The 57,671-nt window shown below is 39.3% G+C and carries 58 protein-coding genes (2 of these 58 only partly in view); 10 read left to right on the top strand and 48 right to left on the bottom strand.

From position 1 onward, the window contains the following. The 11 genes from phoU to CBM15_RS05300 all read right to left on the bottom strand — a co-directional run. Positions 1–158, bottom strand: partial view of a phosphate signaling complex protein PhoU gene (gene phoU, locus CBM15_RS05350; RefSeq protein ID WP_008408561.1) — the 5' end (the start) only. It extends 496 nt beyond the left edge of the window; the window shows 158 of its 654 coding nt (coding positions 1–158); it begins with the start codon at positions 156–158; its stop codon lies beyond the left edge, outside the window. A gap of 22 nt (positions 159–180) precedes the next feature. After that, on the bottom strand, positions 181–954 hold the full coding sequence (pstB, locus tag CBM15_RS05345; protein ID WP_087616584.1) for a phosphate ABC transporter ATP-binding protein PstB: 774 nt from the start codon (positions 952–954) through the stop codon (positions 181–183). A gap of 54 nt (positions 955–1,008) precedes the next feature. Continuing rightward, positions 1,009–1,887 (bottom strand): phosphate ABC transporter permease PstA, encoded by an 879-nt coding sequence (gene pstA / locus CBM15_RS05340; protein ID WP_087616054.1) that lies wholly within the window; start codon positions 1,885–1,887, stop codon positions 1,009–1,011. Position 1,888: 1 nt separating this feature from the next. Next, entirely contained in the window at positions 1,889–2,833 is a 945-nt protein-coding gene (gene pstC, locus CBM15_RS05335; protein WP_008408566.1) for a phosphate ABC transporter permease subunit PstC, read from the bottom strand. A 104-nt stretch (positions 2,834–2,937) separates the two neighbouring features. Further along, positions 2,938–3,909 carry a PstS family phosphate ABC transporter substrate-binding protein gene (locus CBM15_RS05330; RefSeq protein ID WP_087616052.1) on the bottom strand — a complete coding sequence of 324 codons (972 nt, stop codon included), beginning with the start codon at positions 3,907–3,909 and terminating at the stop codon, positions 2,938–2,940. 159 nt (positions 3,910–4,068) lie between these two features. After that, on the bottom strand, positions 4,069–4,482 hold the full coding sequence (locus tag CBM15_RS05325) for a response regulator (protein WP_065215652.1): 414 nt from the start codon (positions 4,480–4,482) through the stop codon (positions 4,069–4,071). A 53-nt stretch (positions 4,483–4,535) separates the two neighbouring features. Continuing rightward, positions 4,536–6,746 carry a peptidoglycan D,D-transpeptidase FtsI family protein gene (locus tag CBM15_RS05320; RefSeq protein ID WP_087616050.1) on the bottom strand — a complete coding sequence of 737 codons (2,211 nt, stop codon included), beginning with the start codon at positions 6,744–6,746 and terminating at the stop codon, positions 4,536–4,538. A gap of 189 nt (positions 6,747–6,935) precedes the next feature. Continuing rightward, positions 6,936–7,379 (bottom strand): universal stress protein, encoded by a 444-nt coding sequence (locus CBM15_RS05315; RefSeq protein ID WP_087616048.1) that lies wholly within the window; start codon positions 7,377–7,379, stop codon positions 6,936–6,938. Between the two features lie 238 nt (positions 7,380–7,617). After that, on the bottom strand, positions 7,618–8,055 hold the full coding sequence (locus tag CBM15_RS05310) for a DUF1801 domain-containing protein (protein WP_087616046.1): 438 nt from the start codon (positions 8,053–8,055) through the stop codon (positions 7,618–7,620). 285 nt (positions 8,056–8,340) lie between these two features. Beyond that, complete coding sequence (locus tag CBM15_RS05305) at positions 8,341–8,946, bottom strand: superoxide dismutase (RefSeq protein ID WP_087616044.1); 606 nt, start codon at positions 8,944–8,946, stop codon at positions 8,341–8,343. A gap of 242 nt (positions 8,947–9,188) precedes the next feature. After that, positions 9,189–9,668 carry a DUF456 domain-containing protein gene (locus tag CBM15_RS05300; protein ID WP_087616042.1) on the bottom strand — a complete coding sequence of 160 codons (480 nt, stop codon included), beginning with the start codon at positions 9,666–9,668 and terminating at the stop codon, positions 9,189–9,191. Between the two features lie 142 nt (positions 9,669–9,810). On the opposite strand from CBM15_RS05300, the gene CBM15_RS05295 reads away from it, so the two are divergent. The 4 genes from CBM15_RS05295 to CBM15_RS05280 all read left to right on the top strand — a co-directional run bounded on the left by CBM15_RS05295 (position 9,811) and on the right by CBM15_RS05280 (position 12,562). Further along, entirely contained in the window at positions 9,811–10,317 is a 507-nt protein-coding gene (locus CBM15_RS05295) for a DUF1189 family protein (protein ID WP_014823405.1), read from the top strand. 75 nt (positions 10,318–10,392) lie between these two features. Then, complete coding sequence (locus CBM15_RS05290) at positions 10,393–10,728, top strand: hypothetical protein (RefSeq protein WP_008408576.1); 336 nt, start codon at positions 10,393–10,395, stop codon at positions 10,726–10,728. 130 nt (positions 10,729–10,858) lie between these two features. Next, positions 10,859–11,968: a flavodoxin-dependent (E)-4-hydroxy-3-methylbut-2-enyl-diphosphate synthase gene (ispG, locus tag CBM15_RS05285; RefSeq protein WP_008408577.1), complete on the top strand. Its 1,110-nt coding sequence runs from the start codon at positions 10,859–10,861 to the stop codon at positions 11,966–11,968. Between the two features lie 18 nt (positions 11,969–11,986). Beyond that, on the top strand, positions 11,987–12,562 hold the full coding sequence (locus CBM15_RS05280; protein WP_008408578.1) for a 5' nucleotidase, NT5C type: 576 nt from the start codon (positions 11,987–11,989) through the stop codon (positions 12,560–12,562). A 78-nt stretch (positions 12,563–12,640) separates the two neighbouring features. Here CBM15_RS05280 and CBM15_RS05275 read toward each other — a convergent pair whose 3' ends face one another. The 11 genes from CBM15_RS05275 to CBM15_RS05225 form a co-directional block, all read right to left on the bottom strand. Beyond that, on the bottom strand, positions 12,641–13,453 hold the full coding sequence (locus tag CBM15_RS05275) for a C40 family peptidase (RefSeq protein ID WP_087616041.1): 813 nt from the start codon (positions 13,451–13,453) through the stop codon (positions 12,641–12,643). Continuing rightward, positions 13,450–14,235, bottom strand: a complete 786-nt coding sequence (locus CBM15_RS05270) for a serine hydrolase (RefSeq protein WP_087616040.1) — start codon at positions 14,233–14,235, stop codon at positions 13,450–13,452. The genes CBM15_RS05275 and CBM15_RS05270 overlap by 4 nt, the downstream gene beginning before the upstream one ends. 4 nt (positions 14,236–14,239) lie before the next feature. After that, positions 14,240–15,178, bottom strand: a complete 939-nt coding sequence (locus CBM15_RS05265; RefSeq protein ID WP_087616039.1) for a S66 peptidase family protein — start codon at positions 15,176–15,178, stop codon at positions 14,240–14,242. Between the two features lie 3 nt (positions 15,179–15,181). After that, positions 15,182–16,132 (bottom strand): oligopeptide/dipeptide ABC transporter ATP-binding protein, encoded by a 951-nt coding sequence (locus tag CBM15_RS05260; protein ID WP_087616038.1) that lies wholly within the window; start codon positions 16,130–16,132, stop codon positions 15,182–15,184. Continuing rightward, positions 16,125–17,171, bottom strand: a complete 1,047-nt coding sequence (locus tag CBM15_RS05255; RefSeq protein ID WP_008407551.1) for an ABC transporter ATP-binding protein — start codon at positions 17,169–17,171, stop codon at positions 16,125–16,127. The genes CBM15_RS05260 and CBM15_RS05255 overlap by 8 nt, the downstream gene beginning before the upstream one ends. Positions 17,172–17,186: 15 nt before the next feature. Further along, positions 17,187–18,173: an ABC transporter permease gene (locus tag CBM15_RS05250; RefSeq protein WP_008407552.1), complete on the bottom strand. Its 987-nt coding sequence runs from the start codon at positions 18,171–18,173 to the stop codon at positions 17,187–17,189. Then, positions 18,173–19,117 carry an ABC transporter permease gene (locus tag CBM15_RS05245; RefSeq protein WP_087616037.1) on the bottom strand — a complete coding sequence of 315 codons (945 nt, stop codon included), beginning with the start codon at positions 19,115–19,117 and terminating at the stop codon, positions 18,173–18,175. Before CBM15_RS05245 ends, CBM15_RS05250 begins: the two co-directional genes overlap by 1 nt. A gap of 180 nt (positions 19,118–19,297) precedes the next feature. After that, a complete protein-coding gene (locus CBM15_RS05240) occupies positions 19,298–21,076 on the bottom strand; it encodes a peptide ABC transporter substrate-binding protein (protein WP_420820141.1) in 1,779 nt (592 codons plus the stop codon). 53 nt (positions 21,077–21,129) lie between these two features. Further along, the gene (locus CBM15_RS05235) at positions 21,130–22,215 is read right to left on the bottom strand and encodes a mandelate racemase/muconate lactonizing enzyme family protein (RefSeq protein ID WP_087616035.1); all 1,086 of its coding nucleotides are present in this window, start codon (positions 22,213–22,215) and stop codon (positions 21,130–21,132) included. Between the two features lie 13 nt (positions 22,216–22,228). Next, entirely contained in the window at positions 22,229–23,023 is a 795-nt protein-coding gene (locus CBM15_RS05230) for a M55 family metallopeptidase (RefSeq protein ID WP_087616034.1), read from the bottom strand. Positions 23,024–23,342: 319 nt separating this feature from the next. Continuing rightward, a complete protein-coding gene (locus tag CBM15_RS05225; protein ID WP_087616033.1) occupies positions 23,343–24,389 on the bottom strand; it encodes a DmpA family aminopeptidase in 1,047 nt (348 codons plus the stop codon). Positions 24,390–24,902: 513 nt separating this feature from the next. Between CBM15_RS05225 and CBM15_RS05220 the strand changes: the two genes are divergently transcribed. The 3 genes from CBM15_RS05220 to CBM15_RS05210 all read left to right on the top strand — a co-directional run bounded on the left by CBM15_RS05220 (position 24,903) and on the right by CBM15_RS05210 (position 28,088). After that, entirely contained in the window at positions 24,903–25,394 is a 492-nt protein-coding gene (locus CBM15_RS05220) for a 23S rRNA methyltransferase (RefSeq protein WP_087616032.1), read from the top strand. A gap of 103 nt (positions 25,395–25,497) precedes the next feature. Then, a complete protein-coding gene (locus tag CBM15_RS05215) occupies positions 25,498–25,698 on the top strand; it encodes a CsbD family protein (protein WP_008407565.1) in 201 nt (66 codons plus the stop codon). 206 nt (positions 25,699–25,904) lie between these two features. Further along, on the top strand, positions 25,905–28,088 hold the full coding sequence (locus CBM15_RS05210) for an EAL domain-containing protein (protein WP_087616031.1): 2,184 nt from the start codon (positions 25,905–25,907) through the stop codon (positions 28,086–28,088). Positions 28,089–28,111: 23 nt separating this feature from the next. Here CBM15_RS05210 and CBM15_RS05205 read toward each other — a convergent pair whose 3' ends face one another. From CBM15_RS05205 to yneA, 6 genes are all read right to left on the bottom strand, one after another. Continuing rightward, positions 28,112–28,759, bottom strand: a complete 648-nt coding sequence (locus tag CBM15_RS05205; RefSeq protein ID WP_087616030.1) for an alpha/beta hydrolase — start codon at positions 28,757–28,759, stop codon at positions 28,112–28,114. Positions 28,760–28,772: 13 nt separating this feature from the next. Then, complete coding sequence (locus CBM15_RS05200; protein ID WP_087616029.1) at positions 28,773–29,339, bottom strand: DNA helicase; 567 nt, start codon at positions 29,337–29,339, stop codon at positions 28,773–28,775. Positions 29,340–29,567: 228 nt separating this feature from the next. Then, on the bottom strand, positions 29,568–31,562 hold the full coding sequence (gene tkt / locus CBM15_RS05195) for a transketolase (RefSeq protein WP_087616028.1): 1,995 nt from the start codon (positions 31,560–31,562) through the stop codon (positions 29,568–29,570). Positions 31,563–31,701: 139 nt separating this feature from the next. Further along, entirely contained in the window at positions 31,702–31,938 is a 237-nt protein-coding gene (locus CBM15_RS05190) for a DUF896 domain-containing protein (protein WP_008407575.1), read from the bottom strand. A gap of 64 nt (positions 31,939–32,002) precedes the next feature. Continuing rightward, positions 32,003–32,659 carry a YneB family resolvase-like protein gene (locus CBM15_RS05185; RefSeq protein WP_087616026.1) on the bottom strand — a complete coding sequence of 219 codons (657 nt, stop codon included), beginning with the start codon at positions 32,657–32,659 and terminating at the stop codon, positions 32,003–32,005. Further along, on the bottom strand, positions 32,646–32,993 hold the full coding sequence (yneA, locus tag CBM15_RS05180) for a cell division suppressor protein YneA (protein ID WP_087616024.1): 348 nt from the start codon (positions 32,991–32,993) through the stop codon (positions 32,646–32,648). The genes CBM15_RS05185 and yneA overlap by 14 nt, the downstream gene beginning before the upstream one ends. 160 nt (positions 32,994–33,153) lie before the next feature. On the opposite strand from yneA, the gene lexA reads away from it, so the two are divergent. After that, a complete protein-coding gene (gene lexA / locus CBM15_RS05175) occupies positions 33,154–33,777 on the top strand; it encodes a transcriptional repressor LexA (RefSeq protein WP_087616022.1) in 624 nt (207 codons plus the stop codon). 82 nt (positions 33,778–33,859) lie between these two features. Here lexA and CBM15_RS05170 read toward each other — a convergent pair whose 3' ends face one another. The 3 genes from CBM15_RS05170 to CBM15_RS05160 all read right to left on the bottom strand — a co-directional run bounded on the left by CBM15_RS05170 (position 33,860) and on the right by CBM15_RS05160 (position 36,001). Next, entirely contained in the window at positions 33,860–34,555 is a 696-nt protein-coding gene (locus CBM15_RS05170) for a gamma-glutamyl-gamma-aminobutyrate hydrolase family protein (protein WP_087616020.1), read from the bottom strand. A gap of 115 nt (positions 34,556–34,670) precedes the next feature. Beyond that, positions 34,671–35,216 carry a 5' nucleotidase, NT5C type gene (locus tag CBM15_RS05165; protein WP_087616018.1) on the bottom strand — a complete coding sequence of 182 codons (546 nt, stop codon included), beginning with the start codon at positions 35,214–35,216 and terminating at the stop codon, positions 34,671–34,673. 77 nt (positions 35,217–35,293) lie between these two features. Then, positions 35,294–36,001 (bottom strand): DNA alkylation repair protein, encoded by a 708-nt coding sequence (locus tag CBM15_RS05160; RefSeq protein WP_087616016.1) that lies wholly within the window; start codon positions 35,999–36,001, stop codon positions 35,294–35,296. A gap of 185 nt (positions 36,002–36,186) precedes the next feature. On the opposite strand from CBM15_RS05160, the gene CBM15_RS05155 reads away from it, so the two are divergent. Then, positions 36,187–36,732 carry a gamma-type small acid-soluble spore protein gene (locus CBM15_RS05155; RefSeq protein ID WP_087616014.1) on the top strand — a complete coding sequence of 182 codons (546 nt, stop codon included), beginning with the start codon at positions 36,187–36,189 and terminating at the stop codon, positions 36,730–36,732. A gap of 146 nt (positions 36,733–36,878) precedes the next feature. Here CBM15_RS05155 and glnA read toward each other — a convergent pair whose 3' ends face one another. The 3 genes from glnA to CBM15_RS05140 form a co-directional block, all read right to left on the bottom strand. Then, a complete protein-coding gene (gene glnA / locus CBM15_RS05150) occupies positions 36,879–38,213 on the bottom strand; it encodes a type I glutamate--ammonia ligase (protein ID WP_008407588.1) in 1,335 nt (444 codons plus the stop codon). Between the two features lie 62 nt (positions 38,214–38,275). Next, complete coding sequence (locus CBM15_RS05145) at positions 38,276–38,656, bottom strand: MerR family transcriptional regulator (protein ID WP_008407589.1); 381 nt, start codon at positions 38,654–38,656, stop codon at positions 38,276–38,278. Between the two features lie 164 nt (positions 38,657–38,820). Next, positions 38,821–40,068 carry a methionine gamma-lyase family protein gene (locus CBM15_RS05140; protein ID WP_087616012.1) on the bottom strand — a complete coding sequence of 416 codons (1,248 nt, stop codon included), beginning with the start codon at positions 40,066–40,068 and terminating at the stop codon, positions 38,821–38,823. A 117-nt stretch (positions 40,069–40,185) separates the two neighbouring features. On the opposite strand from CBM15_RS05140, the gene CBM15_RS05135 reads away from it, so the two are divergent. Further along, positions 40,186–40,794: a trimeric intracellular cation channel family protein gene (locus CBM15_RS05135; RefSeq protein ID WP_087616010.1), complete on the top strand. Its 609-nt coding sequence runs from the start codon at positions 40,186–40,188 to the stop codon at positions 40,792–40,794. Between the two features lie 50 nt (positions 40,795–40,844). Here CBM15_RS05135 and CBM15_RS05130 read toward each other — a convergent pair whose 3' ends face one another. The 14 genes from CBM15_RS05130 to gpr form a co-directional block, all read right to left on the bottom strand. Beyond that, positions 40,845–41,147 carry a rhodanese-like domain-containing protein gene (locus CBM15_RS05130; RefSeq protein WP_014823385.1) on the bottom strand — a complete coding sequence of 101 codons (303 nt, stop codon included), beginning with the start codon at positions 41,145–41,147 and terminating at the stop codon, positions 40,845–40,847. 79 nt (positions 41,148–41,226) lie between these two features. Further along, positions 41,227–41,451 (bottom strand): RNA chaperone Hfq, encoded by a 225-nt coding sequence (gene hfq / locus CBM15_RS05125; RefSeq protein ID WP_008407593.1) that lies wholly within the window; start codon positions 41,449–41,451, stop codon positions 41,227–41,229. Between the two features lie 77 nt (positions 41,452–41,528). After that, on the bottom strand, positions 41,529–42,437 hold the full coding sequence (gene miaA / locus CBM15_RS05120) for a tRNA (adenosine(37)-N6)-dimethylallyltransferase MiaA (protein WP_087616009.1): 909 nt from the start codon (positions 42,435–42,437) through the stop codon (positions 41,529–41,531). Continuing rightward, positions 42,430–43,347 (bottom strand): alpha/beta fold hydrolase, encoded by a 918-nt coding sequence (locus CBM15_RS05115; RefSeq protein WP_087616007.1) that lies wholly within the window; start codon positions 43,345–43,347, stop codon positions 42,430–42,432. Before CBM15_RS05115 ends, miaA begins: the two co-directional genes overlap by 8 nt. Positions 43,348–43,567: 220 nt before the next feature. Next, a complete protein-coding gene (gene mutL, locus CBM15_RS05110) occupies positions 43,568–45,457 on the bottom strand; it encodes a DNA mismatch repair endonuclease MutL (RefSeq protein WP_087616005.1) in 1,890 nt (629 codons plus the stop codon). A 14-nt stretch (positions 45,458–45,471) separates the two neighbouring features. Next, the gene (mutS, locus tag CBM15_RS05105) at positions 45,472–48,087 is read right to left on the bottom strand and encodes a DNA mismatch repair protein MutS (protein ID WP_087616003.1); all 2,616 of its coding nucleotides are present in this window, start codon (positions 48,085–48,087) and stop codon (positions 45,472–45,474) included. A gap of 180 nt (positions 48,088–48,267) precedes the next feature. Next, on the bottom strand, positions 48,268–48,870 hold the full coding sequence (cotE, locus tag CBM15_RS05100) for an outer spore coat protein CotE (protein ID WP_087616001.1): 603 nt from the start codon (positions 48,868–48,870) through the stop codon (positions 48,268–48,270). A gap of 223 nt (positions 48,871–49,093) precedes the next feature. Next, complete coding sequence (locus tag CBM15_RS05095; protein WP_087615999.1) at positions 49,094–51,283, bottom strand: EAL domain-containing protein; 2,190 nt, start codon at positions 51,281–51,283, stop codon at positions 49,094–49,096. Between the two features lie 155 nt (positions 51,284–51,438). Further along, complete coding sequence (locus CBM15_RS05090) at positions 51,439–51,876, bottom strand: YlbF/YmcA family competence regulator (protein ID WP_087615997.1); 438 nt, start codon at positions 51,874–51,876, stop codon at positions 51,439–51,441. Then, entirely contained in the window at positions 51,873–53,408 is a 1,536-nt protein-coding gene (miaB, locus tag CBM15_RS05085) for a tRNA (N6-isopentenyl adenosine(37)-C2)-methylthiotransferase MiaB (RefSeq protein ID WP_087615995.1), read from the bottom strand. The genes CBM15_RS05090 and miaB overlap by 4 nt, the downstream gene beginning before the upstream one ends. A gap of 76 nt (positions 53,409–53,484) precedes the next feature. Next, positions 53,485–53,829, bottom strand: coding sequence for a hypothetical protein (locus tag CBM15_RS05080; protein WP_239534687.1), 345 nt, complete (start codon positions 53,827–53,829; stop codon positions 53,485–53,487). 91 nt (positions 53,830–53,920) lie between these two features. Next, entirely contained in the window at positions 53,921–55,750 is a 1,830-nt protein-coding gene (gene lepA / locus CBM15_RS05075) for a translation elongation factor 4 (protein WP_087615991.1), read from the bottom strand. A 334-nt stretch (positions 55,751–56,084) separates the two neighbouring features. Next, a complete protein-coding gene (gene spoIIP / locus CBM15_RS05070; protein WP_087615989.1) occupies positions 56,085–56,906 on the bottom strand; it encodes a stage II sporulation protein P in 822 nt (273 codons plus the stop codon). A gap of 84 nt (positions 56,907–56,990) precedes the next feature. Continuing rightward, on the bottom strand, positions 56,991–57,671 hold the 3' portion of the coding sequence (gpr, locus tag CBM15_RS05065; RefSeq protein ID WP_087615987.1) for a GPR endopeptidase. The gene runs 354 nt beyond the window's last position; only the last 681 of its 1,035 coding nucleotides appear in the window; the start codon falls outside the window, past its right edge; it ends in the stop codon at positions 56,991–56,993.

Raw genomic sequence — 57,671 nt, 5'->3', positions numbered from 1 at the left:
ATCTTCGGATCGGTATCTATAACTTGAAGCGCCAAATCAATATCCTTTTTTAAAAAAGCTTTAAAAGACTCCTGCAATGAATGAATACTTAAATCACACAGTTCCATTAAATCTTGCTGTACCGCTATTAGATCATGTTCAAAACGCTCGCGAATCATCGTTATCATTCTCCTTTTCTAATTATCCAAATCGACCGGAAATATAGTCTTCGGTGCGCTGATCTGACGGTGTCGAGAAAATGATATCTGTCTTATCAAACTCTACTACTTCCCCGTTCAGGAAGAAGGCCGTTTTGTCGGAAATACGTGCAGCCTGCTGCATATTATGTGTCACGATGACGATTGAATATTGTTCTTTCATCTGCTGTACAAGCTCTTCAACTTTTAATGTTGAAATTGGGTCAAGCGCTGAAGTCGGCTCATCCATTAAAATGACATCCGGTTCGATTGCCAAACAGCGTGCGATACAAATACGCTGCTGCTGACCGCCTGATAACCCATAGGCATTTTGATTTAAACGATCTTTCACCTCATCCCAGATGGCTGCACCACGCAGGGATTTTTCCACAATTTCGTCCAGGATTTTCTTATTTTTAATCCCATGTATTCGTGGTCCGTATGCGATATTATCATAAATCGATTTTGGAAACGGATTCGGTTTTTGAAACACCATGCCGACCTTCGTGCGCAGTTCTTCCACTTCATAGCCGTTTGAAAAAATATTACGGCCGCGATAATTGATTTCTCCTGATGTCCGTACGATCGGCACAAGTTCTACCATTCGGTTTAATGCTTTTATATATGTCGATTTCCCGCAGCCGGAAGGACCGATAATTGCCGTTACTTCGTTTTCCTTCATGTCTAAGTTGATATCTTTTAAAGCATGGTGATCCCCATACCATAAATTAAAGTTATGGGACTGCATGACATTCGCTTGATTTTGTTCGATTCCCATTGCAGATTGACGCACATTATTTTTCGTTAATACTTGAACCATTCCATTTCACTCCTAATATCGTTTTTGGAATTTATTTCGAATATAGATTGCAATGGAATTCATCGTTAATAAGAAAATCATTAATACGATAATTCCTGCTGAAGCCACATACTGGAACGCTTCTTGCGGACGTTTTGCCCAATCGAAAATCTGCATCGGCAATGCGGTAAATGTATCGAGATATCCAGTTGGTAAAAACTGTAGAATGACTGGAATACCGATTACTACTAATGGTGCTGTTTCACCAATTGCTCGAGATAACGCTAAAATACTACCTGTTAAAATTCCCGGAATAGCTGCCGGCAGCACGACCCTAACAATCGTTTGCCATTTCGTTGCACCCATTCCGTATGAAGCTTCGCGCTGTTCATTTGGTACCGAGCGGATCGCTTCTTGAGCCGCAACAATAATAACAGGCAATATGAGTAGACTCATCGTCAGTCCGGCTGCCAAAATACTTTTTTCAAAGCCAAACAGTCGAACGAAAATTGTTAATCCGAGTAAACCGAAAACTATTGAAGGAACCCCTGCCAAGTTAGAAATATTTATGCGGATAAAATCATTTAATTTGTTTTGCTTTGCATATTCCTCCAAATACAGCGCTGTACTTACCCCTAAAATAATCGAGACTGGGGCAACAACGCTCATCAGCCATAATGATCCGACTAGTGCTGCTTTAATCCCTGCATTTTCGGGAATACGTGACGCGAAGTTTGTAATGAAATTCATATCTAAAAAACCAATTCCTTGCGACAAAATTCGGTATAGTAACATACCTAAAGAAACAAGGGCAAAACTTGTAGCAATAATGAAAATAATTTTCCACATTTTATTCGAATTGAGGCGTTTATTCATCCGCTTCATCACTAAATCTTCTTGTATATAGCGCATATTAATACTCCTCTCGGAAGCGTTTTGAAATGTAGGTTGCAAGCAAATTCATTGCTAATGTGAAAATAAACAATGTAAACCCTACTGCGTAAATTGAGTAGTAAATTGTAGTACCGTAACCGGCATCACCTGTCGTTACTTGTACGATATAAGCAGTCATTGTTTGAATCGAATCAGTAAAGCCAAAGTCGAATTTTGGTGTAGATCCGCCTGCCAGCGAAACAATCATCGTCTCCCCTATTGCCCGGGAAATACCTAATACGACAGAAGCGACAATACCTGATAATGCGGCTGGCAGAACAACTTTAACTGCTACTTCGAATTTTGTCGCCCCTAACCCTAACGCTCCTTCACGAATCGAACTTGGAACAGAGCTCATCGCATCTTCGGACATGGATGTGATCATTGGTAGTATCATGATTCCGACAACAATCCCGGGGCTTATTGCATTAAATATTTTCAAATCGGGAATAATGGCCTGTAAAATGGGTGTAATAAATGTTAAGGCAAAGAACCCGTATACAATTGTTGGTACACCTGCCAGTACTTCTAAAATCGGTTTAATGATTTTTCGTACACGTTCTGATGCATATTCACTTAAATAAATGGCAGCGCCCAAACCGAATGGTACTGCTACAATAATAGCAATCAGTGTTATTTTAAATGTCCCGAATATTAATGGTAATACTCCATACAATGGCTCCTTACCTGAGAATGGCAGCCATTCTGTACCAAATAAATAATCTGTAATCGACACTCGCGTGAAGAATTCAAATGTCTCGAATATTAGTGTAAATACAATCCCAAACGTCGTAAGAACCGAAATCGTTGCTGCTAAAAATAACCCGATTGGTACTAACTTTTCGATTACTTTCTTTCCTTTGCGATTGCGCGAACGCTCGATTAATTGTTGGACACTTACTTGCTCCTGTTGTTTAAGAGCCATGTGCGAAAACTCCTTCCAGTCATCTATATAAATAAACGGTCAATTTTCATCATAAAAAAACGTGTGGGGGCATGAGAGCCACCCCACACTATTAAACATCGTAATTATTTTAATCCTTCTAACTCTTTTAGAGCTTCTTCATACTTTTCATCTGGTAAGCTCACATACCCTACTACTTCTGCCATTTCACCAGCATTTTCAAGTGTGAATTTCATGAAGTCATATGTAGCTTCATTGTCTTTAACTGCACTGTTTTTCACATAAACGAAAAGTGGTCGTGATAATGGTGAGTATTCACCTGATTCGATTGTTTCGTTTGTCGGTTCCACACCGTCAACAGTTACAACTTGTAATCTATCTTTATTTTCCAGGTAGTATGCGTATCCGAAATAGCCGATTGCATTTTTATCTGCTGTTACACCTTGTACTAACACATTGTCATCTTCAGATAATGTTGCTGTTTTAACAATGTCTTCACCGTCTAAAATGACTTCATCGAAGTAATCATACGTACCTGAGTCAGAACCTGGTGAGTAGAATACAATTTCTTCATCCGGCCATGAAGGATCAATATCAGACCATTTTTTCGTAGAACCATCTTCAATCCAAATCTTCTTTAATTGGTCAACTGTTAAATCTTTTGCCCAAGTATTTTCAGGGTGTACAACTACCGATAAACCGTCGTAAGCAAGTTCAAATTCTGTATATTCTACTCCTGCGTTTTTAAGCTCTTCCATTTCAGTATCTTTGATTGGACGAGAAGCGTTTGAGAAATCCGTTTCACCATTGATGAATTTTTCGAATCCGCCGCCTGTACCAGATACACCAACTGCTACGCGTACATCTTTTTGTACGCCCGCGTATTCTTCAACTAATGCTTCTGTAATTGGAGCAACTGTTGATGAACCATCGCCTACTACGTTACCTGTCAATTGTGCGCTGCCAGTTTCAGCTTGTTCAGTGTTTGTTTGTGCAGATGTTGATGTTTCATCATTATTTTCTTCTCCACCACATGCTCCTAAAAGAATTGCTGAACCTAGTAAAGCTGTTGATGTTAAGTACTGCCACTTTTTCATTTGTAATTCCTCCGCTTGTTTAATAGATGTTTTTCTTACAATTCCAACTATAGTCACAAATTGTTAAGCTTATATAATTCCGCAGTTAATTGCATGTAAATCATTGTAAATAAAAAAGACAATTTACAGGAGTTCCCGGCAAATTGTCTCATTTTCTTCTTATTGAATCTTTTTTACGCTTTTAATGTTAATTAGTTTAATAGGATGTTCTGTATAGGCTGCTTTTTCCTTTTTCGTCTTTACTTTATGTACATAAAGTAAAATGGTTTTCGCATCTTTTGGATGGGCATAGCCTTCGAACGTAGCATTATATAACACCGAACCGTCTCGCATTGTAACCGTCGCTTTTTTTGCGTCAACCAATTCTCGTAAAAAAGGATAGGCTTTAACATTCCGTTCGCGCTCGGCACGGACTAAACGGGGCTCCAGTACAAGCAGGAGCCCTTCAAAAATAACAATATAGATTACCGACATTAAAATAATGAGCCATGCCGGCAAATCCATGAATGCTAGAATCGCTGCATTACTTAGGGCACCGATGATAACAACAATATGTATTATCTTCTTTCTCATTGAATCTTCTCCTTAAAAAAAATCCCGTAGCAAGAAACTACGGGATCATGATTTTATTCATTTACTGTTTCAACTTCTTCATCCTCATCCAGCTTTTCATCTGAATGCTTGATGATCGGTTTTTCTACTTTACTTGTAGATAAGCCCTCTTCTGCATATTTATTTTTCAGTTCAAAATAGGAATCTACTAATTCACGTGCTGTTAAATTCGCCTGTGGTAAATAGTTATTTGTAAAGTTCGTTGTTGCCCATGGAAAAATGACTGCATAAGCAATTTCAGGATCATCAAATGGTGCATAGCCTACATGGACAATATTGATCGTGTTAGTTTTCCATTTATCACGCTGCGGTCCATAGTAAACTACCTCGGCTGTACCCGTTTTACCAGCAGCTGTATAATCTGCTGTTTCAAACTGACGGCGGGCAGAACCATTTGCCCCGAAGTAAACTCGGCGCAGACCTTCTTGTACATGTTCAATTTCTCCTTGGCTGTTTTCGATTTTGTTTAAAATTTTAGGTGCTACTTCTTCCACAACTTGCCCTAAATACTCGCCATCTTTAGAAGGGTTGCGTATTTCTTTTAACATGCGTGGTTGAATGCGGTAACCACCGTTTGCAATCGTTGAAATATATTGTGCCAATTGCATCGTTGTATACGTATCAAACTGGCCGATCGCCAAGTTTAATAGTTTTACATCGGTATCCGGGTCTGCCTGATAGCCTGTCGATTCCCCAGGAAGGTCGATCCCCGTTGGCACACCTAGTCCAAACTGCGCATACTCATTTCGCATTGTCTGCAATGTACCCGGAGCTAAACTAAAGCGCATACCTGGTGAATACGTACGGCCGCCAATACCCATCGCAATTTTGAACATATAGACGTTTGATGAACGTTCCAATGCCGTTAAATCATCCAGCATGACACTACCAGTCTTATTGAATAAAGTATTCAGTGTAATATTCCCGATTCGCATTGGTGAATCGAGCATAACCGTTCCCGGCCTAATAACTCCCTCATTGTAGCCCATTAAAACGGTTGCTGCTTTTACAGTTGACCCTGCTTCATATGCTGAAGTGAATGTACCGTAAGAATAGTCAACAATATAAGGTTTGCCAGTGTCTTTATCTTTTTCTATTTTCTTGCCGACTACAGATAATAGCTCTCCGGTTTTTGGACTCATTGCAACTAAAAATCCGCGGTCCAATAATTGAGAACCACCTTTAGCTTTTAATTCCAATAAATACTTCTCCAAAATTTCATCAGCTTTTTGCTGCAGTTCCACATCGATTGTTGTTACTAAATCTTTGCCGGGCTCCCCTGCGAAAGTCGTCATCGTTTCAACTACTTGGCCTTTTTTATTCGTTATGTTTTTAACGACTGATTTTTCACCTTGCAAAATTTCTTCATACTGTGCTTCAAAATAACTTTCCCCAACACGGTCGTTCCGAGAATAATCACGTGCTAAATAAAAATCCAGTTTCGATTTAGGTACACCTTTGCTTGGTACCGTTGTTCGACCTAAAATCGCTAATGGAGATAATCGTACGCGTTTCCAATCGGTTGTCGTATTCACACCCGGCAGATCCGCCAATTGTTCTGAAACGCGAGCAAATTCTTCCGGTGTAACATTCTCACCTTTAATAATTTGCGGGGATAAATTATAGCCCGTCATCATTTCACGGTAAATCGCGAGAACTTCCAGGTCAAAGTCGGTAAGCTGTTCCAGTTCTTCATCTGTAATCCGTTCCCGAATCCGTCGATCATACTCTTTATTGATTTCCTTCATTTCTAATTCTTCATTTTCAAGTTGGAATTTCGTCATTTCCTTTTGTGTTACTTTTTCTTTTGCTTTTTCCGGATTCCGTAAAATCCAGAAATCTAATTTATCGCGCTGTGTTACTTTTTCTGTCGGCTGCTCGATGAGATTTGCAAGTTTTTCTGCAATTTCAAGCATTTCAGCGGATTTTGTTGTTTGCATTTTTGTATACGTAATCGCATTTTCAGGCTGATTATCAACTAAAATACGACCATAACGGTCAAAAATACGGCCACGGGGCACACTAGTATTTACCCGCACTTCCTCTGTACGCTCTAAAGCACGCACATAATCTTCACCTTTTACAATTTGTATATATCCTAGACGAAATATTAGTACTGAGAACAAAACAAATATTGAAAAGAAAAGGATATTCATCCGAAAAGTTAAACTTGCCCGTTGCTTTGCCTTCGGATTTTGCTGACGATTTTGCGTAATTTTGCGCAAAGAACTCTTCCCCTTCCTTACTTTATGTATCGTGTACATGAATGTATAGTCATAGCTTTTAGTATAACACTGAAAACTCCATGAAAAAAGAGTTCAGATTTTTATTATTCATCTTTTAGACGGCTGTACTTTTATAAAGTTTCACAAAAAAGAAGCTTCACGAAAATTACGTGGAGCTTCGTCATCTTTTTAGGAATTTCTTACAACAAGAACGTCACAGCGGGCATTTCTTAATATCCCTTCCGATACAGACCCAAGGAAAAGGCGGGCTAATTCCCCTTTTCCGGTTACACCGCAAATAATTAAATCAATTTTTTCCTGCTGAGGGATATCACGTGCAATGACGTGCTTAGGCGTTCCGTATTCAATAAGTTTTTTTATATTTACCAAGCCTGACTGCTGCGCTTTTTTTTCATAACTATCTAACAAATCCTTTTTATTATTCGTAATTTTTTCCGCCATATCAAAGTTATAGCCTTCTGAAAATGCAAAGGAACGGGTATCAATTACATGAACAATATACAGCTTACTTCCGACATTATTGAGTGCAACTTGCACAGCTCTTCTAAAAGCAATCAGCGACTCATTCGTTTCATCCACGGCAACTAGTATATTTTTGTACGTCATGCTCATTTATTCCTCACCTCTCTTTACTTTATTCACAAGTAGCTTAGTTTAGGTGTATTTACGACTATATAAGGAAGAATAAAATATACAAAAAAGCTCTGCAACCGAAGTTACAAAGCCTTTTAGAAAATATAATTATTAAGCTGGACTACCTGCATCTTGTTCCGTTCACTGGAACAATGCAAGATGTCGAGCAATAAGACAGGACTAACAAGGAAATGTGCCCTCGTTTGTCCTTCTTTATTTATCTCTGTATTTCATTTTCATAGGCAGCAATCCACTGTTCTACCGTCATTTTTTTGCTCAGTTCCCCGATTAGTTCATAGGGGATATGTTTGGTCGATGTCCAGCGAATACAGCTTTTCCCCATATTTAGTTTTGTCGGAACCGCTTCGGCATAGGCTTCCTGAAACCATTTGAGAAGTTCAGGATTACTGTAGATGCCCATATGATAAAGGCCAATATGGCGCTTTTGTGGAGCAAGGGCCAAAAACGGTAATGGTGTGTTCCGTGTTACATGATACCCTTTTGGATAGGTTGTTAATGGTACATTATATACGATCATATTCCTATCAATTGACTTTTCAAACCCTGGCGGCAAGTTCTCATCAATCGCCTCCATTAATTTGATAAAAGCACCGTGCCACTTCTCATCAATTTGTGCAATAAATTCATCAATCATCCACTGCCGCACCCCAATTCTATTTACTATTTTGAGCGTAGCAGATAACTGTAAAAAAATACATAAAAAACGCATGGAAGTAATGAACTTCTCATGCGTTTTACGTTTAAAATATTTTGTACCTGCCGCTTCGCTTTCGGTACAGAAATAATTAAATTTGAATGTGCAAATTTAATTATTTTGCAGCTTGGAACTTAGCTTCTACTACGTCCCAGAAGTGCTCCTGTCGCTTCGCTTTCGTCGCAAACTGGTTGTCCGTTTAGTATATAGCTACTTCTTCGCATATTATTTTGCAGCTTGGTATTTAGCTTCTACTACGTCCCAGTTCACTACGTTCCAGAATGCACCGATGTAGTCTGGACGACGGTTTTGGTAGTTTAAGTAGTAAGCGTGCTCCCAAACGTCTAAGCCTAGGATTGGTGTTTTACCTTCCATTACTGGAGAGTCTTGGTTTGGAGTTGAAGTAACAGCTACACCGTCACCATCAACGATTAACCAAGCCCAACCTGAACCGAAACGAGTTGTTGCAGCTTTTGCAAATTCTTCTTTGAAAGCGTCGAATGAACCGAATTTTGTATCGATTGCAGCAGCTACTTCACCTACTGGAGTGTTAGAACCGCCTGGAGCGATTAATTCCCAGAATAATGTGTGGTTAGCATGTCCGCCACCGTTGTTACGTACAGCAGTTTGTTTGTCAGCTGGTAAAGCATCGATGTTAGCGATTAACTCGTTGATGTCTTTGTCAGCGTATTCAGTACCTTCTACTGCTGCGTTTAAGTTTGTTACGTAAGTATTGTGGTGTTTAGAATGGTGAATTTCCATTGTTTTTGCATCGATATGAGGTTCCAATGCGTCGTAAGCGTAAGTTAATTCTGGTAATTTGAATGCCATGATAATATTCCTCCCTGGAACAAGTAATTAATGTTGATTACAGTACTAGGTTATCAAAAAATGATTGCTCATTCAATGAAAAAAACAGTAATATTTGCATTTCAGTCTTTTGACGGAAAGGCTGTGGATTACTCGTCTCACCTGTGTTTGTAATCTTTCCTCTACTAGTGTAAGCGATACCCGATCGATTTTACAAATATTTGCTCCCCATCAATTAAATCTACTTCAATTAATAAAAGAAACTAAATAGCAATAAAAAACAAGAGAATCATAATGACTTGAATAATACCTTTCGTTACCACCGATGTTAAAAATCCGACAACTGAACCAACACCAACTTTAATCGCCTGCTGTATATTGCTTCGAGTCACAATTAACTCGCCAACAATTGCACCGATAAAGGGCCCTGCAATAATTCCGGCAAACGGTATAACAAATGGCCCGATCAATAAACCAATCGTACTTCCCCACATCCCTGCTTTTGATCCGCCGAATTTTTTCACTCCGATTAGGTTCGAGATCGTGTCTGCCGCAAATAACAGTGCAACAAATAATAACTCTATTAACCAGAACCACCACGGCAATTCGGTAAAACTGTAAAATAGCCCATAAACGATAAACCCGCCCAGCAAAAATAAGACTGATGGGATAATTGGATATACTAAACCGATAAACGCAATAATAAAAAGCGCAATAATAAGTGTCCATGCAATAATGTCCAACCATTTCACATCCTTTCAAATTTTCTTCTTATATGTGTTCACAGATTATACGTAATAAACAAAGAAAAGATTCAATTTTCTATTCCGAGTTCAAATCGAATTTTTTTCATGTTACACTACCTTTGTAAAGGAGCAACCAACAATGAAAATTTCACATATGCAGTTACTTATACATAGTTTAACAAGTCCTAAAAAACTGGGCGCCTATCGAATTCTATCAATTGGAAAAGTGATGCAGTATGCCTTTTTAATGATTACCCTTATTACCGCTTTTTCATTCGGCCAATTTATCAATACAGGGACAGCCGAGATTTTCGGTTATTCGGAAATTGAACAGTATGCACAAAATATTCAATGGATTGTTTACCCGATTGCCATTGTATTTTTATTCGTACTGAATACGTCGATCTATTTTATTAAAGTAAGTTTATATGCACTTGCAGGTTTGTTTTTCGTTAGGCCGATGAGACGGCGCGGTGAATATCGCCAAGTATGGCGAACAGCTGTTTTTGCAAGTACATGGGGCACATTTCTAACTATGTTTGGAAATCTGTTTATCCTCTCTCAAACTGTAGTCACGCTTAGCAGTATTTTTATTACGATGCTCTTTATAATCGTTGCCTTAACAAAATATCCCGTACAAAAATAATAAATTCTCCTTATGAATCATATAGTTTAACAATCTATTAACGAGTTAAATTGTAGAGAGATAAGGAGGATTTAATTGCGCTTTTTAATAGCTTCCATTGTGCTTTTGTTGTTTGCGTTTGTCATTAAAGTAGATCTACAGGAAGGTACGCTCCCATTAGCATCCTTTTATGCTGCTCCTCAATCATGTGAGGAAGCGGAAAAAGAAAGCTATGTAGTCGTAAAAATCCAGCAGGATGATACAATTTACAGCCTATTCTCAGCAACTCCCTCGCCTATTAAAACCACTTTTCCTGAAAGACTTGCCCAATTTTATCAACTTAACCCGCATTTGAATTTACAGCCACTTGTACCAGGAGATACTGTCCTCATCCCAATCATCTCGAACGTGAAGGAAAATTGTCTAAATTGAATTCATAATGTTTCTTCCTTGTTCTTCTTTTCATACACTGATAAAATAAGGAACAGTGACGGCTTACATATCGTTATATCTATATAGGTGATATAACCACATTAAAAGCCTGAAAAGGAGAGAATTTTTCATGAGTGAAATCGTTCACCGTACGAAAACACGTCCTGTGCGTGTCGGTAACTTAACAATTGGTGGTAATAACGAAGTCGTAATCCAAAGTATGTGTACGACGAAAACACATGATGTAGAAGCAACAGTTGCCGAAATTAAACGTTTAGAAGAGGCAGGTTGTCAGATCGTACGTATTGCAGTACCGGATGAGCGTGCTGCGAATGCAATACCTGAAATAAAAAAACAAATTAATATCCCATTAGTAGCGGATATTCACTTTGATTACAAATTAGCACTAAAAGCCATTGAAGGTGGCATCGATAAAGTACGTATCAACCCGGGTAACATCGGGCGCCGCGAAAAAGTAGAAGCAGTTGTAAATGCCGCAAAAGCAAAAGGTATTCCGATTCGTATCGGTGTTAACGCTGGTTCTTTAGAGCGCCATATCCTCGAAAAATACGGCTACCCTACTGCAGATGGAATGGTAGAATCTGCATTGCACCACATTAAAATTTTAGAAGACTTGGATTTCCATGACATTATTGTTTCGATGAAAGCATCGGACGTAAACTTGGCTATTGAAGCATATGAGAAAGCTGCACAAGCATTCAATTATCCACTGCATTTAGGAATTACAGAATCAGGTACATTATTTGCCGGTACTGTTAAATCAGCTGCCGGTTTAGGTGCGATTTTATCTAAAGGGATCGGGAATACATTACGTATTTCATTATCTGCAGATCCAGTGGAAGAAATTAAAGTAGCTCGTGAATTATTAAAATCATTTGGCTTGGCATCAAACATGGCGACATTAATTTCATGTCCGACTTGCGGCCGTATTGAAATTGATTTAATTTCGATTGCCAACGAAGTAGAAGAATATATTTCTAAACTGAATGTTCCGTTAAAAGTAGCCGTTTTAGGCTGTGCGGTAAACGGTCCTGGAGAAGCACGTGAAGCGGATATCGGTATTGCCGGTGCACGTGGCGAAGGGCTGTTATTCATGAAAGGTAAAACAGTTCGTAAAGTTCCTGAAGAAACAATGGTGGAAGAACTGAAGAAAGAAATCGATAAATTAGCTGCTGAAATGGTTGCAAAGCGCGAAGCAGAAATAAATGCAAGCGTGTAAAGAAATGAGGTAATGGAAATGACAAACTTAAAACATCGGTTCGGCATTGATATTGATGGGACTGTCACATGTCCTGCTACATTAATTCCACATATTAATAAACAATACAATATTAATATGACGCTACAAGATGTAACGGAATATGATTTTTTAAGTGGCTTTCCACACCCTGTAGACCGCGCACAGTTTCAGGCCTGGTTTAAAGAAAATGAGCCACGAATGTATGAAGTAAGTGAGCTTGCTGCAGATGCACATCGCATTTTAACAGCATGGCAAAACCAGTATGAGCTTTATTATATTTCTGCGCGTGGAGAAAATGTTTTCGATATTACAAAAAACTGGTTTGATCAATTTAAAGTACCTTATGACCATATCGAATGTATCGGCAGTCATAACAAAATTGCCATCGCAAAAAAGCATGGAGTAGAAGCTTTTTTCGAAGACAAACATGATAATGCAGTGGAAATTGCCGAAGAGCTTAAAATTCCTGTCATTTTATTTGATACACCGTACAATCAAATGTCCGTACCGAATAACGTCATTCGCGTTAGTAATTGGGTAGAAGCAAACGATTGGATTCTTAAAAACTTTTAGTTGTACAAAACCAATTCTACAATAACCAAAAGGGTCAACTCAGCAATAATCATGCTGGGTTAACCCTTTAATTTTGTATTAAAAAATACTGCCATATTCCGTAATTGTTGTCGCCAAGTCTTCGCGGTAATTTTCATGCTGCAAGCTCAGGCTGTTTACATTGACTTCGTTTCCTCCTAGCGAGGAATGGATATACTCATTATTACCAATATACATCGCTACATGGCCAGGGAAGAAAATCAGATCCCCCGGCTTTAAATTTTCGCGTTCTATTTTCCTTAACGGGAAACCTTCCACTATTTTCGCGTCTCGGAAAATATAGACGCCATTCAGCATATAGGCCATCGAAACAAGTCCTGAACAGTCAATGCCTAAAGGTGTTTTACCGCCCCAGCGGTATGGAGTCCCCATATAGCGAAAAGCCGTTTCCACAACTTGTTTGCGAAATAAAGCTTCATTTGCCGTATAGACTTTAACTCGATCCTGGATCCAGGCTGACCGTACATACCCTTCTTCCCCTGTAACAAGCTGCACTTTTGCCCAAGCTGTATCAAGTCCTGCTTCCAGTACAACTTTTATAAAAGCACCCCGCGTCAATGTCATGATGTTTTCACTTTGTATTTTAGGGGCTGCAAGAACATCGGCAAAGCTTTGAATAACGACATTATTCGCTTCATATACCCAGTTTACAGTAGGTTCACTTCCAATATGCAAATTGGATTTTAATGTATAGCCTTCGTAACGGTAAAAAGTAAGGATTTTGACCCAAGTTTCATCAATTTCTTCCTGTACCTCGACCGGCATCCCATACAACACCTCATCGATTAATTCAGAATACGTGTCAGGTTCTGCATGTAAACTCGCAATTTTTGTTTTCACTACGGCATTCAATCGGTTCCCTCCTCCTGTTTTGTAAAATGCTCATAGACAATTTTAGAAATAGCACCAATCGTTTGTCTCGCTTTATCATTATCGGTCACTTCGGTAATGAATACCCCGATAAAATAATCGCGAACTTCTGTAAATACAATTCCTGTGTCATGATCCACAGTATCGAGACCGCCTGTTTTATGGGCCATCTTCACATCATCTGCGATATAGCGTTTGAGTGATTCGTGACTGCGCTGTCTGCTTAATATATCAAGTGCAACTGCATTCCATTCACTTGTAAGAAGCGTACCTCTATAAATTTTCCGGAAAAGCTGCTGCATATCCTGTGCTGTTGTTACATTATCAAAGCCGAGCTTTTGACGTTCAAAATCCATCATCTTCCGCTGGACCCGAGTATTATGCAAGCCGATTTCATTAAAATAGTCATTGAATGCGTCCATGCCTAATAGATCGATACATACGTTTGTTGCTGTGTTGTCACTCGTAATCGTCATCCAAAGTAACAGTTCATGCAGTGTAGCTCGTATTTGCTTCTGCTCTGTAATGACACTGAAATCGACCATGTTTTCCGGTGCAATTTTGAAATCCTGATTTAAACTGCCGTTCGTTTTTTGCAAATGAGCTAATATAGCAATGAGAATCGGCACTTTGATTATACTTGCACTGCTGAAGATTTCCTCATCCCGATTTTTCCAGACGATTTCGTTCGTTTTGTAATCTTCGACAATGACATGGACTTTATACGGGCACTGTGCAATGATGCGGTCAAGTTGTTTATGCATAGCACTAACCTACAACCTGAATCGATCTATTCGTTGCATCGATTGTTACGGTTTTACCAAGCGGCAATGACATCGTCGGCAGCACATGACCACATGTTACATCTTTTATTATGGGAATATTCAATGGTACTAAAATTTCTTCAAATACATCATCCAAACTTAAATTATTTTCTTCATTATTTATATCCATTGGCCCACAATCCGTCCAACCACCCAGCAAGATACCTGACAGCTGCTGGAGTTTCCCTGACAATGATAGCTGTGTAAGCATTCGGTCGATCCGTTGTACATTCTCATCTATGTCTTCCAAAAATAGAATTTTCCCGTTCAGATCAATCTCGTATGGTGTCCCCAGAGATGCGTTGACAAGTGTTAAATTGCCACCCACTAATTCGCCTGTAGCCGTACCAGGAACAACGGTGTTCATATTCTGGCCTTTCGCATTTTCCAGGAAATAATCACTCCATCCGGTATTGGTGACACTGTTGATAAAATACGCCCATGTATAGTCATCCATTTCAGGTCGAATAAATTCTGTTGACGGCATCGGTGTATGGTACGTTACAAATCCACAGTGTTGATTGAATACAATATGCAGTGCTGTAACATCACTGTAGCCTGCAAATACTTTCGGGTTTTCTTTAATCATTTCCAGATCAAGCATCGGTAAAATCCTTGTCGCTCCATAGCCCCCGCGAATACAAAAAATACCGTCTATTTCAGGGTTGCGGAACATGTCATTCAGTTCTTTTGCACGCAGATTATCACTGCCTCCAAAATAACCGTGTCGCGCTCTGCACGTTTCTCCTACTACTACACGGAAACCCAACTTCTCCACTGCTCGGATTGCAAGTTCGATACGGTGTTCCGGTGTTGCTCCGGATGCACTGATTAATGCTACCGTATCCCCTTTTTTCAGTGACTTCGGAATTATCATTGCCATCGTCTACACTCCACTTCCGGCAAGCACCGCCCGATACTGTGCCTGCTCTTCTTGATTGGCCAATACGAAATGTCCCTCTTCAATTTCAGCAAATTCAGGTGGGTCCATTTCATACTGATGGACAGTCGGATCATATACTTGCAGCTTTTTTCTTCGTTCCTTTAGCGGATTCGGTTCCGGAACGGCTGACAGCAATGCTTTCGTATATGGATGCAGCGGATTGTTGAACAGCTTTTCCGTTTCACCCAGTTCAACAATTTTCCCTTTATAAATGACCGCCGTACGATCTGTAATAAAGCGGACAATTGACAGGTCATGGGCGATAAATAAATAGGTCAACTCACGATGTTCCTGTAAGCTGGACAATAAATTCAATACTTGAGCTCTAATCGAGACGTCCAGGGCAGATATCGGTTCATCCGCTACGATAAATTCCGGTTCCATGACGAGCGCTCTGGCAATACCGATCCGTTGACGCTGTCCGCCAGAAAACTCATGCGGGAAACGTGAGGCAAATTCCGGAAGCAGTCCGACTTCCAGTAATGCTTTTTTTACTTTATCGATCCGCTCCTGTTCATTGCCGTACCTTTTATTATTAATCAGGCCTTCCGAAACAATATAGTCAACCTTTGCCCGCTCATTTAAAGAAGCACCGGGGTCCTGGAAAATCATTTGAATCTTTTGGGTAATTTCATGATCCCAAGCGCTGGTAATACGACCATTGATCGGTTTTCCATGGAACAGAATTTCTCCGTTTGTTATCGGATTAATGCGCATAATCGCACGGCCGATCGTTGTTTTTCCTGAACCGGATTCTCCAACAAGCCCGAATGTTTCACCTTTATATATATCGAAGCTCACATCATCTACTGCTTTGAACTGCTTTTTCCCTTGTCCAAAAACGATATCAATATTTTTCACTTCTATGAGTTTTTCTTTACTGTTTTTAGTCATTAGCATATTGTCTCCCTTCCGCAAAAAAAGCTTGCAACACTTCAGGGGGTTCTACTTTCGGTGCTTTTGGATCAAGGAGCCATGTGCGTGCATAATGGGTATCCGTCACTTTGAAAAAAGGCGGACGTTCTACAAAGTCGATTTTCAGTGCATATTGATTCCTCGGCGCAAACGCATCGCCCTTGATTTCTTTAAATAAATTCGGCGGTGTTCCTTTGATTGAATATAATTCCTCGCCCTTATTTCCCAATTGAGGGAGTGAAGAAATCAAAGCCCATGTATACGGATGTTTTGCATCGAAAAATACTTCCTCAGTTTGTCCAACTTCAATAATATCCCCGGCATACATAACTGCAATCCGGTCAGCGACTTTTGCAACAACTCCCAAATCATGGGTAATATATATTGTCGACAGTAAATACTTCTCCTGTAAATTGGTTAACAGCTGCAATATTTGTGCCTGGATCGTTACATCGAGTGCAGTTGTCGGCTCATCACATATCAAAATTTGCGGGTTGCAGGCAACAGCGATCGCTATCACAATCCGCTGACGCATCCCGCCGGAAAATTCATGCGGGTATTGCTTATAGCGGCGTGCAACATCATGTATTCCTACATCACGCAACAGCTGTAATGTTTTTTCATATGCATCGTTTCCTTTTAACCCTTGATGCAGCACAACGCTTTCCTCAATTTGTTTTCCGATAGTTTTCAGCGGATTAAGGGAGGTCATCGGGTCTTGTGTAACCATTGCGATTTTTTTGCCGCGAACTTTCAGCCAATCCGCCTCTGTTTTAAATTTCGATAAATCATGGCCGTCAAAGTGAATTTGTCCATCTGCAATATAGCCGTTTTTATCAAGCAGTCCCATAATTGATTTTACTAATACCGATTTTCCTGAACCTGATTCCCCTACAATTGCAAGACTTTCCCCTTTATATAAATCGAGCGAAATATCACGGATAGCCGTCAATGTTTGTCCACGCAGTTTAAATTTTATGACTAGATTTTCGATGGATAATATTTTTTCCTGTTCCATATAACGCCCTCCTCTTTAAACGTGATTTTTCGGATCTGCCGCATCGGCAAAAGCATTCCCGATAATATAAAAGGCAATCGTTATGACACTCAGCACGATACTTGGGAAAATTAGCTGATAGCGTAAATCCGGTGACATCATCAATACTCTTCCTTCATTGATCAGATTTCCTAATGATGGCTCACTTACCGGCAATCCGAGGCCGATATAAGTTAAAAACACTTCCGCACCAATTGCTGCTGGCACTGCTAAACTCATTCGCAGCATAATGACCGAAATTAAATATGGGAGCAGATTTTTCAGTATAATTTTATAGCCGGGTGTTCCTAATGTTTTAGAAGCCAGATTGTACTCACGGTCACGCAGTATGACAATCTGGTTTCGCAGGAAACGAGCCATTTCAACCCAACCGGTTATACACATGGCAATAATGATTGTCGATACGCCAGGTCGCAAAATATACGCCATTAAGATCAGCACAATCGTTGTCGGAATATTATCCACGATATTGTAAAGCTGGGTGATCGGCGCCTCGAGTTTTCGGGAATAGCCCCATAACGCACCAACTGTAAAACCGATCAGCACTTCAATAATCGCTACAGCAAAACCGATAAATAAGGATGTCCTTGTCCCTTCCCAAATTCGGGACCATAAATCCTGACCGATGGAGTTTGTCCCAAAAATATATTCATCATTTGGAGCAACATTCCGGTCCTGCATTCCAGTGTCCGGATTCAAATAAATTTGAGTCGGTGATTTTTGATCTGGTAAATAAGGTTGGACGAATGTAAATGCGATCAATACGATGACAAATACAAGTAAAAAAACAGCAATTTTATTTTTACTAAAGGAGCGGAAGGTCGAACGCCAATAAGAATAATTGGAATAAGCTGTTTCTTCCGCTTTTGCATCATCGACAGCGGCAAAGTCAAACATCTGATCATGCAGCTGTTCTGTTGATTTTTCCGAAATATTCTGAATCTCTTTCGTGAAAATTCCCATTAGCGTACACTGTCCCCTTTCCCTAGTTTAATTCGAGGGTCAACAATTGCCATCAGTAAGTCCCCTAAAATTAATCCAATAATCCCTAGTGAAGAAAATACAAGCACTAAACCTTGTACGACATTGTTGTCCTGGCGCTGAATCGCATCTACAAGCAATCCGCCCATACCTGGAATCGAAAATAATGATTCAATATAAATCGAACCGGTAATCGTAAATAAAATTGTTGCCGGTAAATATTGAGCCATTGGTATAAAGGCATTTCTCATCACATGGCGGAACATAATCGTACGCTCTGTCACACCTTTTGCCCGTGCCAGCTTAATATAATCCTTGTTCAGCTCATCCACCATATAGCGTCGCATCCACATTGCATATGAAGCAATTGGACCAAGCGCCAAACAGATTAACGGTAAAATAAAACTCCGTGGATTGTATTCATCAAACAGCATCGGCAAGTTGAACCATTCCGAAATATACATTTGAATCATGAGGAAATACACCATCGCCGGTACTGCTACAACAATAACGATATAGCCTGTGCCGAGCCGGTCGAGCCAGCGCCCTTTAAACTGGGCCATTAAAATACCCAACGGTACCCCAACTAATAATGAGAGTGCTACAGCCCCTAATCCAAACAAGATGGAATACATCATTTTATCTTGAATAATGTCAAGTACTGGTACATCTGTACGGTATGTAATCGATTTCCCTAAGTCGCCTTGAATAAGGTCAACGTAGAAATTTTTTAATTGAACTAATAACGGATCCCGTAAGCCAAGATTTGTTAAATAGATTTCCTGTTGTTCAGGCGACATTTTTTCTGCTGCCGCGCCTAGATAGCCTTCATCGGGCATTAATCGTAACAGGGAGAAAACAATTGTAATGATGATGAATAACGTCAATATGGATTGCGCGAATCGTTTCGCAATATACTTTAACAAACACGTTCCCTCCTCAGTAATCAATTCCTCGGCGTATTGACGTCCGGATCGGTTTGTCGCTAGCGCCAAATACTCCTTATCGAATCCGTGACACCTACAAAAATGAGGCATAAAAGCAGAAAGGAGATGCAGAAACATCCTGTCATCTCCTAATCTAACTCCATTTAAAATGCCTGCGTATTAATTAGAAGTGTTTGCTAAAGCTTCCGCACGCTCTTTTTCCCATGCCTCTTTAGCAGACTTAAATTCTTCATTACTCATTGGCTTTTCTAGGATAGACTGACCTTTAAACTTCTCGGATGTAACACCAAATGGCGAATATTGTGATTCAAATGGATTTAACTTTGAAGCAGTGTAACCGCCGCCGCCTACAGCGTACGGAATAACAAATGCTTCCTCAATTAAAAATGCCTCTGCCTTTGCAAATAGCTCATAACGAACTGCCGGATCTACTTCTGCTTTTGCAGCTTCGACTAGCTTGTTATATTCACTGTTATAACCTTCTGCCATTTCCGGCTTGTTATATGTTCCGCCTTCTGTAAATGGATCAGTATACGTTGACGGGTCAGCAAAGTCAGGACCCCAGTTTGCTTCGATCATTGAGAACTTACCAGGGCGACGTACTTCACCAAGGAATCCTGTCGCAGGACCTGCATATAGTTCCACATCGATGTAATCAGCACCTAAAAGGTTTTCAAGCTGCTGTTCCACTACTTGTGAGCGGTTTGCCCATTCTGGTGAACCAGAGTTGTAAGGTAATAATACCTTTACAGGGAATGTTGCTTTACCAGCTAATGCTGCCAATGCTGCCTCTTTATGCTCAAGAGCTAAATCTTTGTTAAATGAATCTGTTTCTGTAATTGCTTTTAGTGGCTCAAGCATTGTGTAATCTACACCTTCCACATCCACAAAGTTCTTCGGTGTAATTGTATTTGACAATAAGTCTTGTGGATTGTAAGGCTCGATCGTTAACATCGCTGATACACGGTCAAGTGCATGATAAAGTGATTTACGGAAATCTTTATTATTTACTGCTACTTTCCAGTTTTCAGGCTCATACTCTGCATCATATTGCGGATCAAAGTTTAATGCGTAGAAGTATGTGTAGAAGTTATTTGTATTTTGGCGTACTAAATCTTTTTTGTCGTCACTGTTTAACCATTCATCTAAAATAGATGTCGGTATTAATGCCCCATCAATTTCATCGCGTAGGAACAGTTCAGGTGCAACGGTTGCCGCTTCTTTATTGTATTTATAGCGAATACGATCGATTTTCACTGTTTCTTTATCCCAGTAAGCGTCGTTTTTCACAAGTACACGCTCATTCTGAGGTTCGAATTTATCTAAAATATATGCGCCATTATATAAAATATTCTCCCGAGTCGTTCCGAAAGCATCACCTTTTTCAGCTAAGAACTCCCCATTCACAGGGAAGAAACATACATAGTTCAGCATCGATAAAAAGTATGGTGTCGGCGCTTCCAATGTGTATTCAAGTGTCGTTTCATCGATTGCTTTAATACCTACTTGCGAGAAATCCGTTACTTCGCCGTTGTAGAAGGCATCGCCGTTTTTCACGACTGTTGCAATCCACGCTGTCGAAGATTCGTTTTTCGCATCAAGCACATAATTCAAACCATCTACAAAGTCCTGTGCAACAACATTTTCTACATCTTTTCCTTCATGGTCTACCCACTTTACATCATCACGAAGTTTGAATGTCCATACAGTCGCATCTTCATTGGATTCCCAGCTTTCAGCTAATCCAGGCTTAACTACTCCATATTGGTCATATTCTATTAGACCTTCTACTAAGTTTGCAGATAATGCAAATTCATTTGTTTCTGCTGTTTTTAAATAATTCAGTGTCTTAATTTCTCCGGAATACACTGTTCGATATTCTGATGTTTCACCAGAATCGGATGAATCCCCACAAGCTGCTAATACAAGCACAAACATACACAGTAACGCTAATAAAGATTTCTTCAACTCATATCCCCCATTTCTCTTTTCTATCTGGCTAAGTAAGCCTCTATTAATAACCCGATACCGGGAGCATCGGTCATCTGAATATTCTCCCCTTCGAAAATCGGCCCCCCTTCAATTGGATCTTCACTGCACAAACTTGGTCCATCTAAATCGACCATTGTGACATTTTTGTTCGCTGCTGCAAAATGCGCAGCTGCACTGACACTAATTTTTGTTTCAAGCATACAGCCAATCATACAAACGACACCATTTGCCTCTGCAATCTGGTTAATTTTTTGTGCTTTTGAAATACCCCCCGTTTTCATCAGCTTAATATTTATTAAATCCGCGGCCCGCTTTTCAATGACCTCGATCGCTTGCTTTGGAGAAAATACACTTTCGTCTGCCAAAATATTTGTATACGTATTGCTCGTAACATACTGCATGCCCTTCACATCGCTGTAATGTACAGGCTGTTCAACGAGCTCAATATCTGCCCCTTTATCTTCAAGCTGACTAATGATTTTTACAGCTTCTTTTGCTGTCCATCCTTGGTTGGCATCAACTCTTAACGTAATTTCTGGACCAACTGCTTTTCTAATTGCCAGAACACGTTCCACATCTTCAGCCGGGGTTTTCCCGACTTTGACTTTTAAAATGGAAAATCCGCGTTCAACAGCTGCTATACTGTCCTTCACCATTTCATCCGTGTCATTCACACTAATGGTGATGTCCGTAGTAATATTTTTTCGGTAGCCTCCAAGCAATTTATAAAGCGGGGCATTGTACTGTTTTGCCCATAGATCATAAAGTGCAATTTCCACCGCCGCTTTAGCGCTCGTATTGTGATAGAGACATGCATCGACTCGTTGGGATAGCAGCGCAATTTCATCAATTTCAATTCCAATAATAGCTGGCGCAATGACTTCTTCTATTGCATAGCGGATCGATGAAATAGTCTCTCCGGTAATGACATGTGTCGGCGCAGCTTCCCCGATACCGATTAAACCATTGTCGGTATAAATAAAGACGACGATATTTCGTATACTATGTACTGTGCGAAGTGCTGTTTTAAACGGGGTAATAAGTGGTGCCTCGACCAGCCCCACCTCAACCTTTGATATTTTCATAAATTCACCTGCTTTATGTTAAAAATTGTAACAGTCTCAACACCTCGAAATAATCGGTTGTTTCGAACTGGACTGTATTATGCGGCTTAAATGTCGCGCCCGGATAAAACGAATTCCGGTATGCTTTAATATGATCCTTATAAATAATTTCTACGGTAAAATGCTTCGGCAATTCAATTTGAAGCTTTGTTCGATCAATCTTCATTGATTGTTCTACAAGATATTTCGTCTGTTTCAATGTCGTTTGCGGACTTACATTAATTGTTGCATGACCGACTCCCTCTTTTGTTGCGAATGTGACAATTTGGTCATTGTAACGGGCGATATGCTCCGTTAATGCCTGATCCCCGCTAACAAAAGCAATCGGCACATCATGAAGTGCAGCTGCATATGTATTGATTAAAAATTCACTTGCATATTCCCCGTTTATTTTGACATCTGCTAATAAGCTCAATGTATGTGCAAGCGGGTTCTTCTCACTGCCGCCTTCACTGTGATAGCCAATAAAAATCGCCCGGTCAAAACTGCTGTCCAGTCCCGCTACCATACACATCGGCTCTTGCGTCCAACCGCGAATGATTTTTACGTTTTCTGGCAAGTTTTCAATGAGAATATTTCGGCCGGAGTCATGTGCATCTTTCAGTAAAATTTCTGTGGCACCGCCTGCAAATGCACCTTCGATTGCCGCCAGCACTTCTTTTGTCATCTGTTTTTGAAACTGTGCATAATCCGGAGCGTTAAGTTCGGTTTCACTCCAAACCGTTGTGCCCGTAATCCCCTCGATATCCGCACTTATATATACTTTCATTTATTTAGATACCCCTTCCAATTATCATTAAATTCATCAGTGCAGAATAATATTTTTAAAGATTTAGATTTTTCTGTCTTTTATTTATAATCTATAAAATACCATACTTATTTCGATTGTGGAAGTTTTTTCTAATAGTTTTCAAAATAAAATAATAAATATTTCAAACGCGAAAGCCTTTGATAAATCACACTATTTGTTAATTATTTAAAACATATTATCCCAATAGATATTATATTTTCATAAGAAAAAAAGCCTTCTACATAGGAGCTATATAAAAGACTAAATAGTGATATTAAGTTACCTAACAAAAAATACATTATTCGACAAAATTATAGCTTTGGACTGTATGATTATTTCGCCCAGTTGTAGTTGTAGCTTGTGACAAAGAATTGAGGATCGCTTCTTCTGTCGCTTCGGCAGCTGCCATAAATAATGTGTTCATGACGTCATGATCTTCTCTTAACTGGCGGCGACTTTCCTGTTCTCCCTCAAATTGATGCTGCACTGTGCGAGCTGTTGTAAAGCCAATGACAATATCTCCGCTTCCATGGGAAAAGTGGCTGCCGGTTCTCCCTAACCCTATCCCGCAACGCTTTATAACTCGTTTCAACTGGCGGCTACTTAATGGGGCATCTGTCGCCATTACGATCATAATAGAGCCGTCTGTCGGACTAATTGTCGATTCCCTATTTTCAGCAGTAACCTTATACCGGTCTGTTAAAAATTCACTCGCCTTTCCAAAGTTACTCAATACAAGGCACCCGACAGTATATTTTTGACCTGCCCAATCTTCAACAATGCGGGAAGAGCTACCAATCCCGCCTTTATAGCCAAAGCAAACCATACCTCTTCCTGCTCCAACTGCGCCCTCTTCTATTTCATCTGTTTTAGCTTGCTGTATTGCTTCAATTGCATGCTCAGCTTTAATCGGAAAATGGCGAATGGAATTTAAATGACTATCATTACATTCCCCGACAATTATATTGACTGTCCCCGTCGAAATTCCTATCTCTTCGTTTTGTTCAAGTAAATATTGAAGTGTCCCCTGTGCTACATTCGGCACACCGAATGTATTGGTGAGCATGATTGGCGACTCAATTACACCAAGTTCATCTACTTGAACGAGACCAGTTGTTTTCCCGAAACCATTTAGTATATAGCTGGCAGCTGTCACCTTTTCACGGAAAAGATTGCCGCGATGCGGTAAAATAGCTGTTACACCAGTACAGGCCACATCACCTGAATCATTTAAAGGATAATTCAAAGTTACATGCCCCACACTTACACCTTCAATATCTGTAATGCAGTTTTTATCCCCTGGAGGCAATTGCCCAATTGTTATCCCCATTTCACGTACCTTCATTGTTTGTTCTCCTTTAGTAACTAATGTAGATAGATTTATCGTAAACAACTTTTTCCAAAAAGAAAACAGAAAAAAGACACGCTCCCGAGTAGGTCGTATCTTTCCGTCGTGTGAAAGGGTGTTTGAGTTGCTTTATTTCACAAAATTAAATTTCCAAAATTCCTCTTGTCCAACGATCCACAAAGCTTTCAAAAGTAATGCCATATTTGTTATACACTTCATGATAAACAAAGTAAATTCCCAGTTTGTCTAACAATTCATCATTAATCCGCATTAAGATCACTCACTTTCGATTATTTAGATGATGGACTATTCAGCGCCATGCAATTCATATCTTTTCTAATCATGCCCAGAGTGGCGAACGTTATTCATGACCAATCAATGCAAATCATCTCGGAATATTCGACTGATTATAATCTGTTACAAATTTTTCACAATCTGTTTAAAAATCCGGGCGAATCTTTCATCACAATTTAGTAAGATGAATGAAATGACAGCATTGGAGGGAATCTAATGAGGAGATTTAGTTTAGTACTATTAACTACAATTTTATTGGCTGGGTGTGGTGATACGGTAGCGGACATGAAAGAGGCGGCGGCAGGTATTAATACAAAAGCAAATGAAGCAGCTTCAGCGATTTCAATCGATGTCCATTTCATTCGAGCAACTGAAATTGAATTCGACAATCAAACTTTTACTATTAACGATTTATTTAAGACTATATTACGCGATGTGCAATGGGATTATGACGATATCAGTGAAACACCGCAGTTAAAAATTACAGGTACTTGGCAAGATAACGGCTTATTTGCCGCACATTCATTTTCTGCTAGCCAAAAAGAATTCTTAAAAGAAAATGGCCAAGTAGAAGTCATTCTTTCATTTAAAAATGACAAAATGGTTGAATCCAAAACAAAAGTATCCATGCATATGAATGGACAGACACTTGTAAAAGAAGAAGGTCAGGAAATTCTTCATCACTTTTATAAAACCTACATACATTAATTGCTTTCTTTAGTTTGTTTTCATTCAAACTTTCTATCCATCTTGTTTAGTAATAATACATGAGGGAATATAAATAATATCTAAACTTTGAGGAGGTCATAGTATGTCAAATGGATTTACAGATAAACTAAAAGGTGCAGGAAATAAGATTAAAGGTGAAGTAAAAGAAGAAATCGGTAAAAATACAAATGACCCATCTTTACAAGTAGAAGGTCAGCGCGATCAGCTAAAGGGCGAAACACAGGAAAGAGTTGCCGATGTCAAAGATAAAATTACAACAAAAATCGATGAATACCGAAAATAGTATTTACCGAACGAAACTAGTAAATTTCATATTTACTAGTTTCTTTTTTTTGCGTTAAAATAGTTAATAAACTCTATTTTCCCACCAAGTACTTTAGAATCAATTAAAAGGAATATTTTTATATTAATATAATCTCGCTTTAAATTTATAGGAATTTTGGTATACTTTAGTTAAAATACACATCACTTATTAAAGGGGAAGTTAGAATGACCATAGATCAATTTATACCCCTATCAAAAGACCGCTTATTTAATTGGCTAAAAACCTTAAGTAACCAGCTTTCGAAAGGATCGCTCATCATTGATGTAAATGATGAAAATTTACCTATTTTACATGCTAATTCACATTTTTTAAAACTGACCTCATTTAAAATGAATGAATTGCTCCATCAAAATATAAACATTTTGAATGGTCACAGAACGAATCAAACATCAATCGAAGAATTAAATTTACATTTAAAATCAGGCGTAGCAAAAAAATTTACGATTTTGCATTATATGAAAGAAGGTTCCGCTTTTTGGAATTCGATTACACTGCATCCGATTCGAAATGAAGACAATGTCATTCAATATATTTTAATAACATGTGAAGATACAACAGAAGCAGAGTTAAATAAAATGGTTTATAAATTGGAGCATGAAGTGTATGAAGCAATCGATCATGAAGACAATCTGCAATCGATTTTAAATTTAATTACGGAGAAAATTGAACTTTTCTATATTCGCGATGTGTATTGTGCCATTCATATTTTTAATGATAATTGTGAAGTCAAATCGTTAGGCACACATTCATTGCCATTGCCGATTATTAATGAACTCGATATATTGGAAATTTCGCCTAATACCGGTCTGAATTCGAATGCCGTTTATTTAAAGGACTTTGCAGACACAGACCAGCATAAAGCACTTTTTAACTATTGGAATCTTAACCATGTTCAAGGCTCATGGACAAAGCCTATATTAACACCTCAAAATGAAGTAAGCGGCATTTTGACCCTATTCAATCAAGATGCAACGGAGTTAAAGCAAATCGATATCAATTATTTAAACCGATTGGCCCTGCTGATTCAATTAGCCATTAAATATGCTGAACAAAAAATCGAGCTTAGCAGACTTGCCTTTTTTGATGTTGAAACAAATTTACCAAACCTCCATTATTTTAAGTCTGAATTATCAGAATTGATTGATGCCGGTCGCTCAGGAATGGTCGCCATCCTCCATCCTACTGAGTTTAATAAGGTCGTTGATTTATACGGAAGGAATGCTGGAGCCGATATACTGCGTCAAGTGGCAGATCGTATGCAAGTATATTTCCCAAATGGTGATGCACTCATTTCACGTTTTTCAAATTCGCTCATTTTAGGGAAAGTAGACGAAAGTGATTGTTTCCTTGCCTATAATCAGCATCTCGAGTCTTTGACACAAATGCCTTATAAAATCAACGGTAAAGAAATCTATATAACATTAAAAATCGGTTATACAATCTTTAATCAGTCAATGACAGTCGAACAGAGCATACATCAGGCGGATATTGCCTTATCCAATGCACAGAAGCGTACTGGGACGAGCTATTCTATATATGAAGATAATAGTACTAAACAACTGACTGAAGAAATGGATATCCTCAATCAATTGGCTTATGGGCTTCAACATGAAGAGTTCGAAGTTTATTTGCAGCCTAAAATTAACTTCCAAACAATCGAAGTGGAAGGTTTTGAAGCACTATCTCGCTGGAATTCAAGCAAACTCGGGTTTATTTCGCCGGTAAAATATATCCCGATCGCAGAACAAACCGGAAAAATTAAAGCGATTGATTTACTGAATTTCAAACAGATCCTTATCTGGCTTGAAAATCGTATGAATGAAAATAAAAAGATTTTACCGATTGCGCTCAATATTTCGCCCGACCATTTTTACGACCCGGATTTTCTGGAAAATATAAGAAATATATTCTACCAATATAGTGTGCCGCCACATTATATTAAACTGGAAGTAACCGAAAGCATTGAATTGGTAGATTTTAAAAAAGCAAAAGAGATTTTGAATCAACTAAGACTAATGGGCATCGAATGTTCGATTGATGACTTTGGAATTGGCTTTTCATCATTAAGCTATTTACCACAATTGCCCTTTTCTGAAATTAAAATTGACCGTAGCTTCGTCAGTGCAATGAATGAACCTGGAATGTATGCAATCGTACAAACAATCATCCAATTGGCTAAAAATATTGAAATGCGTCCCATTGCTGAAGGTATTGAAACAGAAGAACAACTGGCAATGCTTCAACAACTCGGCTGCCCTGCTGGTCAAGGCTATTATTTTTATAAACCGATGTCCATTACCGAAGCAGAACAATTACTGGACACACAAAAAACAGCTGACGAGAAGTAATTCATCTTCCGTCAGCTGTTTCTTTAGTTTAAATTGTTCGGTAAATCTTTCGATAAGAATGCGATTAAATCATGTAGATTTTGTTCGCTCACCCCATGGCCTACCGGATATGTTCGAAATGTAACGTCTGTATCATAGTCATTGAAAAAACGAACGGCATGCTCTGCCCATTCAATCGGATAATCATAATCATATTCTCCGTGAGATATAAAGATTTTTGATTTATCCATCGTTTTTTTACTATATTCAAGTGCAGCGAATTCCGGTAAATATCCGCTTAATGCTGCTGTTCCACGAATGGCACTACCCATCACCATTGCAAGTGACTGTGCCATCGCTGCACCCTGGTTAAAGCCAACAACATAAATTTGCTGTTCATCTAAATTGAATTCCCAAATTGCTTCATTAATAAAGGATTCAATTCCCTTCAGCACTTTATCAAAAATTGCACGATTTGGCTTACCCTCTTCTTCAAATGTATAAAAAGCATAGCCAGGACGATGTTTAATCGGCCCTTGCAAGCTAAAAATATGACAATGTGTTGAAAACGAATCAACGAGTTGAAGTAAATCTTTTTCATCGCTCCCTAATCCATGCAGCAAGAAAATCGCAGGCTGCTTATCTGCCTCGACTTTAGGTGCCTTGTGTAAATAAATAAATGGTGTATTCATTTTATATCTCCTTTTAAGAAAGCGTCATTTTATTGACAAGCTGGTCCGTGTAATAAGCCATATAGCCATCCAGCAATTTGATTGTTTCCTCAATATCGCCTTCTGTTAAAATTGTTGCACTTTTGGCACAGGCAACCGTTAAAAAATCAATCCGGTATGCATGTTCCACAGATGCATACGCATAATCGTAAATCACATCTTCATCTTCTACCTTTAATGCTTCATATTGCTGATGGAATGCTTTTTTGTAATCATCCATTTTCTCTCCGACACTGTTACGGATTTGCATTTGCTGCGCCATTAGCTCGTTTTCAATATAAGAAACGGTCGGCACTTTTCCTGTACTTAATGTTTCCCGGACAAGATCAGTCCATGCCATTTTATGTTCCACGTAATACGCGATATTTAACATTAAGCGATCATAAAAATCAGTCGTTGAAGTGGAAGATGCTCGTTTTTCATCGATATTATTTTGAAGCATCGTTTCGAATTTTTCAAGGTCTGCTTTATTCGATAGAAAATAAAGTGTCTGCTCGATATATGTAGTAATTTCTTTTTGCTTGTTTTCTGCTGTCATCATTCATCCACATCCTTCATCTGATTCTTCCGTAATTCTCTATTATCGTACCATTCCTTCAGTAAAATCGCACGCCTTCCAACTATATGTATGGGCATATTGTATATGAATTTGCTCTTTTTGCCAAAGCTTTTTTCTTGTTACTTTAATCATTATATTGGATTTCAGATTTACAGTGAAAAGAAAAAACGCCACTTGCCATAGTAGACAAGTGACATTTTGAGCTTCGAATTAAAGTGCTTTTACTTTCGCAACTACATTTTCTACTGTGAAGCCGTATTCTTTTAACACAATTTTCTCTGGAGCCGATGCACCAAATTTATCAATTGCCAATACATCCCCTTCAAAGCCAACATATTTATGCCAGCCAAGTGATGCACCCATTTCAATTGCTAAACGCTTCGTTACAGCTTTTGGTAATACAGATTCTTTGTATTCCTTCGACTGCTTTTCAAAGAGGTCCATTGATGGCATTGACACAACAGATGCGTCAATCCCTTCTGCCAGCAATGCTTTTTTCGCTTCCACTGCCAAGCCTACTTCAGAACCTGTTGCAATTAACAAGGCATCCGGAGTTTCTTTAGATGAAGCTGAAACAACATAGGCACCTTTTTCAACACCCTCGTATACTGTCTCTTTTGCAACATCCAACACCGGCAAGTTTTGACGGGATAATACTAATACAGTTGGGTTTGATTTGCTTTCTACAGCTAATTTCCATGCTGCTACAGATTCATTTGCATCTGCAGGACGGATAACCGAAAGATTCGGCATCGCTCTTAATGATGCTAAATGCTCGATTGGCTCATGTGTCGGACCGTCTTCACCTACTGCAATTGAGTCATGCGTAAATACATATGTTACAGGTAATCCCATTAATGCAGATAATCGAATTGCTGGTCGTACATAGTCAGAGAATACGAAGAAAGTACCGCCAAATACATTTAAACCGCCATGTAATGCCATACCGTTCAGCGCAGCACCCATTGCAAATTCACGAACACCAAACCAGATGTTACGGCCTTCCGGAGTTTCAGCAAAGAAATCGCCAGCGCCTTTAATTGTTGTTTTGTTTGAGCCTGCCAAGTCAGCAGAACCGCCGAAGAATGATGGCGTTGTTTTTGCAATGGCATTGATTGCATCACCAGATGATGAACGTGTAGCTACTGCAGTACCTGCTTCATAGACTGGTAATTCAGAAGCAAAGTTCTCCGGTAATTTGTTTTCCATTGCATTTACAAATTGGGCAGCCAGTTCCGGGTATTCATTTTTATAGCTTTCGAATAGTTCATTCCATGCTGCTTCTGCTTGTACACCTTGTACTTCGCTTGCTGCTTTAAATGTATCATACACTTCCGCAGGAACAGCGAATGGCTCATGTTCCCATGCGTATGCAGCTTTTGTTAAAGCAACTTCATCAAATCCTAGTGGTGCACCGTGTGAATCTGCTTTACCAGATTTGTTAGGAGAACCAAAACCGATGACAGTTTTCACTTCGATTACAGTTGGGCCGCCAGTGTTTTGTTTCGCTTTTTCAATTGCTGAATTAATTTCCACGATATCTGTACCGTCTGTAACTTTTAAATAGTTCCAGCCGTAAGATTCGAAACGTTTTTGGATGTTTTCCGAGAATGACTTTTCTAAATCACCATCAAGTGAAATGTCATTTGAATCATAAAGTACAATTAATTTATCCAATTTTAAGTGACCTGCAAGAGAAATTGCTTCTGCAGCAACACCTTCCATTAAATCTCCGTCACCGCATAGTGCAAACGTATAGTGGTCAACAATGTCTTTGCCTGGCTTGTTGTATGTTGCTGCCAAGTGACGTTCAGCCATAGCCATACCTACTGACATGGCAATCCCTTGTCCTAATGGACCAGTTGTCGCTTCTACACCAACTGTATGACCATATTCAGGATGTCCCGGTGTTTTTGAATTCCATTGACGGAAGTTTTTGATTTCTTCCATCTCTAAACCGTAGCCACCTAAATGTAATAAACTATATAAAAGCATGGAACCATGTCCAGCTGATAATACGAAACGGTCGCGATTATACCAATTAGGATTTTGTGGGTTATGGCGTAATTGCTTCGTCCACAATGTATAGGCCATAGGTGCAGCACCCATTGGTAAACCTGGGTGACCAGAATTTGCTTTTTCAATTGCGTCGATTGATAATGTACGGATTGCGTTAATTGCTAACTGATCCATCTGTTGTGTCATTATGTGACATCCTTTCCTCGTACGATATTTATACCTTTTATAGTGTAGACAAATTCTCACAAGAAAACAATAATTTCTAAAAACGTCATATAAAATATGTCATACTTAATATTAAATGTGACATATTAATGAAATGTTATTAGTTTAAGAATTTCTTCTGTGATTTTATTTGTTTTAATTTTTCAGGTGTCACATCATTGCCCTCTTCATCAATTACTTTCACATGCTCGATTGTATCGCGCATTGTGGAACGGAATGTATCTAAATACTCTTTGCGCAGCGCAGTGCGTTCCTTCGCTTGTTCTTCCGTCAATTTACCTTCTTTCGCTAATTTAGAAAGCTCATTAATGCGAGCTATTTTCTCTTTTGATAACATTTGAATCTCACCTTTCTTCCTACCTACTACAAAGGTATAAAAAAAACGACTTGAAAACAAGTGTTTACTCTTCAAGTCGCTCCATATATTCAATATATCTTCTATGTACGGTCGCTTTACTGATGGAAATGCCCAAGCCAGACAATGTCGTAGCAATTTCTGCAAATGTTAAGCCTTTCTGGCGTAGCTGGACGATTTCTTCGACAGGCACTTCTTTACGTTCACGCCCTTCAATATTACCGCGGTTTTTTAAATTGTTTTGGGGCTGGTAGCCATTTTCTACAGCGCGACGCATTCCCCGGCGGATTTTCGCATTATGCATACGACGCTGGTATTCTTCGACAATCGCTAAAATTTCGAGCAGCATTGTATCCATTTCGTTTAATATGACAGGACCTGCATCATTCAATGTATACACTGTCGCTTCATATTTTTGTAATAGGTGAAGTACTGCCATACGTGCATTACCACGCCCTAACCGTGTTTCGTCCTGTACAAACAACGCTTCGATGCCGTACTCTTTCATATAGTCAAGCATATCGAGCAGTCCATCTCTGTCCACATCATATCCGCTATGCTGATCCATAAAGATCTCCACATCTTTATAGCCGAATGTTTTCGCATACTTTGTCAGCTCCTCTTGCTGACGTACTAGTGATGTTTCTTGTGTATTTTTATCCGTACTGACACGGCAATAAATTACTGCTTTAGTTTTTATCATTGTTCCCTCTCACTACTTTAATCGATTGCATATCAGTGGAATCATTCAGCTGAGCAATGTATTGTGAATCTTTTTCTACAGGTACAACCAGTACTTGTCCTAAAACAACTTTTTCATCCAGCAATCCGTTTTCCTTTTTCACTTCATCGATCCAATCATGCTTAGCCATTTTACCACGGTATTGTTCTGCCAACGACCATAAAGTATCGCCATGCTCTATGCTTACGTGTTCGTATAATTCTATTTTATCGTCCTGCATCATGAATAAAGCAATCATAAGTACAGAGAATAGTAGAAACATTGATGTAAAGCCATTTAGTTTAGTTTTTTTCATTTGTAAAACCCTCTTTCGAATATATGTTCGGAATATTTGTTCTCATAATAATACGAACATATGTTTTTGTCAACCGTTTTTTCGAACTTATGTTTGCATTCATGTTCGCATACTGCTATACTTACTTTAAGAAAAATAGCATGATAAAGAGGTGAGTTAGTTGACACAAAAAATTTCAAAGCGGCAGCAGGCTATTCTAACTTTTATAAAAGAGGAAGTTCGTTCTAAAGGCTATCCGCCATCAGTACGCGAAATTGGAGAAGCGGTAGGTTTGGCTTCCAGTTCAACTGTCCACGGGCATTTAGCTCGTTTAGAAAGTAAAGGGCTTATCCGCCGTGACCCTACTAAGCCGCGTGCCATTGAAATATTGGACCAGGAAGAGATGAACATCGCCAAACAAGGTGTCATCCATGTTCCGTTAATCGGTAAAGTTACAGCTGGTCTGCCTATTTCCGCAATCGAGGATATTCAGGAATATTTCCCGTTGCCGGATGCTTACGGCTCACCGGAAGAAGAACTATTTATGCTTGAAATTATGGGTGAATCCATGATTGAAGCCGGTATTTTAAACGGGGATTATGTAATCGTCAAAAAAACGTCTACCGCGAACAATGGAGAGATTGTTGTAGCAATGACGGAAGATGATGAAGCGACAGTCAAGCGCTTTTACAAAGAAAAAACTCATTTCCGCCTACAGCCTGAGAACAGTTCAATGGAGCCGATCATTGTCAATCAAGTTTCTATTTTAGGTAAAGTAGTCGGCCTCTATCGAAATATTCATTAATCAGAAGCTTGCCATTCTAATAGAATCGGCAAGCTTTTTAATGAAATAAAAAAACTCAGCCGTAAACGACTGAGCCTTTTTATTACTTATGGCATGCTTCTATAAAACTTTTAAATAAGCGCTGTGCATAAACATCCCCGTTTGGCGCCAATTCTTCCGGGTGCCATTGTACCGCCACACAATACGGATGGGATTCGTGTTCAATTCCTTCAATAATGCCGTCTTTCGCAACTGCCGAAACAAGAAGTCCTTCCCCTAACTTCCCTACAGATTGATGGTGAAATGTGTTAACACGGAATGATTCTTCTGTAAAAATCTCTTTAAATTTCGGTGTCTTCACTTCAACGGTATGTGCCAATTCTCCACGCTTTGAAGGTTGTTTATGTAAGATTGTATTATCCACCTGTGATGGTATATCCTGAATTATCGTACCCCCGAATGCAACATTCATAATTTGTTGTCCACGGCAAATACCTAGAACAGGCATTTGTCTTTTAAAGGCTGCATTCATTAATAAAAGATCGCTGTCATCACGCTTTCTAACAACACTACCGATATGACGGTGCGGTTCCTCATTAAACAATAATGGATCGATATCCGCTCCACCAATTAATACGAGGCCATCAACTAAATTTAATACTGCTTCTACGTTTTCTTCCGTAGCATTCGGTATACAAATTGGTATACCCCCCGCAAGTTCTATCGACGTCAAATATGCGTTGTTTATATCCAATTTCTTGTCAAAATCATACATCGTTAATCCAATAATCGGTTTCATTCATTCTATCCCCTTACAATTTATAGATAATTCCAACTATTTAAATTATACTATTTCGTTAAGCCAAGTGACTACAAAAATATAAAAGGATTGCCTGATTGCAACCCTTTACCTTTTATACAATTTCCAGTTGTTTTATAAAATACTGTTTAATTTCTTTCCAGTTGTTCACACGTATGAAACCTTCTTCTGATCGATTGTACGGCATCGAATACAATATACCTGTTCCTTTAAATGACTTGAGTTGGCGTGGGCTATCGTCAATTAAATAATCAGTATGTATTACCGCTTTATTTCCGCAAAACACAATGTTCTGTGTTTTAATAAATGGTAAATACTCCATTAACCAATCGTACTTCGCTGTAAATGACCCCGGTACATCCATGGCAGCTGTCGTAATATAAATTTCATAATGCTCCTGCAGCTCTCGAATGACAACAATTGCATCTTCATCCAGTACTTTTAAATCTCTGAAATAGCCGGGCTCATTTAATAAAGCAAATAATTTTTTTGCATCTTCTCTAGGTAAATCGCGCTGTGTCGTTAGAAGAAATTCTTCATCAGTAAAATTTGTCCCGAAATTCTCGTTATATGTAACACATAATTTCGAATAAAAGTCAGCCAACACCTGGTCCATATCGATGGCAATGCTTTTTTTCATGTAATAGCCTCCTTGAAATTTCCTAATTTTAGTTTATACAATTGTATGGCGAAAAAACAAGGTATAACTCTTTACAATTAACAGCGTACATATTTACGTTTAAAGCCGATTCGTCCTTTTTCCACCTGTTTTTCAATTTCCGCATAAGCGTGTAGCAGACCCGGCTTTTTCCCTTCACGTTTCGTTTCAATTGGCCCGATTTCCTTAGCAAATTGCACAACCTCTTCATGTAGAGGTTTAAATGAAACACCGACTGTCATGACAAAGTTGTTCATTGCTACTTGTGTACGTGATGGTGCTTGACGGATATTTTGTTTTACATACTCAAGCATACCCAATAATTTTTCTTTTGAAAATTCTTCATCTTTTCGATTGCCGAGGAGCCAGCAGTAACAATGCCAACCTGCCGACATTTTTAGTTCCTCACCACTTGCAATCCATTTATCGCTTACTTCCTGCGCAATATCGGATTCAGCCAAAGTCACTGCAACAACATAATCGGAAATCATATAAAAATAGGCTTGTTCAATCCAGCGGTCGTAATCTTCTTCAGTCATTGCTTTCGGATCCGCAATAACCCCGGCAAAATACATTGCATCATAGTTGCCTGTCGCATAAAGCTGTTCAGCCAGCTCCTGATTTATTTTTATTTGTTTTACATACGGTTTCATCGAACCAGTCGTTACACCGAATAACGGCTCTTTTGCTCCATTGGACATATAAATCTTTTTTGTACGCTCTTTACCCAATGCCTCTAATTCTTGCATCATTGTATCAAGTTTCATAATAGCCTCCTTTTGTTCTATCGGTAAATTTTAATCCTTCTTATTATACGATTTATATACTTATCATTCCAAGGTACTGAAGCATTGGTGATCGGCACATTTAAAATTTTTAAAAAAAATTGGCAATTGATTTAACCGAATAATAAAGCAACCTCTGAACAGAATAATGTCAGGAGGTGATTTTGATGTCAAAAAATAAAAACATCAATAACAAGAATAACGCCGAATTCGGAATGGAAACGGATGTTAACCAAGTAATGCAGCAAAACCAAAAGGCTGAAGCTAAAAAGCAACAAGCTTCTGGTGCGTTTGCAAATAGCGGTTTACAGAAGAAACCGAATTCAATGAATGCTGAGTTTGGCATGGAAACAAACGTTAACCAGGTGAAACAGCAAAACCAGCAAGCTGAAGCTAAAAAGCAACAAGCTTCTGGTGCGTTTGCAAACAGTGGTTTACAGAAAAAACTCACTTCAATGAACGCTGAGTTTGGCATGGAAACAAACGTTAACCAGGTGAAACAGCAAAACCAGCAAGCTGAAGCTAAAAAGCAACAAGCTTCTGGTGTATTTACAAACAGTGGTTTACAGAAAAAACTCACTTCAATGAACGCTGAGTTTGGCATGGAAACAGATGTTAACCAGGTAAAACAGCAAAACCAGCAAGCTGAAGCTAAAAAACAGCAAGCTTCTGGTTCTTACGGTAAAAACCGTTTCCAAAACGGCAATAAATAAAGCATTATTGAACCGGCAATTTATATTGCCGGTTTCTTTTATACTATACGAATAAATTACAACAATTATTTTGGTTAAAATTGAATACGACTATACAAAAAAGTGCAAAAAAAAGCGCCGGAATTTTAGCCCCAGCCCTTTTTTTCTTAGTACATTTTCATATATTGGTCGCGTTCCCACTGGTGAACAGTTGAACGGTACATATCGAACTCGATTTCTTTTGCTTCTTTAAAGTTCGCATAGATATGGTTTCCTAATGCTCTTTGAACCACTTCATCTTTTGCTAGTAATGCTAATGCATCATCTAAAGCTGCAGGCAGATTATCGATGCCGTTAGCTTTACGCTCTTCTTCGCTCATTACATATATGTTTCGGTTTATTGCTGGTGGTGGTGTTGTTTTTTTGCGGATCCCTTCAAGACCCGCCTCTAAAATTACCGCCATCGCTAAATATGGATTTGCTGATGGGTCCACTGAACGAACTTCTACACGTGTTGAAACGCCACGAGAAGAAGGAATACGGATTAACGGTGAACGGTTTTGCGCAGACCATGCTACGTAACATGGAGCTTCATAACCTGGTACTAAACGTTTATAAGAGTTTACTGTCGGGTTTGTAATTGCAGTAAAACCTTGAACATGGTCAAGCACACCTGCCATGAATTGCATCGCTGTTTCAGAAAGCCCTAATTCAGTAGACTCATCATAAAATGCATTTTCTTTTCCTTTAAATAAAGAAACGTTAAAGTGCATTCCTGATCCAGCTTCACCGAATAAAGGTTTTGGCATGAATGTCGCATGTAAACCGTGCTTACGTGCAATTGTCTTAACAACTAATTTAAATGTTTGGATGTTGTCGCATGCAGTAATAGCATCCGCATATTTAAAGTCAATCTCATGTTGACCCGGTGCAACTTCATGGTGAGAAGCTTCAATTTCAAAGCCCATTTCTTCCAATTCCAATACGATATCGCGACGGCAGTTTTCACCTAAATCTGTCGGTGCCAAGTCGAAATAGCCGCCATGGTCATTTACTTCCAAGCTTGGCTCGCCTTTTGCATCCAGTTTAAATAGGAAAAACTCCGGTTCTGGTCCTAAGTTGAAATCTGTGAATCCTAGTTCTTTCATTTCCTTCAATACTCGTTTCAGGTTGTTACGTGGATCGCCTGCAAATGGTGTACCGTTCGGATTGTAAATATCACAGATGAAACGTGCTACTTTCCCTTTTTCAGCTGTCCATGGGAAAATCATGAATGAATCATAATCCGGATATAAGTACATATCCGATTCTTCAATTCGTACGAAACCTTCAATTGATGAACCATCAAACATCATTTTATTGTCCAATGCTTTATCTAGTTGGCTTACAGGAATTTCTACGTTTTTAATTGTCCCTAAAATATCTGTAAACTGTAAACGAATGAATTTTACTTGTTCTTCTTCTACTAGACGTTTAATGTCGTCTTTTGTATATTTGCCCACTAAATTCCACACTCCTAAATTTGTTCAGTACCGATTTTACTCGATCTTTTATAATTTACACGCTATTGGTAAAAGCGCGATAAATCCCCTTGTCGAATAGATGTTTTTTGCATGCGTTGTGCTTGGCGCATTTCTTCACGTAAAATTTTACGTAAGTCCGAATCGGAAATTTCTTTGCTCGCTTGCTGTGCTGCCGGATCATTTTTCAAAGCAAATACTTTTTTGATCCCTGCCATATTGATGCCCTGTTCAAGCATATCTTTGATTTCCAATAAAGTGTCGACATCATTTAAAGAAAACATGCGTCGATTTCCTTCTGTACGGTGCGGCTGAATTAAATCATGCTCTTCATAATAACGGATTTGTCTTGCTGTCAGATCCGTCAATTGCATGACGATACTTATCGATAATAGTGGCATTGAACGTCGAATTTCACTACTCAATTTAATTCACCTCCCTTATCGCTATATTACGACTTGTAATTTACATTGTCAAATGTATGTTAGAAAAACTGACATTACTTTTTTAAATGAGCGAAAAGTAAACAGAATATAGCAAATTTTATGCATATAAAAAAATCGCCCATTAAATGGACGATTCCTAATTATCACTTTAGCTTTTGGACAGCAGAACAAATAGCATATTTTACATGTTCATATGTTAAACCACCTTGGATGAAGGCTGTAAAAGGAGGGCGGATTGGACCGTCTGCCGTTAATTCAATACTTGATCCTTGAACAAATGTACCTGCAGCCATAATGACATCATCTTCGTATCCAGGCATATAGGCAGGCTCCGGCGCAAAATGTGCATTAATAGGTGAAGCAGCTTGAATCTCACGACAGAAAGCTACCATCTGTTCCGCCGTTTGGAATGAAACGGATTGAATGAGATCCGTGCGAACATCAGTATAATGAGGAGATGTTGTCATACCGATTTCCTCTAGCATTGCGGATGTAAAAATTGCACCTTTTAAACTTTGTGCAACAATATGCGGTGCCATGAAGAAACCTTGGTAAAAGTCCGCTAACGTATTTAATGAAGCGCCTGCCTCAGCTCCAATTCCCGGTGATGTCATACGGTATGCACATTTTTCAACTAAATCTGCGCGACCTGCAATATATCCACCGATTTTTGCAAGGCCACCACCAGGATTTTTAATTAATGAACCGGCCATTAAGTCAACGCCAACTTCTGTCGGTTCAAGTAATTCCACAAATTCACCGTAGCAGTTATCTACAAAAATAATGGTATTCGGTGCGATTGCCCGTATTTTCACAACCATTTCGGAAATTTGATCCATCGTAAATGATGGTCGTGTCGCATAGCCTTTGGAACGCTGGATCGCAATCATTTTCGTATTTTCGTTTACTGCCTTTTTTACACCTTCCCAATCGATTTTCTTATTGTCGATTAAATCTACATGGGAATAGCCAATCTTATAGTCTTTCAAGGAACCTGTATCCTTTTCGCCACCATCAACGATTGACTGTAGTGTATCGTACGGTTTGCCTGTAATATAGACCAATTCATCACCCGGTCGTAATACACCGAATAAACTTAATGTGATCGCATGTGTACCCGAAATGATCTGAGGACGTACGATGGCCGCCTCTGCCCCGAAAGTTTGCGCATATACACGCTCTAAATTATCTCGGCCCTCATCATCATATCCATACCCTGTTGAAGGATGAAGATGAAAGTCACTTACCTGATTATTTCGAAAAGCTGCCAGTACCTTTTCCTGATTATAAAATGCACGTTCATCGACTTCCTGTTGATAAGTGCGGACTTTTTCTTCCACTTGTGCTGCAAGCGTTAATGTTTCAGCTGTTAATATTGATTGAAATGCCATAATTCCTGCTCCATTCTGTTCAAACTGTATCCATTATACATGAAAAAAAATAGTTTTGACGAATGTTTAAAAAACTGCTATCGTCATGGTCGAAAGGACATTAAGGGAGAGATGTTTATGGCGTGGGATGTATTTAGTTTGATCGGAACGGTTGCCTTTGCCATTTCCGGGGCAATTGTGGCAATGGAAGAAGAGTATGATTTATTTGGGGTGTACATATTAGGTATCGTTACAGCTTTTGGCGGCGGGGCTATCCGTAATATATTAATCGGCCTGCCGGTTTCGACATTATGGAACCAGGAGCTTATGTTTCAATTCGCGCTTCTTGCGATTACGATTTTCTTTTTAATTCCGCATCATTTATTTAAACAGTGGAGTCGATGGGGATACGTTACCGACGCAATCGGATTATCCGCCTTTGCCATTCAAGGTGCAATGCATGCTGTCCACCTGGAGTTACCGATTGTAGCAGTAATTGTAGCTGCCGTTTTAACAGGTGCAGGCGGGGGGGTTGTTCGGGACTTGCTTGCCGGTAGAAGACCCATTATACTGCGTCACGAAATTTATGCCGTTTGGGCGGCCAGTGCAGGTTTCTTAATCGGCCTTGAAATTTTTAAGGGGGATTTGTTTTTATACTTTTTATTTGTATCCATTACTTTCCTGCGCATATGTTCATACACTAAAGGCTGGAGCCTGCCATCGAAGAAAATTTATTATACAAAGTAGCATAACTAAAGGGAGTGCCGAATCAATCGACACTCCCTTTCTTTTGGAAATTATTTAAATTCTAATTCTCCATCATAGGCCATCATTCCGCCATCTAAATTCGTTACATCAAAACCTTGCTCTGCCAGATATTCGCAAGCATTTGCACTGCGTACGCCGCCTTTACATACGACGATGTAGGATTTTGAATTGTCTAGTTCATTAGTACGTTCCGGGATTGAGCCAAGTGGAATATGTACAGCACCTGGAATCATTCCGTGTTCCACTTCAAAATCTTCACGAACATCGATTACATTTAAATCTTCATTTGCATCGAGTAAGTTGATCAGTTCATCTGTTGTCATCGTTTTCATCAAAAATCCTCCAATACTTATAGCATCTTAGTCATTATAATCAATCAGATCAAAATTCGCTACAAGTTTGGCTAGGTTGTTACTCTTCCTCCGTTAACGCTACATTTTTGGATGGTACAAAAGTAGAAATTGCATGCTTGTAAATAAGCTGCTGTTTTCCTTCCGATTCCAATAGTACGGTAAAGTTATCATATGATTTTATAAGTCCTTTTAATTGGAAGCCATTTAACAGAAATACCGTTACAAAAACATTATTTTTACGTAAATTGTTTAAAAAAGTATCTTGCAAATTTATCGATTTCATCGTCGTTCAATCTCCCTTACCTTAAAATACATGCAATAGTTACCTATTCGTTATGCGGACAAAATTTCCCTTTAAATTTAATGAATTTCAAATAAACTTTTTATTTTACTCCAATCATTTCCGATCCACGCAATTTCCATTTTATTTCGGAAATAGGTAAGTTGGCGTTTCGCATAGCGACGGGAATTTTGTTTAATCTGTTCCACTGCTTCTTCAAGTGAAACAAGTCCATCAAAATGGGCATACAACTCTTTATAGCCGATCGCTTTAATCGCCTGGACATCGCGGATTCCCGCTTCATATAGCGCGCGGACTTCTTCGACAAGACCCGCTTCCATCATTAAATCCACACGTAAGTTAATTCTTTCATAAAGTTTTTCGCGATCCATATCCAACCCGATTATCACATGGTTATATAACGGTATGTCCCCTCGATTGAATTGCTCTTCTGCTCGAGAGACCCCTGCAAGTTCTGCCATTTCCATTGCCCGAATAACACGTCTTGTATTGTTCGGATGAATGGAAGCTGCCGCTGCCGGGTCCATTTGAACAAGTTTCGCATGCATCGCTTCTGGCCCTAACACTTCAAGTTCTCTATAATAATTTTCGCGAGCTGTTTCATCGACCTCTTGTTTGGCAAATTGAAAATCATATAGAACAGATTGTACATATAACCCCGTTCCCCCAACAATAATCGGCATTTTCCCCCGAGCTTGAATCTCTTCAATTTTACCGCGGACAAGCTGTTGATATTCTGCAACCGAAAAACCCTCTGTCGGTTCTTTAATATCAAGCAGGTGATGCGGAACCCCTTCCATTTCGGCTTCCGTAATTTTGGCCGTTCCGATATCCATATGGCGGTAGATCTGCATGGAATCTCCGTTAATAATTTCACCGTCAATCTCTTTTGCCAAGCGGATACTCAGCGCTGTTTTTCCGGATGCTGTAGGACCGATAATGGCCACGACATCGATTTTATTATTCATCTTTTAACCACCGTACAATTATTTCTTTTACTTGTTCTTTCTTTTTTTCGTTTAAAATTTCATGCCGCATTCCTTCAAATATATGCACTTTTACATGTTCTACACCCGCACGTGCAAACAGTTTACCAACACGAAACGCCCCTTCTGCTTCAGGCCCGGCAATCGGATCATATGTGCCGTTTACTACAAGTATTTTTAAATCAGGTCGTATTCGCGCATTTGCACGGTCATTTTCGAGCTTCAACATGCCTCCCGTTAAATCAACGAAAAATTGATTCGTCGGGATCACACCGCACAATGGATCATCAATATATTTTTGTACTTCCTCTTCATCGGTTGTAAGCCAGTCAAAATTTGTTTTCGGATTTTTAATTTTACGATTGAAACTGCTAAAACTAAGATCATTCATAAGATCACTTTGAATTTTTGCTCCCTGCAGGTTTACCAGCTGCTTCGCTATAATATGCCCTGCCGTATGAAGCAATGTCGGTGAACCCGTACCCGATAAAATCAGCCGTTCTATTTTATCACTATGCTGTTGGATAAAACGTCGTGCTATAAAAGAGCCCATACTGTGACCGAATATAATAGCCCGTTCTGCCGTTTCTTTCTTCAAAAAGGAAAGCACTTCTACAACATCATCTACAACAAGCTCAAAACCCTTTTCAGGTCCGAAATAACCAAATATGCCGTTTTTTTGCGCTGTAAAACCATGACCGCGATGATCATGCGCTGTTACAAAATACCCTTCATCACATAGCTTCTCCGCGAAATTTTCATATCGACCACTATGTTCCGACATCCCGTGCAAAATATGAATATGCCCTATACGCTTTTTACTTGGTGTATATGTACGGACAAAGATATCATGCCCGTCTGACATTGTGACAAAAAATGACCGTTGCTCCATAAAACCATCCCCTCGTTTATCCCGCATTAACGGGTAGTAATTTATCTGCCTCGAAAGCGTAGTGGCAGAGGCAAGACTACCCGTAAAAACCCGATTGGTTCGGGCCGACACAATGTTGGTCACACAAGCGTTGTCACAAAACGTGACGGTTTTAGCTTATGTTCCCTCTAATCAGTGGGAGTGAAGAGATTCCCCACTTATTGAAGTTTCACTGTATGAATTACATTACCCGTTTAAACATTTTTTCCACTTCATACGACGTAAAATGAATCAATACAGGTCGCCCATGCGGACATGTAAACGGATTGTCAGCATTTCGTAAGTCATTGATCAGTCTTTCCATCTGTTCTTTGTTTAAATAATGATTCGCTTTAATCGACTTTTTGCAGCTCATCATAATGGCCGCATCTTCACGCAATTTTTTTATATCGGTTTTCCGTGCGCTTAGCACTTGCTCTATCAGTTCCTCAATAATTTCCTGTTCTTCGCCTTTCGGGAACCAAGTCGGGTATTCCCTTACAACAAATGAAGAAAGACCGAATTCCTCCAAGAAAACCCCTACTTCTTCAAGTGCCTCCTTGGATTCTTTTAGACGTAATGCCTCATCAGCCGCATAATGGAATGTTAAGGGCATGAGGAGAGTCTGGCGTTCGTTTGCATTCACTTCTCCGACTTTATCTCGGAAATATTCATACTTAATTCGTTCCTGTGCTGCATGCTGATCGATTAAATAAAATCCGTCTTCCATTTGGGCTACAATATACGTTCCGTGAACCTGTCCGACAATTTCAACTTGCGGAAAATGCCTTTTCGATTCGACTTCTTTCATTGGTGACTTTTCCAGGTACATTTCCTTTTCAATAGTTGGAAGTTCATGGAAATCGGACGGAGAATGCTGTTCGCTGCTTTCCGGCTCGGGTGGAGCTGCAGGCACCACCTGTTGTTGTGCCGGGACCGGCGCATATGGCTCTTTTACAATGGATGCTTCACTTGATAATCGCTCAACAATTGTCGATAACTTATCCTCATTAAATGTCGGCTGCGTTGCAGGTGCCGGATTCCAAATATTCATCTGTTCAGTTGGCGTTCGAATTGGTTTTTCCTTTTTTTCAGCGAGCGGAATACGGATAACCTCCCGAATCGCTGAACGGATCGTATCTTCAATAAGCTTCAGCAGTTCCGGCTCTTTACTTAAGCGTACCTGATGCTTCGCCGGATGGACATTGACATCTGTTAATTGCGGATCTCCCTCAACATACAAAAGTACGATCGGGAAACGCTCAATCGGTAAATACGTATGATATGCATCTATGATTGCCTTCTGAATCACGAAATGTTTGACCCAGCGTCCATTGACGAAAAGTGACATATAATTTTTCGACGCACGCGTAACCTCAGGTAAACTTGCAAAACCATGTATTTTATAATCTTGATTTTCCCCTTCAAACGGCAGCATTTTCTTTGCATTATGTGCACCGTATATCGCCGCCAATACTTGCTGCACCTGGCCGCGGCCGTTCGTTTGCAATAATGTTTGCCCATTATGCACAAGTTTAACCGCAATCGTCGGATAGCCAAGCGCAATCCGGTTAACAAAATCGATTGTATGCCCAAGCTCGGTCTGAATCGTTTTTAAATATTTCAGGCGTGCCGGTGTATTAAAGAACAGCTGTGCAACAGTAATATCTGTTCCCCTGCGCAGTGCGGTCGGCTGGTGTTCCTTCAAATGACCGCCTTCCATATACAGGTGCACACCTCCATTCCCGTCCGAAGTGCGTAATGTTAACTTGGAAACCGAAGCAATCGATGCCAATGCTTCCCCGCGGAAACCGAGTGTCCGAATACGGAACAGATCCTGTTCTTTTTCTATTTTTGATGTAGCATGGCGGGAAAAGGATTTAAGAGCATCTTCCTCGTCCATCCCGCTTCCGTTATCAATGACTTGTATCGAATGAAGGCCCGCTTCTTCCAGGAAAATTTCGATTGACGTACTGTCCGCATCGATTGCATTTTCAACTAGCTCTTTCACGACAGATGAAGGGCGTTCAACTACTTCACCGGCTGCAATTTTATTCGATAGCCACTCATCCATTATTTGAATTTTTCCCAAAGCCGTTCCCTCCTTTATTGATTGCCTAGTAATTTTTGCTGCAGTTCATATAGTAATGTCATTGCCTGCATCGGTGTTGTGCCCATCACATTCAGCTTTGCCAATGCATCAAGCACTTCTTGTTGTTCCGGTGCGATTGCTGGTTCTTCCTCTATCGCAAACAATGAAAGCTGCAGGTCGTTCTCCGCCACCTGTTCCGGTAATTGCGGATTTGTAGGTGGTTCTTGTTTATAATTGATCGCTTGAGGCTTTTCTTCATTCGCAGCCTCAAATTGCTCCAGTAATACGCGAGCACGTTGTAAAATCGTTTCAGGCATTTCTGCCAGCTCCGCCACATGGACACCGTAACTTTTATCTGCGGCACCTTTTTTCACTTTATGCAAAAATACAACCCGGCCATCTTGCTCGGTTGCACTGACATGAACATTTTGCAGACGTGAAAGCTCATTTTCCAAATCCGTCAGTTCATGATAGTGGGTAGAAAATAATGTGTTTGCCCCGATTTCATCATGAATATACTCCATCATCGCCTGTGCCAGACTCATCCCGTCATATGTTGATGTACCGCGTCCGATTTCATCAAACAGCAGCAGACTGTTTTTAGTGGCATGTGTAATGGCATGCTGTGATTCAAGCATTTCTACCATAAATGTCGATTGACCTGCCGCTAAGTCATCTGCTGCACCGATACGCGTAAAAATCTGATCAGTAATCGGAAGTATTGCTTCATCAGCCGGCACATAGCAACCCATTTGTGCCAATACGACGATGAGTGCTACTTGGCGCATATACGTACTTTTACCCGACATGTTCGGACCAGTAATCAGCATCATGTTTTTATCAATTGTCAGCACACAATCATTCGGTACATAACTTTGCTTATTGAGCATTTTCTCAACAACCGGATGTCTTCCTTCAATAATTTTCAAAGCACGTCCGTCATGGAATACCGGCTTTGTAAAACGGTATTTGTCTGTTACCATCGCAAAGCTCATCAGTACATCAAGCTCACTAATTTGGGCAGCCAATGCCTGTACACGGGGAATATATCCTTTTAACTGTTCACGCAATGCTACAAATAAATCATATTCCAGCGCAAGGCTCTGCTCTTCGGCATTCAAAATTAATGCTTCTTTTTCTTTTAATTCTTCTGTAATAAAACGCTCGGCATTCGCCAAAGTTTGTTTCCGCTCAAAGCGAGCCAGGTCTGTATTATTCAAATGGGATTTTGTAATTTCGATATAATAGCCAAACACGCGGTTATAGCCTATTTTTAAATTTTTAATCCCTGTCAGTTCACGTTCTTTTTGCTCAAGCTGGGCAATCCAGTCTTTCCCGTTTCGGGAGGCATCACGATATTCATCGAGCTGTGCATTGTAGCCATCGCGAATGACATCGCCTTCTTTGATCGAAATTGGCGGTTGATCGGTAATCGCCTCTGCCAGCAATTGTTCAATATCGGCGCATACGTCGAGCTTTTGTCCTAGTGCTGTACATTTTTCCAATCCGCTGGTTACAAGCTTTTGCTGAATCATCGGTACTTGGCGTAATGATTCGCGCAGCTGTGCCAGATCACGTCCCCCAACAGAACCAAATGCAACTCGCCCTGCTAAACGCTCTAGATCATATACATTTTTCAGCAATGACGTTAATTCATCCCTCAAAAAGAAATCTTCCAGCAATTCTGTAACAATCGCCTGGCGTGCTTCAATTGCATTTTTCTTTGCAAGCGGCTGGTGCATCCACTGTTTCAGTTTTCGCCCCCCCATCGCCGTTACCGTTTCATCCAAAAGCCACAGCAATGTACCTTTAGAATCACCTCCGCGTATCGATTGAATCAACTCTAAATTACGTTTGGAATTCGTATCGATGCGAAGGAAGTTATGTGCCTCAGTGTAGGTAAACGGCTGAATATGTGATAATGAACGCATTTGTGTACGTTCCACATATTGTAATAATCGCTTTGCCACGCCTTGTAGCTGAACCGGCAAATGAGCAACATACTGATTTGCTTTTACCGGATCCATTTCTTCTGTTTCAAGCGACAGAACGATGCCACCTGCTTCCGCATAATCTGCAAGTAGTAACTGCAGCTGCTCGGTTACAATCAGTTCTTTTATTGCATATGCTTGTACTTGCTGAATTAATTGTTTTGCACTTCCTTCAATAACAGAACAATTGGCTTCGCCTGTCGATACGTCCAAATAGGCAAATACCATTTCTTCATTTTCATTACTTTCAGCTGCTGCAATGAAATGATTGGATTTCCCGTCAAGTGCTTTCCCCTCTGTAATCGTACCTGGAGTAATTACTTGTACTACTTCACGTTTCACAACACCTTTTGCATGCTTTGGGTCTTCCGTCTGTTCGCATACCGCCACTTTAAAACCTTTTGAGACAAGTGTTTCGATATAGCCTTGTGCAGAGTGATGCGGTACCCCACACATCGGAATCGGATTATCGGTATTGCCAGAGCGCGCTGTTAGTGTAATTTCCAGAAGCTGTGACGCTTTAATTGCATCATCAAAAAACAGTTCATAAAAATCGCCTAAACGATAAAATAAAAAAGCATCCTTGTAATCTTGTTTTACGAGTAAATATTGTTGCATCATCGGTGTATATGTAGTCATGTTTATTTCCCTCACTTGCTAAAACTTGTACAAGTATTATACCATTTGACTCGCATTTTGCCTTGCAAACGAAAAGAAAAGGAATTGTCTGAAAGTAATCTTCAAACAATTCCACTCTGTTTACGATAGAGTTTTGCAGTTTTTTACGACTTTAAATTTGCTGTTAAAAAATAGACGTTTTCACGAAAATGATGAGGAATCATAATCTTTGCCATAATCTTTTCCGCCCGAGTCGGACGAGGAAGACGATGACGAGGATGACGAGGATGATGATGATGAAGAAGTGCTGGATGGCTGCTGTGAACTTTCTTCAAATGACCATTCATCTTCATAATCCAGCGGGTGTACATTAATGACAACTGTCGTTTCCCCGATAATTTCCACTAAAAATTCTCGCTCGACCGTTACCTGGATTTTGTCACCTTGCTTTGTAATCACTGCCTCAATACAATTCGGCGCTTGTAATACACGGACTTTTACATCATTTGAATCGATTTCATCTCCATCACGGAATGACAGTTTGACACGGTCCTTATAGGAAATTGTCTCTGTATGCACTGCCGTTTTTGAATGATTGTTATATGCGTACCAAACATTCACTTCGAATTTCCCTGTCACCTCAACAAATTTCCCATTACGTTTCGCCTGATATTGATGGTTAATTACCCAACAACCTAATATGCTCGTTGGCGCATTCGGTGGACAGAGCGTTTCTACACATTCGGTACGCTTCTTCCCTTTTGCAATAACTGCTTTCGTCACAATTTGACGTAAACGCTTCACCGAACATCTCTCCTTTCTTCAACTAACTCGACTTATTGTATGCGGCAGGTGCCTAAAGGGTGAAATGAGTTTTTAGAAAAAAAAAACTACTACAAACCTTTGTTGTAGTAGCGCTTTTGCTATTGCTTCACTCAATTATACCTCGGTGCAGTTATGTCGGGAAGCGGGATAAGGCCTACATAGTGCTGTCTTATTTAGCCCATCTTTTATTTTACTGAGAGTTTCATTTGCTGAATGAAGTTTTTAACTGCTGATTTAATAGTTCATTAATTTGTTCAATTAGCATTGGTTTATAATAATAGTATCCTTGCCCAACCTGACAGCCTAATCGCTTTAGCTCAAGATGCTGTTCTTCTGTTTCAATTCCTTCTGCTACAGATACCATGTTCAAGTTATCCGAAAGCTGAATAATGGTTTTAATAACGGCATTCATCCGTGGATTCGCTAAATTATCGACAAAACTTTTATCAATTTTGATTTCTTTAAATGGCAGTTCCTGCAAATAGCTGAGTGATGAATAACCAACACCAAAGTCATCAATCGATGTTTCAATCCCCAGCTGTTGCAACTCGTCGATTATTTTTTTTGCTCTTATGACATTTTCCAGTTCGACACTTTCGGTTATTTCAAATTTTATAAATTTCGGATCTATTTTATAGCTTTCTATAAGGGCAATGGAACTTTCTACAAATGCCGGATTATAAAAATGGCTTGGTGAAATATTGATCGATACTTGATACAATTTCAATCCCGCATCGTGTCGTTGTTTTTGCCATAGGAGCACCTTCTTGAAAATTTCGAGGTCTACTTTATAAATATTACCGGTATTTTCTGCAACCGGAATAAATAACGTCGGTGAGACAACACCTAAATCCGTCGAATTCCAACGTGCCAATGCTTCAAAACTTTCGATTTCCCCTGTCATCAAGTTCACTTTCGGCTGGAGCATCGGAAAAAATTCACTATTTTTTAGACCGCGAGCAAAATGGGCCAGTACATTCATTTCTTGTTCTACAGATTCAATTAAACTCATATTAAAATTTTTAATAACAGTGCCAGTTACTTTAAGTGCACTTGATAACGCAATATCCGCCTGGCGGACTGCTTCTATGTAATTAATACGGGAACTAAAAGATGAAGTTCCTATTTTTAATGTTAAGTATACTTCTTTTCCATCAATATAATATGGCTCTGATAAAAACTGTTCAGCTACAATGGGTGGAATCTTCATTTCCCGTAATGATAAACGTGTCGCTACAATAATCGCTGAATGTGTATACCTCGCAATGATCGAGTCTGCGAATGATGGGATATTCTGTATTCGATTTGCTAGCTGACGCAGCACTTCATCCCCGCCTTGCCGGTCATACAAATCAATAATATTTTGATATTCTCCCGGTTCAATAATATATAAATGCCCCATCGACTGATTTGCAGTAAAATCATTTAAAATGATTTTAAAGCGTTCATAATTATTTAATCCGGATGCAACATCACAAAAAGCAAGACGGTGAATCGCACTTTTTTGGTCAAAATATTTTAATGCGAGTGTAACAATCGGTGCGATTCGGTTCATGAATTTTATTTCAATCGTTTTTGGTTCTGCCCGTTGTTCAAAGTACATTGTAAATAAACCGATCGTTTTTTCTTCTGAATTTAAAATTGGCTGACTCCACATTGAAACTATACGATATTTATCGATAATCGGCCTATATGCTTCATGATAAATCGATTGCTCTAAGTCTTTTAAAATGAGCGGTTTATTTATTTTCCTATTGTCTTTCATATCCATTAATAAAACTTTTTCATCGAGCTCCTTCAAATCTTTCCACATTTCACCGTAAATATTAATCATTCGGTCATTTTCATCAACAAGGACGATGGAACAATGGCATTTCTTTCCGAAAGTTATTTCAACCGATTTGCAAATATTACGTAATACATTTTCAAGTGGATGCCCTGTTTCCAGACTAAAGTAGACTTCACGTTCCAGCTCAATCAACGACTCTATGTTCATGGAGTCCGTTACATCTTTCATAATGATCACACAATATTGGAGTATTCCTTGCTGATTAAACATTGGTAAATGCCTGACTTCGTTCCAAAATGCATACCCATCTTTCCGGTAATGAAAGGATGATGTTTTAAATGTCAGTCCATTTTCAATACTTTCCTGAATCGAATTCTCATTTAACATGTCAGTAAGAGGTCCCTGTAGTAAAGAAAGTGTTGACCCGAGCACATCATCTTCCTTGTACCCTGTTGTTTGCGTAAAGATCTGGTTTACAAATTCAATTGTATACCCTTTATTCGGGTTAATAATTGCTACTGCCAAATCAATCTGCCGAGCCATCTGACATAACCAATCGTACAATCCTTCATCACTTACACTTAGATTATCAAATTCGTTCATTAGTAAAGTCCTTCCTATATAGTTCTAACTAACTTAAATCATAACAAAAAACAGTAGGAATATCGACATATTTATTGTCACATATTGCTAAACTTTTAGAATATTAACTCTACATAAAAAAAAGATATCCACGCGGGATATCTTTAATAATTATTTTAAGAACATGAGCCTGGTGTACTATTACGTACTTTTGATCCTGTTTCGCCTTTTAGTACATCGCCGCCTGTAGAAGCAATAACTTCATCTGTAACATTATTCGCAATGGCATTTGATACTAATTGTAACAGTTCATTTACTTCTGTCTGTGATTGCTTAAATTGTTGAACGACTGGTAATTCATCGATTTCAGTTTCAATTCCCGTAATTTTACCTTCAATCATTTTAAGCGCTTTTTCTTTCCCTAAGTGCTGAAAGTTAACCGCCTGCTTTTGCAATGCTTTTAAAGAAGCGATCTTTTCTCGGACAAATTGATTTTCATTAATTTGTTCTTCCGCTTTTTTGAAAAATTCTACTTCTTCAGTATTCGCAATCATATGGGCAATTTCTTTTGCTTTTTCTACAATCTCATCTTTTGTATACAATTTTGTTGTCATTTTACGAACTCCCCCTCTTTTGTCACTTCTTCTACAAACTCACCCATTAAAGAGTAAGATTTTGCTTCTAAAATTTTTACATTTACAAGCTTACCAATAAATTTTGGATCTGCCTTAAAGTTAACAAGACGGTTTTTGCGCGTATAGCCAGCTAACACATCATCGCGTCTTTTACTGCTGCCTTCAACTAAAACTTCAACTGTTTGACCTTCCAAATCTTTGAGCGCTTTTGCAGAATACTCAGAGACAACCGCATTTAAACGGTGCAGACGGTCTTTCTTTTCTTCCTCTGTTACATTATCGACCATTTTTGCAGCCGGTGTTCCTTCACGAGGCGAGTAAATATACGTGAACGCCATATCAAAGCCGACTTGGCGATATAAATCAAGCGTTTCCTGGAATTGCTCTTCCGTTTCATTCGGATAGCCTACAATGATATCTGTTGTTAATGTTACACCCGGAATTGCCGCTTTAATTTTATCGACTAATTGCAGGAAATGCTCACGTGTGTATTTACGGGCCATAATTTTTAATATTTCGTTTGAACCGGACTGTACCGGTAAGTGGATATGGTCAACAAGATTACCGCCTTTTGCCAATACTTCGATTAAATAATCATCAAAGTCACGCGGATGACTTGTCGTAAAGCGAATACGCGGAATATCGATTTTACGGAGCTCATCCATTAAATCACCTAGTCGGTATTCAATATCATCAAAGTCTTTCCCGTACGCATTGACATTTTGGCCTAAAAGCATAATTTCTTTATAGCCTTGTGCAGCCAATTCACGCACTTCCTGAATAATTTCTTCCGGGCGGCGAGAACGTTCCTTGCCTCGTGTATACGGAACGATACAATATGTACAGAACTTGTCGCAGCCGTACATAATATTCACCCATGCTTTAATCGAGCCAATACGTTTTTTCGGAAGGTTTTCGATGACATCGCCTTCTTTTGACCAAACTTCGACAACCATTTCCTTTGACATATAAGCATCGTGTAAAATATTCGGTAATCGGTGGATATTATGTGTCCCGAACACCATATCAACATGCTGATACTGTTTTAATATTTTGTTCACGACAGATTCTTCTTGCGACATACATCCGCAAACACCAATCAGCATTTCCGGATTTTTACGTTTATATTTTAACAGGAAGCCTAGCTCACCGAATACTTTATTTTCCGCATTTTCACGGATGGCGCACGTGTTTAGTAAAACAACATCCGCTTCTTCAATCATTTCAGTCGGTGTATAGCCAAGCTGCATGAAAATACCAGCCATTACTTCTGTGTCATGCTCATTCATTTGACAGCCGTATGTTCGAATATAAAACTTACGATCCTGTCCCATTCCTAAATATTTTTCTTCGATATTAAAATCTTTATGATATTTTACTTCTTCTTTACCGCGTTTTTTCGCGTCTTTTAGTGAAGGAGCCGTAAATACTTTCTCGAAATATTTACTATAGTCTTTTTCTTCCTTAGGTTGTTTAATCTGCTGACTAGCTAGTCGTTGTTCTTCATTCATCGACTACTTGCCCCCCTATCATTTATTACCTTTACTCATTTCATCATTATAGCGAACTGTTGCTGTTTGTTACAAGCTAGTCGATAAATTGTTTGTAACTATTCATGTCATTATCCCGTAAAATTGTAAAAAATGTGACACTCAATTTGATTACCTGTGCCCAATTCATTTCATATTCCGATTCAAATTGATGCTTTGGCAAGCGCAGAACATCTTGAAACAAACGTTTTGCTTCAATGTTTCGCTGCGCTAAATATGCTAAAAATGCCAAAAACAGCTTGTGATCTTCCAGTTGCAATGCTTTGTTTTCCAGCAGAGCATCTACCCGGCTTACCGGCGAATTGGCACGTTCAAACAATTTATTCAATTCACTTTCCAGTTTTTCATTTTTATAATGCAAAAAATTTAAAATATCGGTCATATTTCCCACCTCATTTTCAAAAAACATTTCAGTAAACTTTCACATCTAAAAACAAAAGGCAGAAAGATCGCTCTATCTGCCTTTTAAAAAACTATTTACTATCATCCATTTTCAGTACAGCCATAAATGCTTCCTGAGGAACCTCTACTGAACCTACTTGCTTCATACGTTTTTTACCCGCTTTTTGCTTTTCAAGTAATTTACGTTTACGTGAAATGTCACCGCCGTAACATTTTGCAAGTACGTTTTTACCCATTGATTTAATTGTCGAGCGGGCAATAATTTTTTGACCGATTGCAGCTTGCACCGGTACTTCGAATTGTTGACGCGGAATCAGCTCTTTTAATTTTTCAACGATTACTTTTCCGCGTTCATATGCAAAGTCTTTGTGTACGATGAAGCTTAATGCATCTACCTGTTCACCGTTTAGCAGAATATCCATTTTGCTTAACTTAGAAGGCTGGTATCCGATTAATTCATAATCGAATGAAGCATAGCCTTTCGTATTTGATTTCAGGAAATCAAAGAAGTCATATACAATTTCCGCTAAAGGCATTTCATAAACGATTTTCACACGTGTGTCATCGATGTAATCCATCCCTGAGAAGTTACCGCGTTTCTTCTGGCAAAGCTCCATAACAGCACCTACGTAATCATTTGGTACCATGATTGTCGCTTTTACGTATGGCTCTTCAATGCGGTCGATTTTTTGTGGATCCGGCATCATTGACGGATTATCCACTTTCAATACCGAACCATCCGTTTTTGTCACTTCATAAATTACAGAAGGTGCAGTCGTGATTAAATCAATGTTGAATTCACGCTCAATACGTTCCTGAATAATTTCCATGTGCAATAGTCCTAAGAATCCGCATCGGAAACCGAACCCTAATGCCTGAGAAGTTTCTGCCTCATATTGTAATGCAGAGTCATTTAATTCCAGTTTTTCAAGTGCTTCACGTAAATCGTTGTATTTTGCTGTGTCAATTGGATAAAGACCGCAATACACCATCGGATTTAGTTTACGGTAACCTGGAAGCGGCTCTGTCGCAGCACGGCTGCCTGCAAAAGTTACAGTATCACCTACACGTGTGTCCTGAACATTTTTAATTGATGCTGTTAAATACCCTACATCGCCAACTGTCAATTCAGCTTGTGGTACCGATTTTGGTGTATGAATCCCTACTTCAATTACTTCAAATTCTGCACCTGTTGCCATCATTTTAATTTTATCTCCGGCTTTAACCGTACCGTTTACAATACGGATTGAAATGATAACACCCTTATAAGCATCATAGACAGAGTCGAAAATCAGTGCTTGTAATGGGGCATCTGGATCACCTTGTGGGGCAGGTACTTTTTCAACGATCTGCTCCAAAATATCCTGGATCCCAATTCCTGCTTTTGCTGATGCAAGTACTGCTTCAGAAGCGTCCAGCCCAATCACATCTTCCACTTCAGCGCGAACACGCTCCGGATCTGCAGCAGGTAAGTCGATTTTGTTGATTACCGGTAAGATTTCCAGATCATTGTCCAATGCCAAATATACGTTAGCCAGCGTTTGCGCTTCAATTCCCTGTGCAGCATCTACTACTAGAATGGCACCTTCACATGCCGCTAATGAACGTGATACTTCATATGTGAAATCGACGTGACCCGGTGTATCGATCAGATGGAATGTATAGATTTCGCCATTTTTAGCATTATATTTCAATTGTACGGCATTTAATTTAATAGTAATTCCGCGTTCACGCTCCAGATCCATAGAATCCAGCAGCTGCGATTTCATTTCACGTTGTGTAACGGTTTGTGTCGTTTCTAATAGACGGTCCGCAAGTGTTGATTTTCCGTGGTCAATATGTGCAATAATCGAGAAATTTCGGATATTCTCTTGTCGTTTTAAACGTTGTTCTCGGTTCATGTATTATTCCTCTCCTAATTAGAAAAAACACCTGAGCCCATTTAGGGTTGGTGTCACTACATATGTAGGTTATTCATCCATTTACTTTTCTACTAAAATACAGCCTCTATCTCCCACCAATTTTAAGTAATGGAACATAGAGGCATAACGTATTTTAAATTATACTATGAATTGTAGTAAAACGACAACAGCGAACCTTCACCTACAATAGGAAAACCGTATTTCGCACTAAATTATAGCGAAATACGGTTTTTCATATTTGAGCGAGTAGCCGTGCTGAAATTGCTCAACGTGTCTCACACTACCCGCCTGCTATTTGTAAATCAATTAATACTTAAACTGCTGATTCAACGAAAGCAACCCGAATCGCCTGTGCTAAAACCGCCATCGTTCGTTGAAGTTCTTCTTCGGTGTTGTCGATACCCCCAAATTCAATCAGCAATACATTTGTTGCAAGATCTTGATTATAAACACCATCTACACCAGTACCAGACTTTTTAATAATTCCTCGTGAAATGCCAGGCACAATGCTGTTCACTTGCTCACTCAGCATTGTTGCATAAGCTAAATTCGCTTCATATGCAGGATGTTCCGCGCCGACAACAAAAGCGATTTTTGCATATTGTTCATTATTTGCTGTAAGTGTCGTTACTTTTTTAGGTGCCGAATCCCGATGAAAATCGATTACAAGTTCATATTCGTTTTCTTCCAAATACTGTGCCAATACAGGTCGAGCCACTTTGTACGCTTGGTGAAATGTTGCATCAACCTGTTTCATTTCGGTCATAACATCAAAATCTACAATATGTGGTGTTAAACCGTTTAATTCAAGATAATGCTGCATCATTTCTTGTAGTGAAAAGATATTCATTTCTTCATCATAAACTGCCTGCATCCCTTTTGTTTTTTTGACGATTGGCTTATAAGATTCGTGTGAATGTGTGAACATCAACAGTACATTGAATGGATCAATTTTCGGTTCTTCAGGTACTGTCACAATTGGCTCTGCCGCCGCATAAACAACGTGGGGACGTTCACTTTTACTTTTTTGTGTAGTCATTTCATTATTTGGAAAAGGGAATTGCCCAATAATGATAGGCAGTGAAAATAAAAATAAGAACAATAATGAGAAGCGTTTTAGTTTCCGCAAACACATCACCCTTTCTCCAATACAATATGGGAGAAGAGTAAAACTTAGAACGTATATCTAGCTTTTATTGTTCAGAAAATAAATTGCCGGTTAATTACCGGCTTTTTGTTTTTCTTCAAGCCATTTAAACAAGCCTTCGCCTAGTAAAAATGCATATTGACTCAGCCAGAAGTCAACCTCTTTCGGAGTAACCATCAACCGCTCCGGATGGGTACTGAATACTTCTTCAAATAATTGTCGTCGATCTTCTGTCGGCCATGTTGCCCACTGACCGAAAATCGGCTCAACTTTCGTTAAATCTACTTCCTCGTTTACAGGTGTCCAACTTGTAACTGAGAGCTTACCTGAAGGTTTGTCTCTTTCCTGTATTTTAGCCGCAATCGACCTGAATGCTACATCTATTGCATCGGCTATTAAAATAGGTGCTTCCACAACTGTCGGAACTCCGATCGCTGTTACCGGTACGCCGAGCACTTCCTTGGAAATTTCCTTGCGATGGTTGCCGACACCTCCACCTGGATGTATGCCGGTATCTGTCAGTTGGATTGTCCGGCATAAGCGCGCACTTCCGCTTGTTGCAAGCGCATCGACGATAATAACAAGTGCAGGTTTAATTTTTTCTGCCAATGCATGAATATAATCGCTCGTCTCAAATCCTGTCTGCCCTGTAACACCTGGTGCATACAAAATAAACTTCGGGGAATCCAGTTCCGATTGTTTTTTATGCATCGCATCGATTGTATAAGGACCAATCGCATCTGGGGTAATCGT

It is taken from the genome of Solibacillus kalamii (genome assembly GCF_002174535.1).
Lineage (GTDB): Bacteria > Bacillota > Bacilli > Bacillales_A > Planococcaceae > Solibacillus > Solibacillus silvestris.
The sequence above is the reverse complement of the archived record's forward strand: the minus strand, read 5'-3'. Positions and strand labels throughout refer to the sequence as shown.

Excerpts from the sequence above, each read along its gene's own strand:
- pstB (WP_087616584.1), bottom strand. The coding sequence starts at position 954 with ATGGGAATCGAACAAAATCAAGCGAATGTCATGCAGTCCCATAACTTT.
- pstA (WP_087616054.1), bottom strand. The coding sequence starts at position 1,887 with ATGCGCTATATACAAGAAGATTTAGTGATGAAGCGGATGAATAAACGC.
- pstC (WP_008408566.1), bottom strand. The coding sequence starts at position 2,833 with ATGGCTCTTAAACAACAGGAGCAAGTAAGTGTCCAACAATTAATCGAG.
- CBM15_RS05330 (WP_087616052.1), bottom strand. The coding sequence starts at position 3,909 with ATGAAAAAGTGGCAGTACTTAACATCAACAGCTTTACTAGGTTCAGCA.
- CBM15_RS05325 (WP_065215652.1), bottom strand. The coding sequence starts at position 4,482 with ATGAGAAAGAAGATAATACATATTGTTGTTATCATCGGTGCCCTAAGT.
- CBM15_RS05315 (WP_087616048.1), bottom strand. The coding sequence starts at position 7,379 with ATGAGCATGACGTACAAAAATATACTAGTTGCCGTGGATGAAACGAAT.
- CBM15_RS05310 (WP_087616046.1), bottom strand. The coding sequence starts at position 8,055 with ATGATTGATGAATTTATTGCACAAATTGATGAGAAGTGGCACGGTGCT.
- CBM15_RS05305 (WP_087616044.1), bottom strand. The coding sequence starts at position 8,946 with ATGGCATTCAAATTACCAGAATTAACTTACGCTTACGACGCATTGGAA.
- CBM15_RS05295 (WP_014823405.1), top strand. The coding sequence starts at position 9,811 with ATGAAAATTTCACATATGCAGTTACTTATACATAGTTTAACAAGTCCT.
- ispG (WP_008408577.1), top strand. The coding sequence starts at position 10,859 with ATGAGTGAAATCGTTCACCGTACGAAAACACGTCCTGTGCGTGTCGGT.
- CBM15_RS05280 (WP_008408578.1), top strand. The coding sequence starts at position 11,987 with ATGACAAACTTAAAACATCGGTTCGGCATTGATATTGATGGGACTGTC.
- CBM15_RS05270 (WP_087616040.1), bottom strand. The coding sequence starts at position 14,235 with ATGCATAAACAACTTGACCGCATCATTGCACAGTGCCCGTATAAAGTC.
- CBM15_RS05265 (WP_087616039.1), bottom strand. The coding sequence starts at position 15,178 with ATGGCAATGATAATTCCGAAGTCACTGAAAAAAGGGGATACGGTAGCA.
- CBM15_RS05260 (WP_087616038.1), bottom strand. The coding sequence starts at position 16,132 with ATGACTAAAAACAGTAAAGAAAAACTCATAGAAGTGAAAAATATTGAT.
- CBM15_RS05255 (WP_008407551.1), bottom strand. The coding sequence starts at position 17,171 with ATGGAACAGGAAAAAATATTATCCATCGAAAATCTAGTCATAAAATTT.
- CBM15_RS05250 (WP_008407552.1), bottom strand. The coding sequence starts at position 18,173 with ATGGGAATTTTCACGAAAGAGATTCAGAATATTTCGGAAAAATCAACA.
- CBM15_RS05240 (WP_420820141.1), bottom strand. The coding sequence starts at position 21,076 with ATGTTTGTGCTTGTATTAGCAGCTTGTGGGGATTCATCCGATTCTGGT.
- CBM15_RS05235 (WP_087616035.1), bottom strand. The coding sequence starts at position 22,215 with ATGAAAATATCAAAGGTTGAGGTGGGGCTGGTCGAGGCACCACTTATT.
- CBM15_RS05230 (WP_087616034.1), bottom strand. The coding sequence starts at position 23,023 with ATGAAAGTATATATAAGTGCGGATATCGAGGGGATTACGGGCACAACG.
- CBM15_RS05225 (WP_087616033.1), bottom strand. The coding sequence starts at position 24,389 with ATGAAGGTACGTGAAATGGGGATAACAATTGGGCAATTGCCTCCAGGG.
- CBM15_RS05220 (WP_087616032.1), top strand. The coding sequence starts at position 24,903 with ATGAGGAGATTTAGTTTAGTACTATTAACTACAATTTTATTGGCTGGG.
- CBM15_RS05215 (WP_008407565.1), top strand. The coding sequence starts at position 25,498 with ATGTCAAATGGATTTACAGATAAACTAAAAGGTGCAGGAAATAAGATT.
- CBM15_RS05210 (WP_087616031.1), top strand. The coding sequence starts at position 25,905 with ATGACCATAGATCAATTTATACCCCTATCAAAAGACCGCTTATTTAAT.
- CBM15_RS05205 (WP_087616030.1), bottom strand. The coding sequence starts at position 28,759 with ATGAATACACCATTTATTTATTTACACAAGGCACCTAAAGTCGAGGCA.
- CBM15_RS05200 (WP_087616029.1), bottom strand. The coding sequence starts at position 29,339 with ATGATGACAGCAGAAAACAAGCAAAAAGAAATTACTACATATATCGAG.
- tkt (WP_087616028.1), bottom strand. The coding sequence starts at position 31,562 with ATGACACAACAGATGGATCAGTTAGCAATTAACGCAATCCGTACATTA.
- CBM15_RS05190 (WP_008407575.1), bottom strand. The coding sequence starts at position 31,938 with ATGTTATCAAAAGAGAAAATAGCTCGCATTAATGAGCTTTCTAAATTA.
- CBM15_RS05185 (WP_087616026.1), bottom strand. The coding sequence starts at position 32,659 with ATGATAAAAACTAAAGCAGTAATTTATTGCCGTGTCAGTACGGATAAA.
- yneA (WP_087616024.1), bottom strand. The coding sequence starts at position 32,993 with ATGAAAAAAACTAAACTAAATGGCTTTACATCAATGTTTCTACTATTC.
- CBM15_RS05170 (WP_087616020.1), bottom strand. The coding sequence starts at position 34,555 with ATGAAACCGATTATTGGATTAACGATGTATGATTTTGACAAGAAATTG.
- CBM15_RS05165 (WP_087616018.1), bottom strand. The coding sequence starts at position 35,216 with ATGAAAAAAAGCATTGCCATCGATATGGACCAGGTGTTGGCTGACTTT.
- CBM15_RS05160 (WP_087616016.1), bottom strand. The coding sequence starts at position 36,001 with ATGAAACTTGATACAATGATGCAAGAATTAGAGGCATTGGGTAAAGAG.
- CBM15_RS05155 (WP_087616014.1), top strand. The coding sequence starts at position 36,187 with ATGTCAAAAAATAAAAACATCAATAACAAGAATAACGCCGAATTCGGA.
- CBM15_RS05140 (WP_087616012.1), bottom strand. The coding sequence starts at position 40,068 with ATGGCATTTCAATCAATATTAACAGCTGAAACATTAACGCTTGCAGCA.
- CBM15_RS05135 (WP_087616010.1), top strand. The coding sequence starts at position 40,186 with ATGGCGTGGGATGTATTTAGTTTGATCGGAACGGTTGCCTTTGCCATT.
- CBM15_RS05130 (WP_014823385.1), bottom strand. The coding sequence starts at position 41,147 with ATGAAAACGATGACAACAGATGAACTGATCAACTTACTCGATGCAAAT.
- hfq (WP_008407593.1), bottom strand. The coding sequence starts at position 41,451 with ATGAAATCGATAAATTTGCAAGATACTTTTTTAAACAATTTACGTAAA.
- miaA (WP_087616009.1), bottom strand. The coding sequence starts at position 42,437 with ATGAATAATAAAATCGATGTCGTGGCCATTATCGGTCCTACAGCATCC.
- CBM15_RS05115 (WP_087616007.1), bottom strand. The coding sequence starts at position 43,347 with ATGGAGCAACGGTCATTTTTTGTCACAATGTCAGACGGGCATGATATC.
- mutS (WP_087616003.1), bottom strand. The coding sequence starts at position 48,087 with ATGACTACATATACACCGATGATGCAACAATATTTACTCGTAAAACAA.
- CBM15_RS05095 (WP_087615999.1), bottom strand. The coding sequence starts at position 51,283 with ATGAACGAATTTGATAATCTAAGTGTAAGTGATGAAGGATTGTACGAT.
- CBM15_RS05090 (WP_087615997.1), bottom strand. The coding sequence starts at position 51,876 with ATGACAACAAAATTGTATACAAAAGATGAGATTGTAGAAAAAGCAAAA.
- miaB (WP_087615995.1), bottom strand. The coding sequence starts at position 53,408 with ATGAATGAAGAACAACGACTAGCTAGTCAGCAGATTAAACAACCTAAG.
- CBM15_RS05080 (WP_239534687.1), bottom strand. The coding sequence starts at position 53,829 with ATGACCGATATTTTAAATTTTTTGCATTATAAAAATGAAAAACTGGAA.
- lepA (WP_087615991.1), bottom strand. The coding sequence starts at position 55,750 with ATGAACCGAGAACAACGTTTAAAACGACAAGAGAATATCCGAAATTTC.
- spoIIP (WP_087615989.1), bottom strand. The coding sequence starts at position 56,906 with ATGTGTTTGCGGAAACTAAAACGCTTCTCATTATTGTTCTTATTTTTA.